Genomic DNA, 57671 nt, shown 5'->3' with positions numbered 1-57671 from the left:
GGCCTCCCGGCGGCGCGTGACGGTCTGCACGAGCTTCACCATCGTGCCGACGTCCTGCTTCACTCGGGCCATCCCGATCAGGTCCTCGAGCTGGCCGAGCAGTGCGGGCAGGTCCGCCGCCCGGTTGCGGGGGCCGGCCGGCGGCCGTGGTAGCGCGCGTCGCGGTCCGGCGGGCGCGAGACGCACGGCGTCGGCCTCGGTGGGCAGGGTGGCGTCGGCGACCCCGCTGCTCCAGCACTCCTCGAACGTCGCGCGGGCGCCGGCGGCCTGTTCGAGATCCTTGCCGGCGTCGTGGACGTGGCAGCGCAGCAGCTGCGGATCGGCGTCCGCGCCGACGTAGACGGCCGGGTAGCCGGTCCGGGAGATGTCACAGTCGATCAGGCTGCCATGCGCGCGGTCTGCGACGTACACACCGTTTCTGCCGCATCCGGCCACGGTGAGCCCGCGGATCACCGGCGTGGCGCCTTCCCAGATCACCAGACCGCTGCCGCCGGTCTCGGCGATCTCGCAGTCCTCCAGCATCGGCGCGGCGTCCCCGTCGACAAGGACCCCGACCGCGCCGCATGCGGTGATCCGGCAGCGCCGGGCGACAAGCGCGGCGCCTCGGGCGATCTCGATCCCGGTCTGCTCGACGTCGCGGATGTCGCAGTCGGCGAGCAGCGGCCGGTGCGGGGTGTCGATCCGGATCCCGGACTGGCACGAGGAGACGGCCAGCGTGTGCACGTCGGCATCGGCATCGCCGTCGACCTGGATCCCGCCGAGGCCGGCGCCGGTGATGCTGCCGCCCCGCAGCCGCAAGAGGGCGTGGTCGGACGCGCGCACCCCGAACTCCGGGGTGTCCGCGATGGTGCACTCGAGCAGCGCCGCCGTCGCGGTCCCGGTCAGATGCACCGCGCTGTACTCCGACCGGCGCAACGTGCAGCCCTCCAGCAGGACCCGGCCGTCGTCGGCCACGAACAGCCCGTTGGCGGCCGAGTCGGCCATGGTCCCGTCGATGCAGCGGACCTCGGCGCGGTCCCGTACCGCCAGCGCGGTCTGCCCGGCATGACTGATCTGGTTGCCGGACATCGCCAGGCGACTGTCGTCCGTCGCCAGGACTCCCGGCCCGCCCACGTGTTCCACAGTGGACCCGGCCAGGTGGAGCTGGCCGGACCCGCTCAGCGCGACGCCGGTCGCCGCGCTGCGGGTGATCGTGCAGCGTTCGACGAGCACCCCGCCGGCATCGCCCGGCGCACCCGCCGGCGCGGTCGCGGACCGCTCCGGGCGCAGTGGTGGCCACCACGCCGGACCGAACGTCGAGCTGCCGGCCACCCGGATGCCGTCACCGGCCAGATCGTGCAGCCGGCAGTCGGTCAGCCGGGCCTGTCCGCTGCCCACGACCTCGACGCCCGCGCCGGCGGTGGGCCCGATGTCGCAGCGCGCCAAGGTGAGCGCGGCACGCTCGGCCACCACGACGCCACCGCCGCCCGCCTTCGTCAGACGGGTGTCGGTGAGGACGATCCGGGCGGCGTCACCGGCGACGACCGCGTCACCTCCGACCTCCTCCACGGTGAGGGCGGTGCCCTCGACCACGGCCTCGCCGGCGGCCCGCAGCCCGGTGGAGCTGGTGCCACGGATCACGCAGTGCCGCAGCTGGGCCGCAGCACTGCCGCTGACCTCCACCGCACCCCCGGTGACCGTGGCCGACTCCAGCACGAGCGTGCCGGCGTGCACGGCGACCGCCACCGCGCCCGGTTCCCGGCCGCGCAGGGCGATCCCGCGGATCGTCGCCCTCCCGGCCCGCACCACGAGTACCGGCCCGTGCGCCGCGACCAGTTCGACAGTGCCTTCGCCACCCTCGGCGGTGACCGTGACCGACTTGTCGAACACCAGGGACTCCCGGTAGACGCCCGCGACCACCGAGATGACGCCACCGTCCTTGGCGGCCCGAATCGCCGCGCCGATGGTGCGGTACCGGCTCCACGGCCGGGTCGAGACCCGCTCCACCTTGCCCGACGGCGCGCCGTTCGGGGCGGGCGTCGCCCGGTGTGCCGTCACGCCGTGCTCACCCCGCCCGGTTCAGGTCAGGCGAGCCCGGCCGGGATGGGGGCGGGCCGGTGTCGTCGTCCTTGGCGGCGTCGCCGCGCAGCATCTGCCGGAGCCGGAACGCCAGCAGCACCGCCGCGATCAGGATGACCAGCGCCAGGATCACCAGGATCGCTGTCCGGCCGCCGGTGTGCTGCGAGCTGCCCGCCGGGCCGCCCGACGCGGCCGGCGGGCCCTCGCCGTCGAGCACGGCGCTCACCGACGTGAACGGGTCGATCGTCCCGTTGCCGTACCCGACGCCGGCGGCGGAGTCGGTGGGCTTGCTGGCCGTCGCCTTGACCCGGCGCGTCACCTGGCCGGCGGTCAGCGCCGGGAAGGCCGAACGGACCAGTGCCACCTGTCCCGCGACGTACGCCACCGCGTACTGGGTGCCGGTACCCACGAACGGTTTGGCGCCGGCGATGCCGAGGCTGGTGACGTCGACCGCCGGCGCGACCACATCCACGCCGCCCGCCCGGTACGTGGCCGCAAGCTGGCCGTTGCCGCCGATCGCACCGACCCGCAGCACCCCGTCGGGCAGGACCGCTGCCGGATTGACCGGCGTCGAGTCGAGCGCGGCGCCGGTCACCACGACGACGTCGTGCTGCGCGGCGGCGGCGATCGCCTTGGCCACGCCGGTGTCGTTGGTGTCCACATAGGAGCCCAACGCGATCACGGTGGCCCCGGAGGCGGTGGCCACCTCGATGGCGGTGGCCTGATCCGCCGGCTGGGCCTTGGGGGCGGCCGTCACCACCCGGACCGGCATGACGGCGGCATCCGGCGCAACGCCGACCAGCCCGCCGCCCTGGCTGGGCTGCGCGACGGCGATACCGGCCATCGCGGTACCGGTGCCGAGGCAGTCGGTGTCGCCCCGGCCGCTGCCCGAGACGATGTCGACGCCGACGGTGACGTGCCCGGTGAGCTGGGCGAGGCTGCCGTCGACGCCGGAGTCCACGATCGCGATCAGCTGCCCTTTGCCTCGGCTGCGGGGCCAGGCCCGGTCGACGGCGAGCCGCTGTGCGGCCCAGTCCGAGCCGCTCGCGCCGGCCGCGGCGGCCGGTGGCGCGCACTGGGTTCCGGTGACCGGTTTGGTCGCCGCGCTCGACTGTACCGCCGGTGGCCGGGTCGACCGGGAAGCGGTGGCCGACGTGGTCGGCGACGCTGTCGGGAGCGTCGCCGACACCGGCAGTACGCCGTGCTGGACGCCGGCACCGACGGCGTCCCACGGCAGCACCAGTTGCCAGCCCGGGTGGAGCTCGGTCGGGTCGGTGAGTGCGCCACCGTCGGCCTGCTCCCGGCCGACGTTCAGGTTGAAGATCTCCGTCGCCCGGTTCGCGGTGCCGCGGAAGCGCTCAGCGATCCCGGCGAGGTTCTCCGCCGCACCCTGGTGGGAGGAGGTCACCGTGTAGTACTTGACGAACACCGAGTCGTCGGCGCGGGCCGGGACCATCGGCAGTGCGGCGAGGAGCAGGACCGTGAGCCCCACCGCGACGCACCGCCGGACTCGCGGCGGTGCGAGCCGGCTGACCATCATCGAATTCCTTCCACGTCCTCTGGCGGGCTGTTCTTACCGGCTGCGCAGACCCAGCGGGTCACCGCACTGGAATCAGCCGCCAGAGGGGGTCATCGTTGCCGGTGTCCGGGTGCTGGAACAGCTTGGTGCCGTCCGTGTCCACCATGTACTGCAAGGCCAGCAGCAGGCCGCTGTTCGAGTTCTGGACCTGGTACTTGCCTTCGCCGACGTCATTGAGCCTCCACCGGGTCGCCGCCGCGCTGGCGTCGGGCACCTGCGCGACGAGCGCGTACAGGTCGACGGACCCGTTGAGGGGCGAGAGCACCAAGCCGTTGAACGCGCTCTTGATACGGATCATGCCGTCGGCGTCCCTGATCAGCAGCCATTGCTGGTCGGTGCCCCCGGTGTCGGTCTGCTGCACGAGGATCTCGCCGGCGGCCGGCGAGCGGTTGGGCACGGTCATCACCTTGCCGGTGCGGACGTGGACGAACTTGTACCGCGTTGGCCCGGTCGGGGACGGGCTGGGCGACGACGACAGCTTCGGCGCGGCCGTCGTCTTGGCGGGCGTCGGGCTCGAGCTCGCCGTCAAGGAGGGCGAGGTGCTGCTGGTCGAGGCCATCGAGCCCACGACGGCGTAGAAATCGGCCAAGGCCGTGGTGCGGCTGACGAACTCCTTGACCGCCGGGACCGGCGGCAGGCCGCCGGCCGCGCGCACCATGTCGACGCCGACCCGGAACGCCGCGAGCGCATGCTGGTAGCTGTCCCCGCCCATCGGCGCGACCGTCTTGACCAGGTCGCACATCACCGTGCCCAGCATCGAGATGGCCGCGGCGGGGTCCCACGGAGAGCTGGTCTTCGGCGCGTACCGGCTCCATAGCTCGACCCGGAACTGGGCGATGCCCATGGCCCCGTCGGCGGAGCGGCGGTTCGGGTCAAAGCCCGAGGACGCCATGAGCTGAGCGGCGACCCGAGCCGGGGTGATCTGCGCGCACACCGATCCGGCGGAGCGCACCGCCGCGGCGTACAGCACCGGGACCGCGACCGGCGAGTCGGACACCGTCCGGCCCGGCGGCACGGACGCGTTCGGAACCTCCGTCGTGGAGGGCGACGGGCCGGACGGCGCACTGGTGCCGCCGAAGACCGCCAGGTCCGCATACCACGCGGCATAGCCCGTCACCAGGTCCACATAGCTCTTCGCGTCGGCCGGGACGCCCGCGGCGGCCTTGACCGCGGCTGTCCCGGAGTGATACGCGGCCAGCGCGGCCTGCCATCGGTCTCCGGCGATGCCGGTGAGCCGGATCTGACCGACGAGGTCGCACATGTAGTGCGCGAGCGCGTAGATGCCCGCTGTGGCGTCCCGGGCCTCCGCCTGCGGCCACGGCACCCACGACCGGAACACGGCTGGGGGCATCGAGGCGATGCCACCACCGTCGGGGTTGGCGGCGTCCGGGTCGAGGCCGGAGTTGGCCATCAACTGCGCCGCCAGCCGGGAACCGCTCAGCGCCGGGCAGGACAGCGCGGCCAGCGAGATCGTCTGCGCAGTGACCTCATCGACCGGTCGGCCTACTGGCCGGTTGTCGTCGGCCACTGCGATCTCGTGCCAGGCCAGCCCGGCCAGGACACACACGAGCGCCAATACCGCAGACGTCACGGCCGCGCCACGCCGGCTCATCCCTCTCCAGCGGGCGACCAGTCCACCTACGCTGAGCTTGCTCACGCCAGTCGTCTCCTCGTTGCGGCAGCGAGCCCTGTCCGGGTACAGGAGCATCACGACACCACGACGAACCCGAACGCCGTCCCGTTCACCCCAATTCGCATCGGCGTGATCCGGGTCCTGGGCCCCTGTGGGCCTTTCGACTCAAGATCCGCGGCGGTCAGGGAATCTAGTGTCTGCTCATGCCTGCGTGGGGTGCTGATCCAACCGATCCGGTCCGTTCCGGACGCTGGCGGTTGATGTGCGCGCTGGCCTTGGCCTTCCTCGGTGCGACCGTGCTGCTGTCCGCCGTGCGGTACGACGGATCGCCCGGCCGCACCGCCCTGGCGGACGGCGGCCCGGCCGCACCGCACCCGCCGTCGGACCTGCCGATGCCGTCCGATGCTGGATCGACGGGCGCCGGATCTCCGGGCGTGCCCACATCGTCGGCCACGCTGGGCAGCCCGCGCGCCCCGGCGACGACGGCGGGCTCACCCACCCAAGCATCGACACCGGCCCTCGTCGACTCGCCGCCCCTGACCGTCGCGCCAGGCCCGAGTTTGATCCCGCAGTTCAGCCCGGTCAGCGTTCAGGCCGAACACCCCGCCAACGTCCTGTCCGACGGCGCCCGCATCGCCGGCTGCGACACTTGCGACGGCGGCGCCCGCGTCCGATACCTCGGCACGGTCACCGCCTACTTGGACATACCCACCGCCGGTGAGCGAACCGTCACCGTTACCTATGAGATCGACGGCCATCGGCGCATCAAGGTCGCCGTCAACAACGCCACCCCCCTGACCTTCACCGTCACGGGCACAAGCTGGCACGTCCCATTGAGCTTCGAGTTCACCGCCGCGATCCCCGCCGGACGTACGGCCATAACCTTCTACAACGACAACGGCCCTGCCCCCGACATCGACAAAGTCACCGTAAGATAACGGAGCACCATCTCCGCAGGCCGGCCACGGCTGGGACCGTCACGGCGTCATGTAGATTTCCAGCCATGCATACGGCAGCGCTGCCCTCGCACCTGGATGATGCTCCGTGTCCCGGGTGCTAGAGGACAGCCCATCCCATGCCTTCGACCTGGACGACCAGCTCACGCAGTGGCCGCCGGATCCAGCACGGCCCCTCCGCACAACCCCCTGGTTCGGGATCGCCGGCCTGGCCGGGGCCGTCGTCCTGGCCGCGATCGTGATCCCGTCACGGATCTACCCTGACGACGGCCGATTCGACACGTCGCCGGCCGGGGTCACGCCACCAGGCACTCCGATCGTCCCGACCGCCGCGGCGCCGTCGAGCGGCGTCGCGTCGCCCCCCACGATCACGGCCGTGATCCCGCAGCGCATCACCCCGACGCCCGCCGCCACACCGCGTTGGGGCTCGAGCTCGATCCCGCGGTTCAGCCCGTCGACCACGGCACCCCCATGACCTTCGCGGCCACCCCTCCGAGGCGGGCGGTGTCCCGATGATCAACGTCATGATCGTTGACGACAATCCCATTGTCCGCGCGGCCGTTCGCGGCTACCTCGCCAGTGCCGAGGACATGCGAGTGGTCAGCGAGGCCCCCGACGGGCAGACCGCTGTGACCGCGGCACAGCGACTGCGCCCGGACGTGGCCCTGCTCGACCACCGTATGCCGATCGCCGACGGCCTGAGCGTCGTGGCCCAACTCGCCGAACACACCGCCGTGCTCGCCCTGACCAGCGACGCCGCCGAGGAGCTCATCGCCGCGATGCTCCGCGGCGGTGCCAGTGGCTACCTCGTCCACGGCGAGTTCGACCCGCCGGAGCTGCTCCGCGCGGTTCGTGCGGTGGCGGCCGGCCAGGGCTGGCTGTCGCCCCGAGGCGCCACGGTCACCATCGCGGCACTGCGCGACCAGGCGGCCCGTGAACGGGACCGCATCGGCCACGCCGACCAGATCCGCCTGACCCGGCAAGGGTTCGGGCTGACCCTGCGGGAACAGGACGTCATCGAACTCCTGTGCGCCGGGCACTCGAACGCCGCGATCGCCCGGCGCCTGATGCTGACCGAGAAGACGGTGAAGAACCACCTGAACCACATCTTCATCAAGCTCCAGACCACCAACCGCACCGAGGCGGTCCTGCGGTGGTCGGGTCAGCAGTAACCGATCCGGACACCGCGTCGACCGGCTGAACGCGCTGGCCTCCTTGGCCGTTGTATGGACGGCGGGCGAACCCGTGCAGCGGCGTCGGCAGAGCGTCGACCGCGACAGGATCGGACACCGGATGGCAGACGTATGAGCGGCGGACCGGCGTGACGGGGAGACGTCGCGAACACCCTTCCGGCCACACCACCGTGATCAGCGTGTTGATCGCGCATCCGAATTTGCTTGAGCGGTCGGCGATGCGCGTCGTGCTCGACACCAGCGAGCGGGTCCGAGTGGTCGCGCTCACCGGGGACGGCGGTCAGGCACTGTCTCTGGCCCACCAGCTGCAGCCGACCGTGACCCTGCTGGACGATCGGGTCCCCGCGCCCCACGGTGCCGATCTCGTGGACGCGCTGGCTCAGCGGTCGCTGTTGGTCGTGCTGACGCACGCGACCGAACGTCGCGTCCTTAGCATGATGTTGCGTGCGCCCATTCGGGGCTGCCTCGTCTACGACAACTTCGAGCCGACGGATCTGCTGGGCGCTGTGCACGCGGTCGCCGCAGGGTTGGGCTGGCTGTCACCCACCGCGGCGGCGGCTGCCACCTGGTCACTGCGTGAGTCGGCCGTACGGGCAAGGGCGCCGGATGTGGACGGAAGTCCGCGCTTGCCTGCAGGCCGTCACGACCGCGACTCATCAACGCCGCTGAGAACGCCGCGCGCCGCGCGCAACGCGTAGAAGGAACGCGACCGCACGGTTCCCTCCGGAATGCCGATCCGCTTCGCCGCCTCCGTCACCGACGCGTCGCGGTAGTACAGCTCGACCAGCACGGTGCGGTGCTCGGGGGTCAGCTTGCACAAAGCATCGTGCAATCTAGATCTGTCGAGGAGTCCTTCAAAGGCGTCGTCTGGTGAACGCACCCAGCTGACATCCACGCCGTGGATCTCCATCGGCCGGGCCAGGCGCGCGCGGGCCAGGTCGATCGCTAGGTTTCGGGCCACGATGAACAACCACCGGCGGATCGCGGTCGCGTCGGTCGGCAGGTCCGCCAGGTTGCGCCAGGCTCGCAGCATGGTCTCCTGCAACAGGTCCTCTGCCATTTCGGACTGACCGCGGGTCAGCCGGTGCAGGAAGTAGTACAGCGGCCGAGCGTTCGTCTGGAAGACCGCCCGCATACGGTTCTGGAGATGCACGTCCGGCTCAATCTGATCGGCCGTGTACACGTCGGTGCTCATCGCCCACTTCCTCTCCCGTCCCGGATGATCCACCCGCGTTCGCAACGGACGCTAGCGAACGTTCGATCCGGGACGCCTGGAGCGAAGGGCTCAGTGGGACCCAGGCGCGGGCCCAAGTGCCGGCGGCACACCGGGGCTCGCGGGGCGATGGCTGCGGATCCGACCGGCGGCGAGCAGATCCGCCAGCGACGACGTCGGCGAATCGGTCGCCGCTCGCCAGCCGAGTCGCCCGGCTGTCCGTACCCGCGATACCCTGACCCGCTCGTAGCTGTCACCCGGCAGCAGCAGTTCCACCCGTGCCGCGAGCATCCCGGCCACAGCCGACCGAACCTGAGCCAGGCCCGCTATCTGTTTTGCGGTCGCGCGCACGTCGATGGCGCGCCGCCACGGTATCCGCAGCTCCAGCAACCGGCGGCCCGCCCAGACTTCCGGCCGTCTGCGCAGCAGCACCAGCGCACCGTTTGAGGAGGCGATGTCCGGGCCGGGCAGCAACGCGTACGCCGTCGCCTCGGTCTCCCACGGCCACCGTGGAAGGTCGCCGGGCAGGCCCGCGATGCCGTGTTCCGCCCCCGAGCACCGCAACGCCAGCGCGGGTCGGGTGGGGAACGTGCCGCGGGCCGCGAGTTGCCCGGACGCCTCAACGCCGTAGCTCGCGACCAGCCTGGCCCGGCGCAGCAGGCCGCCCGGCAACAGGTACGACTCGCCCCGGTGGGCCAGCAATGCCTGGACCACCGACGGTTCGTGGACGAAGATCGATGACGTGTCCACCGCGCCACCCGGGTCGACCCGGACTCTCAGCAGGTGCTCACCGCCGGCAAGCATGCCGGGAGCGGGCGGCTTGAGCGTGCCGACGAGGAACAGGTGCGGCGTGGGCACCCCGCGGCCGACGGCTTCGGCCGGCGGGCAGCCGCACACCACATACAATTCGACCGGCTCGGCGTTCACCATCGGCCGGTCGGCAAGCCAGTAGATGCCGTGGGGCCGCCCACGCCGAGCCGTGGTCAGCGAGGGCCTCGCGCTGACCGGAAGGTCCAGGTCAGCCGCCGGCGGCGGACCGGTTGGGCGCTGGGGTTCAGGCTGCGTCACCGACACGACGAGGCCCTGCGCGATCGGCAGCGGCCGTTTCGGAGCTCCTCCGGCGGCCGCCGGCAGCCGCACCGGGCCGCTGACGGCGACCAGCACGCCGTTGTCGCTGCGCCAGCGCAGCTGCGGCTCGCCCACCCCCAACCGCTGCCACGCGACCGGCCGGCCGGTGCGATCCACCGCATGCGCGGACCCATCGATGCAGGCGAAGTCGACGTCCGGCGGCAGCACCCACACCTCGGCGTTCAGCCCGTCGACGAGCCGGGTGCCGTAGCGGCGCACCCCGGACGCGGCGGACGCCCGATAGCTCGCCAGCAGTACCAGGTCCTCGCCCTGCCAGCCGACGGCCCGCAGCATCCGGTGCAGCACCCGCGGCCCTAGCGCATGCGGGCCGGAGTCGGCGTACTGTACCGCCCACCGGCCGTCGGGCAGGACGGTCAGGTCGATGTGGAACAGCCCGGACTGGGCCCGCAGGCTGGTGTAACGCGTGGCCAGCGAGCCTTGGCGGGTCGGCGCGACGCTGACCAGCGGCACACCGGGATAGGTGGTGGCGACCACCCTGCCGGCCGGTGACAGCCGGCCGTCCAGATCGGACTCGAAGCGGGGGGATTCGCCGGCCCGCGGCAGGTACGCACGCCACGCTGCCGGTCCGCCGGTCCGGTCTGTGGCGCTGAGATCCTGACAGCTGTCCAGGATCTCGGTCACCGCACTCCGCTCCGGCGCCCAGACGATGGCACCGGTGTTCTCCGCGAACTTGGCCAGGTTGCCGTCAAGCCGTTCCCGGTCGGCCACATCGGACGGCCATTGCATCCACATCCGGACCTCGCCGCCGTACAGGGGGAGATCGGACAGGACCGCGGCGAGCCGCCGTCCGTCGGCGACCTGGTACGAGCCGGTGTAGTCGCCGACGACGAACCCTCCACCGCGAACGGCGACACCGATCGTGGTCAGTTCCGGATGACCGGCGAACAGTTCGGACGCGGCGGCGCGGCGGGCCACGAAGTCCGCGCGGGTGGCCAGCGTGATCCCGCCGGGCAAGGGCGCCGCGACGACGCCGCGACGTTGCCGAACCACTCCGCGGGCCATCTCATACCAGCCTGGCAGGTTGGTGGCCATCGCCGGCGGCTGGATGACCAGCCAGTCCACCGGCTGGCCGTTCACTGCGTCGACGAGGGCCGGCTCCGGGTCGGCGCCGTCGCCATAGCGCAGTTCGCTGCCGGCGGGGCTGATGTGCACGTCGCGGCCGAGGATACCGGCGAGCTCGGCGAACAGCGCCGAGTGCTCGCCGGCGTGGCCCATCATGACCCGCACGTCGTCCCCGGCCCCGCCACCGCGCCGGACGATGTCGGCCAGTTGGCCGGCGTCCAGGGGCGTGGCCGGGCCCCGGAGCGCGACCAGCCCCCCGTCCTCCCCGGTCCGCAGCCAGATGTCGAACAGGCCGTCGAGGCGCCGATGCTCCGGGCGCTCGCCGCCTGTCGCCTTCGCCGAGGTCCGCGGCAGCCTGCCGGTCATGGCGCTCATTCCGTTCATCGCGATCCGACACTGTGCACACTCCCTCAACGGGCGGTGGTCCCTGCTTTTCTCAACTCCTGCGCAGGGTCGGCCGGCGGATTGAACACCGCGGGTGTCGCGACCGTCGTCGAGGACACGGGCCTGAGGAGGCGGTTGTGGAGCAGAATGTGGGTACCGTCGCGATCGTGTGCGACCAGCCTTTGTCGCGCGCCGGGATGGAGCGGCTGGTGCAGGACGAGCCGGGGTTCGTCCTGTGCGCGTCGGTCGGCTCGCTCGAGGAACTGGAGCGGGCCGAGCCGGCCGACTATCACGTGATATTCATCGACCTTCCGCCGTTGCTGGGCGGGCCGGCGCTGGAGGTGCTCGGGAAGCTGGCCACCATCGGGGCGCCGCTGGTCTGCTCGTCGTGGGACCAGCCACCGACCCTGCTGTCCGCCATCCGGTCGGGTGCGCGTGGCGTGATCACCCGGTACGCCGAACAGCCCGCGGTCCGCCAGGCACTGCGTACAGTGGCGACAGGCGGGCTGCACATCGGCCCAGAGCTCGTCGAACGTTTCGTGGCTGACCTGTCGCGGCCGGCCGACACCGACGAGAACGGGCTGGCGCCCCGCGAGGTGGAGACCCTGCGCTGGATCGCGCTCGGCCTCACGCACTCGCAGATCGCCACCCGGATGGGGCTGTCACAGGCGACCGTGAACACATACGCAAAGCGGATCCGGGCCAAGCTGAACGTCACCAACAAGGCGGAGCTGACCCGGATGGCCATCGAACTCGGCCACGTGGGGTCCGGCCAGCGGGTCCCTGCGCCTGCCGCACGATAGCCAGCCGCCCAGGTCACGACCCAGCCGTGGCTCAGACCGGGTCATCGCGGTCAGCCCGCGCCGAGTCCACGACCCGGACCCACCAGCGGGACGGTGCGACCTCGCCCAGAACGATCGGCACCGTGCCGCCGGAGACGCGCAACTGCCGGGCCGCCTGCAAGGCGCTCCCGGTGAGCCTGCCGCAGACCACGATGCCGGGTGCCGCCGACGCCTCCATATCCGACATGGCGGCGATCCGGCGGCAGCCAGCCGGCAGGGCCACGCCGAACAGGTCGCCGAGGACGGTCACTTCATTACCCATGCCGATCACCTGCCGGATCAGCTGCAGGGCGTACCGCTGGCAGTCCGGCCCCGCGCCGAGGACGGTCAGCACGTCCGGGCAGCGCGCCAGATCGGCGAACAGCCGCCGGCCGGCCTGCTGCTCACCGAGCACTACCGGCAGGGTGGCCAGCGGCGGTGCTTGTCCGGCACCACGCCAGCCGAACGGCGGCCCGGGTTCGTCGCCCCTGACCCCGTTCAGCGACACCTCCAACGCCAAACCGTCGGCTCGAAGTTCGGCGACCAACTCGTGCGGGTTGCCGGCGTCCCGAGGCTCCGGCAACGACGCAGCCCCTTGCGCCGGTGGGGAGGTGGCGGGCGGCGTCGGTACCGGCGGGGAAAAGCCCCCAGGCGGCGCCGGGGGCCTGGCGGACGTCTGCGGCGACACCGACGTGGCCCCGGGCATCGACAACTGCGGCACGGACCTCACCTGCTCCATTTGAACCGTCTGGTCCGGAGCGCCTGCCCGACCACTCACCGGGCCACCTGACAGGCGGCCAGCGGGCAGCGGCGCAGGGACCGGTCGGCGACCGCCGCGCAGCACCGCCACCGCCGCGCCGAACAGCACGACAGCCACGCAGATCCCGGTAGCCTCGACGAGAGGAGCACTGAGCGGGTTCGGCGACGCCGCCTTGGGAGCCTTCAACGTGGACGGCGAGCCACCCGCGAACGGGATTTGTCCACGACGGACACCGGGCCCGCTCGCGTCGGGCGGGAGTACCAGGATCCAGCCTGGCGTGAGGACCATCGGATCGGTCAGCCGCCCGCCATCGGCCTGCTGAACATCCTTGTTGAGACTGAAGATCTCCGGATGCCGGTTGCCGTTGCCGAGTGTCTTGGCCGCGATCGCGTACAGGGATTCGCGCTGGCCGTCGACCGGCTGTCCGACGACGTAGTACTTGACGGCCGGCGACGACGGAGTCGGCACTGCGTGGACCGGTCCGGCCGGCAGGACCGGCGCGGCCATCGCGAGCGTCGCGAAACCCGCCACGACAACGCGCCGCAGCCATTCCAACGTTGTCCTCCGCCCTCCGGCCGGCATGGTCCGGCGCACCCCGGATCTGGTCACTTGTCGCAGGTCACTCGCAGGGCGGACACCGCGGTCCGGTCGCCGGGGTGTTCCGGTGTCCCCCGCGTCGTCAACCGCACGGTGAACTCGTTGCCATGCAGGGGGAAGGTACCGGCATTCACCCACTGGCCGGTGTTCTGCGCCTGGTTCACCATGAACTCGGCGTACCCGGCGCCGCTCCGCCCGGCCAGCACGGCATAGCGTGCGGCAGTGGCACCGGAGTCGGTGGCGGCGGGACCGCGTGGCACATACACGTCGACCCGGCACTGGCCGCCGGCGGCGGGAGTGAACCACCATTGCACGTACTGGCCGCTGTCGGCGTCGCCGGTCATCGGCAGGGTCTGGAAGGTGCCCCGGCAGCCATCCTGGCTCCAGCCACCGCCCGCCACCGTGCGCCACTGTTCGGTGCGGCCGTGGACCTCGATCCCGTGGTCGCTCGTGGTGGTGCAGTCCCATCCGGCGACTGCGGTGTACCCCGGAGGGCTCGCCGACGTGCCCCGGGGCCGTGGGGCGATCAGTTGCCAGAACACACCGACGACCACCGTCAGCACCGCGAACAGCGCCGTCACGGTGATCAGGGTAGGCAGACGGACCGACCTGCGCTCGCTGGCCGGTCCCGGGCCGGCGTGCTCGACGAACGCCGCGACGAAGTCAGCCCGCCACCGGACCGCCCGCCGGGCAGGAGTGTGTGTGGCTTCGCTCGTGTCCATCAGCCAGCCGACGCCGTCCGGTCGACCCTAGTGATCGGCCAGGTCGTTGAGCGAGTCGGTCAGAGCACCGATCCGCTCGTCGGCCCTGCGGCGCAGTTGCTCGGCCGCGTCCCGCAGCGCGGCCAGCACCAGGTCCTCCAGCTCGTCGGCCATGCTGGAAGCGACGGTCTCCGGATCGAGATGGACCGACAGGAACTCACCGACGGCGCTCATGGTGATCGCGACAACGCCACCGCCGGCGGTCCCGGTGACCTCCGTCCGCAACATCGTCTCCTGTAGCGAGGCGACCTGGCCCTGCAGTGCCCGAGCCCGCTCCAGGAAGTCGCTCAGATCCACCTGTTCGGCTGCCACGGCACCGCTCCCCTCGCGATCGAGTTCCGCGCTGCCCGCGCGTATTGCCACCCTGGCAGCCGTACGGAACACCCGGTAGGCCCCCGATCCAGCACCGGAAAGTCATCCACAGAGGGGCATCCGCCAGTCCCGCTTCGGGCCCGGGCCGTGGTCCGCGTCATGGCTCGGGTTGCGCCTCGTCCGGCTCCGGCGTCACCGCGACCTGGATGAGCCGGCCCGACCGCCCCCTCTCGACCAGCACTCCCCGACCGGGCGGGCGGGCGGCCGCCCGCTCGTTGCCCAGGACAGTTCCCTCCCGGGAATCGCCGGACAGCACCAGGCCGTCGCAGCCCATCTCGCGGATCCGGTTGAACAGCGGATCAGCCAGTACCCGCGCCATCCCACTCACCCGGCGGGCAAGCACCACATGCAGGCCGACCTCCCTGGCATGCGGAAGGAACACCGCGAGCGGCGCGAGCGGGGCCTCGGAGCCGCTCGGGAGCAGGTCGTAGTCGTCGGCGACCACGTAGATGTCGGGCCCGTCCCACCAGTCCCGGGCACGCATCTGCTGCGGGGTGATGCCGGCCGGGGGCATGCGCTCCTGCAGCTTGCCGGCGACCTGCTCAACGTAGGCCCGCGCGGTGACGGCGTCGCCGGCGTAGGCGGCGAGATGATCGGCCGGGACCGCGTCGAGCAGCGAATGCCGGGAGTCGACCAGCACGACCCGGATGTCCCACGCGGACTGGCGCGCGCAGAGCCCCGTCAGCCAGGTGCGCACCATGGTGGACTTGCCGGCGCCGGAGTCGCCGAAGATCAACAGGTGCGGATCGCCGTGGGTCAGGTCGATGGTGACCGGCAGCAGGTCCGACTCGGCGATCCCGATCGGTACCGCGGTCGGCGCCGCGTCGACCGGCACCGCCACGTCGCTCACCTCGATGCGGGGCGGCAGCAGGCGGATCGGCGGCGCCGGGCGGCCCGGCCAGCCGGCCGCTATCTTGGCGAGGACGTCGTGCTGGGCCTCGCGCAGCCCGTCCGTGGTGTCCTGCCCGTCCATCCGGGGCAGCACGAACTGGCAGAACAGCCCGGCGGGGTTCAGGCCACGCCCCGGCACGTTCGCCGGTACCCGGGCCGCCAGCCGGCGGTTGACCTCGGATTCGGTGGGATCGTTCAGCCGTAGCTCGATCCGGGTACCGATACTGTCGCGCAGCGCCGGCCGGATGTCGTTCCACCGGCCGGAGGTCAGCACCAGGTGCACGCCCGCGCCCAGCCCGCGGGCGGCGATCTCGGTGACCACCTGCTCCGCCCAGTCGAACTCGGCCCGTACCGCACCCCAGTTGTCGATGAGCAGGAAGATGTCCGCGGCGCGCAGATCCTCGGGCAGCTTGCCGGCGCGCCGACGGTTGCGGAAGTCGGCGATCGAGTCGATGCCCAGCGCGCGGAACGTCCGCTCCCGCTCGCCGACCAGGGATCGGATCTCGGCGAACATCCGGCTGGCCAGGTCGGGGTCGGTCCGGCCCGCCACCGACCCGACGTGCGGCGCGTCGGCGAACATGTGCAGCGTCCCGCCGCCGAAGTCGACACAGTAGAACTGCATCTCCTCGGGGGTGTGGGTGAGCATGCCGGCGAGCATGATGGTGCGCAGCAGCGTGCTCCGCCCGGTGCGTGGCGCACCGACGACGACGAGGTTGCCGTGCGCGCCGCCGAAGTCCATCACGAGCGCCTCCTGCTCCTGCCGCAGCGGCAGGTCGAGCAGCCCGAGGGGGACGGCGAGCGACCCGGTCAGCGGCCAGTGCCTGGCGCTGTAGCCGCGGCCGGGCTGGTCCGAGACCAGCCCGATCAGGTGGTCCAGGGCAAGCGCGGACGGCAGCGGCGGGAGCCAGACCTGGTGCGCCGGGTTGAGCACCGACATGAGCCGCTCGACGACGACCTGCAGCTCGGTCCGGCCGCCGTCGGTCGGTGGTGCCGGTACTTCCGGTTCGGCGGTGCTCTGACGGGCCGCGCTGCGCAGCACGAACGGCACGACCGGGACGGCGGATCGGCCCGTCGCCAGGTCGCGCAGGTCTGGCGTGACGTAGGGGGCGGAGACGTGCGCGACCCGCAGTCGTTGGTAGATCGACTCGTCCACCTTCAGGTACGCCGATCCGGGTATGGGCGGCAGGTTGTACGCGTCGGGGGTGCCGATCACCGTTCGGCTCTCGCTGGCGCTGAACGTGCGCAGGCAGATCCGGTAGGACAGGTGCGAGTCCAGGCCCCGCAGCCGACCTTCCTCCAGGCGCTGGGTGGCCATCAGCAGGTGCATGCCGAGGCTGCGCCCCACCCGACCGATCTGCACGAACAGCTCGGTGAAGTCCGGGCGACCGGACAGCAGCTCACCGAACTCGTCGACGATGATCAGCAGGTACGGCAGGGGATCCAGCGGCCGGCCGTCAGGCGCTGTCGCGCCGGCCGCGCGGCGGGTCTGGTATTCGCGGATGGAGTCGATGTTCCCCGCGTCGCGCAGCATTCGCTGCCGGCGCTGCTGCTCGCCCATGAGGGCCGCCAGCACGCGGTCGATCATGGCGGCGTCGTCGGCCAGGTTGGTGATCAGGCCTGCCACGTGGGGCAGGCCGGTCAGCGGTGCGAAGGCCGCGCCGCCCTTGAAGTCGATGAGCACAAAGCTGAGCAGGTCCGGTGAGTGCGTCAGGGACAGCCCGGTGACCAGGGTACGCAGCAGCTCGCTCTTGCCGGAGCCGGTGGCGCCGACGATCAGGCCGTGCGGGCCCGAACCACCCTGTGCGGACTCCTTGATGTCGAGCACGACCGGGTTGCCGTCCCCGTCGGTGCCGATCGGGGCACGCAACAGCCGCGGGTCACCGGCCCGGATCCATCGGCCGGTGATCTCCGCGGTCATCGGATCGCCGCCGAGCACCATCTCGGTCAGCGAGACGATCCGCGCCAGTACCTGCTCCCGCTCGTCGCTCAGCCGCAGCGGCGCCAGCGATCGGACGACCAGCTCGGCCAGCCCCGGCGTCAGCCGGTCCGCCAGGCAGTCGTCCGCAGGCGTGACGACCAGCTCCGTTCTTCCTTCGGTGACCAGCCGGTCGGCGCCGGAACATCTGATGCGCAGATCGACCCGGCTCGGTTCGTCGGCCTCCCGCTCGACCAGGAACACCAGGGTGACGCCCAGCTGCGGGCCGGCCGCGGACAGCAGAGCGGACATCAGCTCGCTGCGACCCCACTCCGAGAACGGATCGAACCTGGCGAACAGGACGATGAGCCGCTGCGCTCCCCCGTCCTGGGCGCCACCGAACTGCCCGCGCCGGCTGGCCTGCATGTCCGCCCGGCGCCTCAGGTCGGCTTCGAGGAAGTCCGACAGCGCGGCCGGGCTCTCCGCGACCAGCGACAGCTCCCCCGCTTCGTCACGCAGGTCTGGATCGATGGTGTGTGGCAGCCACTTGGCCCACTCCCACCGGTCGCTGCCCGCGGTCTCCACCGCGACGAGCACGTCGTCGGGCGCGTGGAACACCCCGACCTGGCACAACAGCACGCGGGCGATCTCCTCGGCGGCCGGCACCGGGCCGAGCACGCTGATCACGCCGGCGCCGCCGACGTCGACCACCATCGGCTGGTCGGCTACCCGCCCGAACCGCTCGACCAGACGGTGTGCGGCCGCCAGCGACTCCCAGTCGTAGTCGGTCAGCGGATCGGTCTGGGGATTCAGCTCGATCGGCGTGGTGAGCTGCACCGCACCGCGACCCAGCCGGACCTTCAGGAAGTCGTCGTCGCTGCGGCGGCGCTCCCACACCCGGTGCCCGCTGATGCCGATCGACCACAGCCGCAGCGGTTCAGGATGCGCCAAGGCGGCGACGGTCCGCTGAGCGTCGGCGTTCTCCCGCGCCTGTCTGCGGATGAGCTTCAGATGGCTGCGATACCTGCGGCGCTGCTTGCGGGTCGCCACGCCCCGTGTCTGGCGCTGCCCCATGTACATGGCAACGACCGCGCCGACGGAGGTCACGAAGAAGATCGAGCCGATGATGATGGTCGCGGGCTGGCCGAAGCTGGCCATGTACGCGGCCATGCCGACGCTGCTCAGCAGCGGCAGCACCAGGTTCCAGGCGCTGTTGGCCTGGTTGGGCTCCGGCACCTCCGGCGGGACAGGCAGCACGATCCGGTCGGTGGGCAACGCCGGGAGCAGGTATCTGGCCGGACGGTGGAAGGCCAGCCGACTCATCGGGCACCATAACCCTGGTTCACGCCATCCACGACGGCCCAGGCCCGCGTCGCGTTCATCGGTTCACCGCCGACGGCGGCAGGTTCGCCGCGAGGCCGGCGGCGCTGGACATGGGAATCCGGGCAGTCACCGTGGTGCCGGCGCCTTCGGCCGAGTCGACGCGTAGCGTGCCGCCGATGGTCTGGGCGCGCTCGGCCATCCCGACGATACCGAAGCGGCCGGCCGTGGAGAGCTCGGTCAGTGCGCCGGCCATGCGAAAGCCCGAGCCGTTGTCGCGGACGGTGAGCTCCAGGTGCCCGTCCGTCCGGCGAAGGTACACCTCGACCAGTGTCGCGTTCGCATGCCGGGCCACGTTGTGCAGCGCCTCGTTCAGGATCTGTATGAGCTCGTAGCGTGCCGTCAGCGGCGGCTCCACAGCGACATTGACCATCCGTACGTGAATCCCGGCAGCGTCCGACCACGCCCGGCAGATGCGCTCGATGTTGTCTGGAAATGGCTGGTCAGGTACGTCCCGGCGCAACCCGGCGAGGACCTCCCGGGCCTCCCGTACGGCGGCCGCGGCTCCTTCGGAGACCGTGGCCGCGAGTTGCTCGGCCAGGGCCGGCTGGTGGCGCAACAGCGAGGGCAACGCGACCGCGGCGAACGACACCCCGCGCAGCGTCTTGCCCACCGAGTCGTGGAGCTCCCGGGCCACCCGGGCGCGTTCCGATGCCGCCGCGGCGCGCTGAGCAGCGATCGAGACGTCTATGTAGCGTTCGATTGCCGTGGTCATGGCGGCGGCACCCACGCCGCAGGCGATGTCGACCATCGGAAACGCGAGCACCAACGGGGCCACGGCCGACCCGGCGGCGTCCGCACCGCCCGTCCGAAGCAGCTCCGTCGCAACGGTCAGACCGAGCACCGCGTCAGCCAGCCACAGCGGCATGGCACGGACGCCCAGCAGCGCACCACTGAGCGCGGCCCAGCCGGCGGCGTAACAGAAGTACGCGACCCCACCGCGGCTGAGCACCAGCACACCGATCATCAGAGCGGCATCGACGACGAGGACGCACAACCGCCACCGGATGACCGCCGGCCACCGGGTCAGCACCGCGACCTGCCCACCCGTTGCCGCCGCGATCAGGATCAGCGCAGCGGATGTCCGCCGAACATCGGCGACCAGTCCGATACTGACGCCGACCGCGGCGAGCGTCAGGGCCAACCGCCCGAGCAACAGCGCCCGGCACAGGGCGGTGTACGCGACGAACCTGCTGACCTGGTTGCCGCTCATCGCGGGTGATCTGGTCGATGTCGGGACCCGGTCCGATGCCGAAGCAGCAGTACAAACCGGCTCGAACGCTCCGACGAACAGGTCGTGCCGGTGGCCACGTCAAGTTCCTATCTCCGCCCGCCAAGTCTGCCGAAAACGATTACGCACAACGAGATCAGCTGGCATCGCATGTTTCATGTGATTCTGGGCGTAACCGCCGACTGCCTCAAGCAGGCCGCCGACGGGGACGACCCGCCCTTCGACCACGAGGAGGCGTTCGACGCCGGCCTGGCCCTGATCGTCGACGGTCTGGCCGCCCGCCTGCGCTCGGAACGCCCCACGCGAGCGGCGGGGCGGCGGCCTTGACCGTCCACGGCACGAGGCGGGCGCACAGACCGCCGTCGAGTGGCCGGCTCGACCGGTCCGGACCGGTCGAGCCACTGGGGAGGGATGTGCTGGAAGGCGATGGCGTGGCGCACGGGGGAAAACCACGCCATCGCCGGTCTGGGTGCGGCCGCCGGGACGAGGCCGGCGACCGTGCCTCCGTTCGGTATCGGAGGTTCACAACTCCACAACGAGCCCGAACACCGTCCCGTTCATCGGCATCGCCGGGGATCTGACTACCGACGCCTCATCGCTTGATCATTCGGAGTCGGGGCAGGTCATGATGGCTACCGCGACCCATTCCATGACCCCCTTGTGGTGCTCGGGGAGCAGCGGGGTCAATGCATTGATCTTGCGGATCCAGTCGGACCGGACGTTGCCCTGGGGCAGGTCCCTCCGGTACCGCCAGATGGCATCCTTGGCCTCCTCGTGGGTTGTCCGGTCCTCGATCAGATCCCCGATGGCGCCGAGGATCGCATGGCTCGCATTGTCGTTGAACCGCACGCCGGCCAGCTCGGCCAGGAGCGGCGCCATCCGGCCGAGCGACCCCGAGCTCGTCGCGTCGGCCTGCAGCAGCGGCTTGGTGAGGCTCAGAACGGCGTGGTGACCGGCGAAGGACGGGACCCGCTCGACGACACCCGCCAGCTGAGCGTGCTGGTCGGGCAGCGCCGAGCCGTCCCGGCGCAGCGCGGCGACGATAGCTTCCGGGTCGTTCAACGGCGACGACAGGAACGCCGCAACCGGCACGCCCGGCGATGTGAAGGCGGGCGCGCGCCGCATGTTGGTAGCCGCGCGGATCAGTTCGACGGTCAGCGTCGCCTCGACCGGCGGAGCAGCGCCGTCCGTGGCGTCCCCGTCCGCTCCACCCGGTCGCCGGGCCGTCCACGCTGTGCCGAGATTCAGCAACCCCGCACCGACGCCGTCCGCGGATCTCCCGGGCGCCTCGTACACCAGGGCCGCGCCGTAGGTGTCCAGGACCTCGGTGAGCTCCGACTTCATGGCCGCCGGCGGGACATGCGTCCGCGTGTACACGACCGGCGCCGTCCGCACCTGGCCAGCCGACTCCGCGTCGCCGCCGGCCGGGAAACCGTGCACCTCCAGCCGTCGTCGCAACAACGCCAACCGCTCACGGCTCGGCTGTTCACCGGGCCGGTCGGTGTCCAGGATGACGATGGGTTCGTCGATGACCTCGGCCGCCTCCGCCAACACCGCAAGGTGGGCCGCCGGCACATTGCCGACCGAGCCAATGACCTCGATCGTGCGGATCGTCCCCGCCGCGTCCCGCCAGCTGTGGAGGTCGACCTCGGCCTGCGTCGCGGCCGCCCAGGACGGCACGGTCCCGGCAACCGAGGGGGCCTGCGTACCGAACCAGGCCGCGCCCAGCGCGTCGAGCCTGTCCTCGACCGTCAGGACGTCCGGCAGCAGCGCGAACCGCACCCGGCTGGCGTCTTTGGGCAGGAGCGCGGGCGCCGAGTTGGCGAGGTCGAAGACGGAGACGGTGCGCGCGTCGCCGCTCACCGCCAGGTACACCGACGGCCCGGCCGGGGCGTCCACGGCGACCAGGGCATGTTTACCGGAATTCGCCTGGTCCATTTTGTAGAGCAGCTCGACGTATCCGCCGAGGTCCTCGACTCGCTTGGCGCCGACCGCCGCGAACGCGGCGTCGTCAAACCCGCCGGACCAGCTCCGAGCCTTGGCTCCGAGCCCGTGCTTGCGCAACACAGAGCCGTATTGGTACGACACCAGCGCGGCCGGCAGACCCAGCTCGACGCCCTTGTCGCTGAACACGATCCGCCCGGGGAGGTACGGCTTCCCGGCCAGCGACGCCAGCGCCTCCTCCGGCACACCCAACCATGGCTTCGGCGCCCGGCTGGACTGCGGCATCACCCGTACCGTCACACCCGTTGCAGCGGCGGTCATCTGCCCAGCCTCGTCCAGATGCACAACTCGGTGTTGGGCGAGGGGCAGGGCGCGGCCGAGCTCCTCGGGGGTGAGCTCGTCGGGGGTGAGCTGCGCCCGGAAGGCCGCCACCGGAACCCCGAGGGTGTCCGCCAACTGCCCCATCCCGGGCAGGCTCAGCGGGTCGGGTGACGCCGGCAGGACCACCTGCACCAGGTCGAGTGCGTCAAGCGGCTGCCGGTCCAGCAGCCCCAGCAACAGCAAGTACGGCGGGGTGAGCAGGGCGGCGTCCGCGAACACCGGCGTGGCCACGCTTCCGAACAACATCGACGCGGCATTGGCCTGCACGGCGAACGGGTCGTGCGGGGCGAGGACGCCAGTGGCGCCCAGGGCCAGGCCACCGCCGGGCAGGAAGACGGTTCGGCCATCGGCGCACAGCTCGGCCAGCGGGCGGATGAGCAGCGGAAGCGGCTTGGGCATGGCTCCTCCAAAGGTCTAGTAGCAGTTGGCCAGGGCCTGGGTCAGCAGGTCGAGCAGTTTCGCGTGCTCCGGCGCCGCGACACCGTCCCGGTCGGGATGACCGGGAATGCCGGACTCCCGCACCCGGTCGCGCAGCTCGTCCATCCGCCCCACCCAGTACATCTTGTCGTGCGGATCCAGCACACACCCGGTCACGTCCTTAATAACCCCTTGCCAGTCCTCACTCGAGCCACGGTCCATCGCGCTGATCACCGACATCCTCAACACCCTGTCGACGGCAGCGAACACCGTCGCGTTCCCCCGGCCGTAGTCGAGACCGTAACGCCGGCCCTGGACTGGTTGCTCGCGCTCCACGACGCCCCGCGCCAGATCCACCGCCAGCCCTCGAAACGCCTTCCGCTCATACATCAGCTGCAGCAACCGATCGTTCAAAGGTTTACGCGACTGCCGGTCCGGCTGCGTCGCCAGGTAGTCGGCCGCGAACGTCTCCGGCCCGTCCGGCCAGTCCCTCATCTGCTCCGACCACCGCGCCAGCAAACCGGGAAGGTCCGGGGCCGCTGGTACCTCTCCGATGTGGAGCGCGAGGACTTGCCGGCTGAGATCGGTCAGCGCGACGCCCGGGCGTTCGCCGGCCGGGCCCGGCGTGCGCGGATGCATGAGCGCATCCCGGCCGGGCTCGTGGGGCAGGCCGGGCATGTGCCCGACCTCATGGGCGTAGACGTCGACCGGCAGACCCGGCGGCCAGGTGTTCTGGTCGGCCACCACCCCGGTCGTATCGACCTCATGATGGACCACCACGTCGTCCGTGGTCACTCGGATGACCCGCACCCTCCACAGGTCGCCGTTCGGCAACGGCTCCGCGTTGACAAACGCCCACAGGTCGTCGGGCAACTCGTGACGCACCGGGTTGAAGATCTTCTCCACTGCTTCGGCCGCGGCGGCCCACGTCGATCCGACGTCGGCGCCGCCAGCGGCCGACCCCCTGAACCGAACGTTGATCGTCACCTCGGTCAGGTACCGCCCCCCACCCACAGACACCCGTCGGACCTCGAACGCCGAACGCTCAGCGACCGGCCTCGGCCGCTCCGGCGGCTGGAAACGGATCCGGCCCCGCTGATACACCGGCGCCGCATCGAGCCTGAACCGCAACTCCTCGGACAGGTGCCACGAGCTGAGCTGCAACAGCGCCCCGACCTGCGCACTACCGGCCCGATCCAACTTCGACTCGGCCGGCAACGCCGCGATCATTCGCTGCGCGGCGGGTCCGGCCGCTTCGGTGACCGCCGGCGGAGGGCCGGGCTCGAACTCGGCCATCGTGCGGTAGAAGATGCCCTCGTCCCGCAAGAGCTCCCGCAGCAGCTCCCGCCGGGCGGCCTGCGGGTCGATCGCCGCCACCCAGGGCACCGCGGGCAGTGACTCGGCGTAGCGGTCCAGCGCGGCCACAAGCGTGGCCAGGTCCCCCTCCTCCGGATGGGCTCCGGCCTTGTCCAGCAAAGCATCCGTGAGGTAATGCACAGCGAGGGCCGGCACCTCGCCGAGCGCAGACCGGTCCCCGAACGCCAGGTCGAGCAGCCGCCGGTCGTGCTCCGTCACCGCGTGCAACGACTCCACCGACGGCCACGGCCGCGGCAACGCCTGGGCCGCCGGCCGATGCACACGGACGAACCCCCCATCGGCAACCCTCCCAGCATGGCCGGCCAAGGCCCGGGCAACCCACATGCCGTACTGCCAGACCGTCCACGGAGTGTCCCGGTCCGGACCGCCGATGACCACCGGCGGGTCATCGTCCTCGACCCGCGGTGGCGTACCCGCCGGCCCGATCCACACCCGGTCGCCGACCAAGACCACGAGCCAGCCCGGCAGCACCAGGTACCTGCCGTCGCCGAGCGCCTCCAGCGTGAACATGTCGCTGACATTGATGTCGCGCCGCTGCGCCGCCGTGTGCACGGTGTAGTAGCCGGCGAACGGTCGCATCGTCGCCTGATGCGCCCACGTGTACGCAACAACATGGTCCGCCGGCGCGTCGGCGGTATCCACCAGGCACCCGCCGACCGCCAGCTCGTAGTCACCGCCCAGTACCCGGGCCAGCCCCAGGACGGCCGGGGCGGACAGCGGCGCGGCGGGCATCAACTCCACGAGCGTGGCGACCGGGAGCAGGTCCCGCAACTCCATCAGATACCGACGGGCGTGCGCCGCGTCCTTCACCTCGACGACCACCAGCGGACGCTCCGGATGGACCAGCCGTCGCGGTGGTGCCGTCGATGGCGTCGTCGGCAGGAAGAGGCCCGCCGGCCCGAGGCTCTTCGGCCGGTACCGCGCAAGCGCGGACTCGAGCGCGTCTCCCTCAAGGTTATAGTTACGCATCGACCCTTCGGCGGCGAGCGCCATCTCCAGCCGAAACGCCTGTGCCTCGTCCGGGGTGGAGTAGTACATGGCCATCGCGTCGGCCAGCGCCATGTTCGCCCGATCGCGGCCCTCCCCGAGCCGACGCAGCACCCGCGGGCCGAACCGGCCGAGCCCGCTGGCCGAGTCGAGCCGCTCGGTCGCCCGCCCGTGCAGTCCGATCAGGCCGTGCATCGCGTCAATGACCCAGTTCAACTGAGCCACGTCCGGACGGGCGTTCCACAGCCGCTCGACGGCCGGATACCTCGGGTCGGCGGCCGGGCGCCGCTCCCTGAGGTCCTCCCGGACGCCATCGTCGATGAACTGCGCGTGTGCCTCCTCGCTCCACCAGGCGGCCACGGCCGCGTGCTCGACGTGCAGCATCTCGTGCACGAGGGCCCGCAGCGTCCTGTCGAGCGGCATACCGATGTCGAGGCTCACGTTCCACACATCCGGCGAGAAACTCCCTTCGTGGAACGTGGAGGGTGAGCCCAGTTGCACCCGCCCCCGCAGCGGCGGTACGCCGGTCTCCCGGGCGATGAGCCTGGCGATGCCCTTCCAGGCTTGCCACCGGCTCACGTCATCCAGGCCGATCAGCCGCCGGTAGTTCTGACGCACCCGTTCGCGGATCAAGGCATGCAGTGCCGGATCGGCCGTCCGGAACAATCGAAAGTCCTCCACGTCGGCGACAGCGGGCCGGAATCCGGCCACATAGTCCCCGTGCCGTAGCGGCGGAGTGACCATACTGTCCACAGTGGAACTTTCCAGGGCGGACGGCGCTTCTCCGATGTTCAGCGCGAGGAGGTGCCGGGTGAGGTCGGTCAGCGCGACGCCTGGGCGTTCGCCGGCCGGACCCGGCGTGCGCGGATGCATGAGCGCATTCCGGTCGGTCTCGTGGGGCAGGCCGAGCATGTGCCCGATCTCGTGGGCGTAGACGTCGGCGGACAGGCCCGGCGGCCACGTATTCTGGTCGACCGTCACCCCGGTTGTATCGACCTCCTGATGGACCACCACGTCGTCTGTGGCCCCCCAGTTGACTCGTACCTTCAACAGGTCGCCGTTCGGCAACGGTTTGTTGTGGACAAACGCCCACGTACCGTCGGGCAGCTCGTGACGCACCGGGTTGTAGATCTTCTCCACTGCGTCGGGTATGTCGTCCCACGTCGGTGCGGCGTCGCCACCGCCAGCGGCCGACGCCTCGAACCGAAGGTTGATCGTCGCCTCGGTCAGGTGCCGCCCCCCGTCTACGGGGATCCGTCGGACCTCGAACGCCGAACGCTCGGCGACCGGCCGTTGGCCATCCGGCGGCGGCTGGAAACGGATCCCGCCCGGCTGGTGTACCGGCGCCGCGTCGAGCCTGTCCCGCAGCTTCAGGGACAGGAGCACTTGCCGGTGGTCCAGTGGAAGCCAGTACCCCACCGTGTTATGCAGCCGGCTCAGGTCGGGGTTGTGCGGATGCCGCACGACGAGGCGGAACAGCGCCGCGAGCTGCGCACTGCCGGCCCGATCCAGCTTCAGCTCCGCCAGCAGCGCCGCGAGCAGCCGCCCGCCCGGCAGGTCCAGGAAGGTTCCAGCCACCTGTTCCGGCGCTGGCGTGGCCCGAGCGAGGCTCCGGCCGACGCGCTCCGCGGCAGCCACCAGCCCCAACGCGACCCGCACCGGGACCTGCACCCCCGCCGGACCGACCGATATCTCCGCCGAGAACGCCATCTTGACTCGCAACTCGACCATCAACTGGCCGCGGGACACATAGGCTGTGACATCGCTCGGATCGGCGCCCAGCCCCTCCAGGATCTCCTGATGCCTGGCGACGAGGCTCTTCAGGGCCTGCGCCGCCCGTTCCCCCCGCACCACCGCCGACGCGTCCGCCGACCCAGGACTGTTGATCTCGATCGTCATCGGCCCGCTGGTCCGGCCGGCATGCCGCCGCACGGTCTCGATCACAGACCCGAGCGCTCGCCATACCGCCGGGCTGTCCACGAGTCTCTTCGCCTCGACCGTGAACCTCTCGTTCCATTCCTCCCGGTCGACGATTTTCAACTCGGCCGTGAGGCCAGCCCGGTCGAGCGCTTCCCGCGCCGCGGCCAGTGCGTCTTCCACCCGAGCCCGACGTTCCTTGGGGTCCACCCACGTCCATGGCTCGCTCGGCAGGTCCTCGCCCCACTCCACCCCAATTTCGAGGTCGAACGACCGCCCCGACCCGGGCCCGGCCAGACCACCCAACGCGTCCGCCACGAAATACGGCACCGGTTGCTCGCCGGACTCGATCCGCCGCAGCAACCAATCCACAATCCCGGACGGCTCCGGCCAGTCCTGGTACCCGTCCGCGGCGCCGGCATCAACCGCCCGCAGCGCATCGTGGCGCCACTCCTCGGAACGTCCCATGTACGCATCAACCGTTGCCGAACTGAGCACCAGCTCGGCCCACCGCTCCCGCTGATCCGCCAGATCTTGCTCGCTGTCCGACACCTGCGAGACCGCACGGTAAGCCGCTCGTATCACCTCATCCGGCAACGCCAACCGCCCCGCGACCAGCTGACGGAACACATCCGAAACAGGCTGATCCCCAGGCACCCGACCAGCGGCGAACACCTCGGCGAGCCCGGCCGCCCGCAGCACCGCCTCCCGATAGCTCATCCCCAGCGACGGATCGGTCAACCAGGCGGTCACCGCGCCAGCATCCAGTCCCGCCGTCGACTCGTCACCCGCCAGCACCCTGTCCAGTTCGGCGACGCTCGGTATCCCCGGCGCCTGGGGCGGCTCCCCCAAGATGGTGGGATCGTCCCTGACGGGACCCAACCCGTACGCCACCGGCGAGTACGGGCCTCGCGACCCCGGAATGGTACGGGACACCAGCGCGGCGGCCTGCGCCTGGACCGACCGATCAGCGAGCAACCCCACCAACCGCCCGATCGTGTCGGGGGTGCCGGAGCCCAGGCGGCCGGGCGACTGGAATCTCCAGTCCCACACGTCCGGCTGCCGGAACGGCCGGCGGGCGAGTTCCACCAACGCCGCGATGATCCGCAGCTGCGCCTGCAAGGCCCCGGCCCAGCGCCGATGTGGTCTGGGCTGCATGATGAACCTCACGAAGTCGTCGGAGTGCCACGCCACCGACATTTGCAGCGCGCCCCGCCGATGGCCCCGGAGAAACCCGGCGAACGTGGAGAAGCCCCAACGGGGCGGGTCCTGCACGTCCCGATCAATCCCGCGGTAGTCATCGGATGGTGCGACGCCGATGCTGGTCAACACATCGACGTTCGTGTAGTAGAGGTGAGCCAGACGCAGGTACGCGGCAGCGTCCGTGCCGTACCGGGTCGTCACCTGGACCCGCATCCGATGGCCGCCGAAATCCTGTTCCCGCAGCGCATCGAGCACCGCCGTCAGCCCGGTCCAGGTGCCCCGCTCAGGCCCGAACTCGTACCGCACCTCGGTCCGGCCCTCGTTCTCGGCGACAACCGCACCGGGCAGGCTACCGAGTCGCTGCTCCACCTGCACGCGCATGGCCGTGGCGGCCACGTCGTCCGACGTGATCGAGAACGACACGCCATCCAGGCCCGGGGCGTCCGGCAGCAGCGGGACCAGCCACCGACCCCATCCCTCCACCGCCACCATCGCGCGGATGGCGCTGGCCGGATCCTCGCCGGCGTGCGCGACGATCCGGCCGAACACCCCGGACCGGCGCTCCGGCTCGGCATGTCGCAGCGCCGCGGCGTGGACCACGGCGACGTCGCCCCTGGTGATCGGGCCCGACCCGCTGTGGTTCCAAACCCGCCACATGTCCTCCCCGTTGAGCCCGTACTGCTGCTCGACGGACCGCAGCCACTCCTGGTATGCGGCGATCACCTCGTCCGGTCCGGCCCGGCGCGCACCGGCGGTCTTCGGTGCGCGGTTGAGGTTGGCATAGACGGCTACCGACTGCGGTGGGATCTTCAGCCTGGCCGCGACCTCCAGCAGCCCCGGCAGGCCGAGCCAGCTACCGTCGCCGTTCAGCTGATGCGTCAGCTTCGGCGGTACGGCCCGGCTGTGCCGCACGATCTGGAACAGGTGATCCGTCAGCGTGCCGGCCAACCGCCGCTCCGGCCAGTCCGGACGGGCCCGGATCGACTCGGCCACCACCTCGGCCGCGGCGAACCTTCCGGACCGGCCCGGTCCGGGGTCATCGTTGAGCCACCCGAGGTCATCCTGGACACCGAGCACCCTCGGATCGACACCCAGCATGGAGGCCAGCGCGAACAGCTGGACCGGCTCCCGCACCCCCAACCGGCCGGCCTGATCCACGACATCGTCTGGCACCCGCCCGATCCGGACGCTGAACGCGACCACCCACCCAGCGCCGATCCGCAGCCGCGAGGACAAGTCAAAGCGCGCGCTGCGGTCCAGGCCCAGCCAGTCCGACATCTGCACCAACGCGGCGTGATACTCCGTCGTAACTTCCTCCGGCAGCTCGTTCACGAACTGGTGGACCTGCGCCGATGACGTGGATTCCAACCCCACCGCACCGGTCAGCCACTGACCGAATCGGCCCGCCTCCGCCCGAGCGGCACGCCACTCGGATGCGGGCAGCCCCCAATCGGTCAGGAACTCCAGCAGCAGGGCGGCGTCGGTGCCCATCGCCGCACCGACGGCCCCGTCTTCACCCTGCCCCCAGATCAGTCGCAGCATGCTGTCGGCGAGTGCCCCGATCTCCACGTTCTGGTCCGGGTCATCCGGCAACAAGTCCAGGACCGGCCGTAGCTGGAACACCCGGACGTCCCAGTGCTCGGCCAGGTCGTGCAGCAACCTCCACTTGGCAGGGGGCCCGTGGGGCAGCAGATCCCGGTGCTCCAACGCCGGCAGTCCGGCCGATTGGCGAGCATCCTGCTGTCCCGTCGGGATCGGCAGCGCCAGGTCGCTTCGGACGTCGAGGAAGGCCACCAGATCCGTCCACGGCTGGTGGCGCAGGCTGCGCCCGACATTGTTTTGTGAGACCCCCAGCTGCTCGGCGAGCCATCCGGCGAGCCACAGGTCCGCGTTGCGCTCCGCGGGAAGCCGCACACCCGCCCAGAGGCGACCGGACGGACCGTTGTCGCTCCGAACGGCCGCGCCGATCACATCGTTCCAGCCCCGTTCCGCCAGCTCCTCGATGGTCGTGCTGCCCAACTTGAATATGTCGTAGAGCTCGTTCGGGGTCAGTCCGTCCGGCCCGGATCCCGGCCGCATGTGCGCCCCGATCCAGAACATCCACCATGGAGACCCGTCCGGCCCTCCACGCGGTCCAGGCCACAGGAGGTCCACCAGACGCTCGACGGTGAGCCGGTTGTCGGCCCGTGCCGGGGCGTGCACTGCCAGCCGGTTCAGCACCGACCGCATCGGCATCAGGTCCCGCAGGTCCGTGTCCATCCGCCAGGACCACTCCACCGCCAGCCCCGGCTCGACTCGCGCACGGGACGCCAACCGGGCCAGGTCATACGGCACCCGACCGGTCCGCAGGATCAACTCGACCAGACGCGGCACCTCCTCATCGGACAGCCGCAGCTCGCCGGCCAACCTGGCGATCCGCGTCAGGTCCGCCCAGGCACGCCCGGCCAGCGCCCGCACTTGGTCCTCCGACACACGCAACCGGTTTGCCCAGGTGGCCGCTTCTTGCTCGCTCAACGGACCGGGCACCGGCCGCACTGACCCGGGCGGCAGACCCACCGACCGGTGCAACGGCCGCGCTGGAGCCACCTCCCTCAGGAACCGCTCGATCCCGTCCCGCGGCACGCTACCGACCAGCCGGTACACCTGCAGTTCCAGATGCCGCGACGGCAACAAGAAGTTCAGCTCGCCGACCGGAAACCCGAGCCGCCCGCTCAACTCCGCGTACCGCGTCAGATGCCGCACCGTCTTGAACCCGAACTCTCCGGCGATCCGCTCGACCTGCCTCGCGACACGTTCCCCCAGGTCCCGGGCCTCATCCGAATCCTCCACGGTGTCCGGTGCCGCGTCGACCTGTCGCACTGCGGCCTGTCGCACTGCGGTACGTACCAAGTCCCCGATCATCAGGAGGCCGGCCAGATCCAGCTGACCCTCCAGATGGAGACGGCCGCCGGGTTGGACAGCCGGTCCGGTGGCGGGCCCGAGGCCGAGCTTCGCCGCCAGCGTGAGCAGCGCCAGCGTGCGCAGGCCCGGCTCGCCCGAACCGGGCAACAGGCCCAGCTCCGCCCCGACCCCGGCGACGTCGTCGCCACGGCGGACCTGATCCGCAGCCCACGCAACGGCCCTCGCCGCCAACTCGTCCGGCAAGAAGTGCAATAACTCCAGCGGCACCCCCCGCCGGGCCAGCCAGCCGAACGACGGCAGGTCCTCCGGGTCCAACCCCAGCCGGGCACCCAACTCCGCCAGATACACCACCTCACCGTCGGTGGACGCCCCGAACGGCGCCAACCGCTCACGCAACCCAGCCAACAGCTCACCGGCCGTAGCGGTGGCGCCGCGCTCACGCACCATCCCAGCCAACTCGCCGCCAATCACCCGCAGCACGCCCGGCTCGACGCCAAGCTCCACGGCGGCCGCGTCCCACACCTCCCGGACCGCCGGGTTCATCGGCTCGCCATCGTCGAGCCCAACCGGCCCGCTGTCCAACAGCGGCGCCCGCTCGTACACGGGCGGCTGGTCGTCCAGCGGCGGCGTACCCACGAGCTGTGTCGCCGCAGGGATGTCCAGCACCAGCTCAACCGCGCCGTCAAGCCGGAACGCCAGCATGTCCGAGCTCCCGGCAAGACTCAATTGCACCAGCAGCCCGGCACGCACCCGCTGGAACGCCAACCCATTCCTCATCAGCTCGCCCAGCGGCACCGCATCGAACAACGCCAACCGCACCCGTAGCGGTGGCGCGTCCACGCCCAGGCGGTGTAGCCCGTGCTTGAACAGGCCTTTCAGCCCCGGTCCGGACAGCACTCGATGGAGTCGGTCAAGCTTGTCCGGATCCTCAAGTACCGGTCCGGCTGCCGGCCATCGACCCGACTTCAGCTCCGCGACAACCGCGTCGTGCAGCGCCCGCACCGACACCGGGTCGATCGCGTCCGCCTCGGCCTGCTCAGGCTTCACCACTGGCGACGGGAGGTTCACGACGGCAAGACCCAGCCCCCGTGCTGTCGCTTTCGCGTCATCCTGCGGCTCGCCAACCAACGTGGCGCCCCGCCGCACGACACGGAACCCCGTCCCCTTCAACACCTCGTCCGGCACCATCGCACGCAGTTCCATCAGCGCCGAACCGGTGAGACCGACCTCCGATGACGACCCAGCGTGCAACACCACCGTCACCAGCAACGGCGCCACGTAGTGCTGCCCGGCCCCAGCCCCACGCACGCGCTGATACACATCGGCCGGTTCCGCCCGCACCACCAGCCGAACCCGTCTGTCCTGCCCTCCATCCTTCGGACGCACCGCCACACCACTGTCCAGCAGGCCATTCGACGCCCACCTCGTCAGCTCCCGGTCAGCGAGCACAGCGCTCAACCGGCCGACCACCGCCGGAGCATCCACCTCCGGAGCAACCACCTCCGGAGCAACCACCTCCCAGCCGGCTACCGTCAGACCCGGCGCGTACTGACGGACCAACTCCATCGCCGCCGCCGCCACCCGGTCCGACGCAGCCGGCCCCGCAGCGGTCTCAGCGCCGCGCGGCGCATCGACGGCGGTGATCTTGTACTGCAACGGAAACTCGCTCGGCAACAGTACGGCGGGCGGCCACGGCCCGACCGGCACCGGATCATCGACCGGTTCCGGCCGGCCGATCAAGTCCGCAGCACCACGATGCTGTTCGACGGCCGTCGATCCATATCCAGCGGCGCGTGCGGCCTGGATGAGCTGCCCACGAACATGCGGATCCCGAATATGCCCGAACAACGGCCCGAGGCCGGCCGCTACGACCGGCGCGGCTTCGCGACGCGCCACCAACGTGTTCCCATCACGCACCCAACCCAAGGCGTCAAAGGCGCGCAGAAGATCATCGGTTGGCACCAGGGTCGCCGCCAGGACCAGCGCCTGCACACCACCCGGATCCAGGCCGAGCCCGGAAAAGGGGATCTCCAGTTGGTCATCCTCAGACTGCACGACGATCTCCGCGTAGGTGGTGCCGGCCTGCGCCCCACCCATGGCAGACACCACCCAGGCCAGCCCTTCCCAGCCGACACGATCCAGCTCGACCAGATGGTCCCCGTCGGCGACGACCGACACTCCGTCGCGAGCATCCAGGAACTTCCCCGCGGGCAACCTCAGTTTCAGCTTCGTACCCGCCATCGGTGCCGGCAGATCCGCCAGAAACGGAACGCTCGAACCACCGACACCGGCCGGCCCGTCAGACGGATAATCCAGCTCGGTGTCCGTCATCGTGAACACGGTCAGTTCCTGCGCCACGTCCTGGCCCGGCCGGAAGGGCAGCAGGTCGGACAACGCCAGACCGCTGTCACCCCGCAACTCCGCGACCGTGGTCGCCCGGCCATCCGGACCAACCACCAACACCGCCGTCGACGGATCACCCAACGCCGCCAACCGCCAGTCATCCACCACCCGCGTGGCCACCGGCCCCGGACCCGACAGCCCCCCGACCCACCACAACACACCACCAGCACCCGCCATCAACCACGCCAACCCACCCGACCCGAACGACACCAACGCCGCCGACCCAGACGCATGCAACAAGCCGTCCACCAACGCATCGACAGCCCCCACCGGCACCAGACCACCACCGACCACCCCCAACAGATCGGCAGCCGACACCGGCATCACCTTCCGAGCCAACTCCCCCGCATAAACCTCCGACACAACCGCAAACCGAGCCAAATACACCGCAAAGGCCAACGCCGCCGACGGCACCGCCACCCGCAACCGCTGCTGCACCTCCCCCACCACCCCAACAAACAACTCAAGCCGCCCCCACGACGGCCCAGCCCCATCCGAAGCGAACCGCGCCGCCTCCCGCACCGCCTCCCGCGCCGCCACATGCGACCACGGCAAACCCCGCACCGCCACCGCCCCCTCCCACACCACCTCCCGACCCGACCCATCCACACCAACCAACCGCCCCGACCGCGCCAACCCCACCGGCACCTGCACCTGCACCCCATACAGATCGGCAAGCTGCTCCACCGCCCCCGCGTCCCCAACCTCCCAACGCTCAATGCCCCACGGCACCAACACCAACTGATCACCGAACGGCTGGCCACGAACAAACCCCAACCCCACCGCCGAACGCGGCACCTCCTCCACCAGGAACACCAACGCCGCATCGACCGGCTGATCCGCAGCCACCGACGCCGCCAACGCCACCGGGTCCCCGACCTGCACCAACCCACCGGTCAACACCAACCGGCCCGCAACGACCAGAATCTCCCGGCAACCATCACCAACAGGCATGACATCCCCATCTCACCAACTGAGCGCACATCGCGTGACATCGCGCCGTGCGTCGGCGGTAGTCCTCTACGTCCGCTCGGACGTCTCCACCGGCGGCGGGCAGGTAAAGACCGATGCCGTCAGGTCGGTCAGCTGCTCGGCGTGCTGGGGCCGGGCCTCGCTCAGGCGCGCGAGTTGCCGTCCCAGCTCGACCCGGTGAGCGTCGAGGTCGACGTTACGTTCCGGCGGGAGGACGTGCCGGCCCGGCCGGTTCTCCAGGATCGCCGCTGTCAGCTCCAGCACCGCCCGGATCGACCGTTCCGTCGCGGTGGCCTCGTCAGGCGCCGAGTCCAGGAGTCGGCGCAGCTCGACCAGGTCGCCGGAGCCGATGGAGCTGACCAGCTGGTCCATGCGCGTGCTGGGATCTGCGGTACCGACGGTCACTGCCGCCCAGGCCGACCGCAGGTCCTTCAGCCGCACCGGGCGATCCCCGCGCGCGCTCTGGGCCTCGTCCCCCGCGGCCACCAGCGTCCGCAGGTCCTGCCGAGTCACCGGTGCGGTGTCGTTCCCGCGCAGCGTTCGGACCCTGTCCTCCAGGTGGCTACCCTGCTCGGCCGTCAGCGTGACCATCAGGCGCCGCATCGAGGCCAGCTCTGGCGGGCCGGTGCCGGCGCCGGAGACGGCGCGGGCCAGCATCCCGACGGCCGACAGGTCGGGGCCGGGGGTCTGCGTGCGGCCAGCGGGCCACCAGCGCGGTCGCCGGGAACCGGCGGTTCCTTGGCGAAGTCCGATCCGCTGCTCCAGCCAGCCCGATTCGGCGCCGGCCGGACGCAGCCCGTCCTGCCAGTCCCGCACGGACTGTCGCCACCGCTCCGCCAGCGCGCCGACGGCCGGGCCGGACGGCGGGTCGAAGCCCAGCACCTGGCGCCGAATCCGGTCCGCCGGCAAACGGTTCCGCTGCGCCTCGGCGACCGCCGCCAGCACCGCTCTGATCTCGTCCGCTGTCCCTCGCCACAGTGGATCGCCGCCGAAGATCTGGTCCCGGATCGCTGTCTCGAACTCGGCCCGGGCGACCGGCCGCGGTCCGAGCGCCAGCGCTGCCATCGTCACGGCCGTGCCGTCCAGGTCCCCGGCCATCGTCTGGTCGGCGAACACCGCCCCGGTCAGCCGTACCAGGTCGCGGACCGCCGACCGGGCGTCTGCCCTGGCCTGATCGGCGTTCTCGACCACCCCCACCAGGCGGCGAAAGTCGGCGTCGCCCAGCGTGATCGGCTTCTGCTCCGGGACCAGCAGGGCGACGTCCCGCCTCAGCCGCTCCAGCCCCGCCGTCCAGCGCTTGCCGTCGTGCACCACATCCACCAGCCGCCCCAGCCTGACCAGGTCGGCGACGCGGGTGCTCGGGCCGAACACCAGCCTGGCGTCCCGGACCAGGTACGCCAGGAGCTCCGCCGATTCGGCACGCGGGAACCGGGCGATCGTCCGGATCAGGAAGTGCCAATGCAGCGGCCAGAAATCCCCTCCCAACCGCACATCGCCCTGGATGAGCCGGCGAAACGGCTCCTCCAGGTCGGCCGCCCGGGCCGGCTGCGGCCGGGACGGCAGCAGCGACACCAGCCGCGCCGTCCCGATCAGCTCCTCCACGTTGATCAAGCGGCGGAACAGGTCCGTCGCGAGCTCGGAGACCTGGACCAGGCGGCCGGTCGTGACCGGCTCGACATGGTCGAGATCCGCGACCATGTCGGCGAGCTGGGTCAGGGTGTTCGCGGTGTTGTGGCCTGGATCGTTGCCGAACAGCCAACCCGCTGCCGGCCACAGCTCGGCTCTCCCGACGAGGCGCCGGCCCGTGAACACCTCCACCACCCGCCCGAGCTTGGCCAGGCCCTCTGCCCGAAGGCGGGCACCGTACACCGCCTCGACGAGGTCCGCCACGTCCCTCAGGACCGCAGCCGCCCGTTCCCGGTCACCGCCGGCCTCGGCGAGGACGTCCAGCAGCCACCGTGCGTCGGCCACGGCCAAGTCGACGGGCGCGCGGTCTCCGTGCAACCGGTGGCCGGCCGCCGACTCCAGATCGTCCCAGGTCACGAGCCTGCGATCGCCGCCCAGCACGGACAGCGACCAATCCGCGCGCGCCAGGTCGTCGCGCGTGATCTGCGGTCCGTACACCGCGGCCGTCAGGTACGCCAGATCGAACAGCCGCTGCTCGGCGTCCGGATCGGCGGGCAGGCCCAGGTCGTGCGCCAGGTCGGTGAGCCGGCCCGAGTCCGGGCCGCCGGCCAGCTCGGCCAGCCGATCCGCCACCCGCCGCACCGGGACCCGGACCGGAGCGGTGTTCACGCCGCCGAACCGGTCGCCGGCCTGCACCCAACGGAGTGCCTCGTCCAGCGTGCCGTCGGCCATCCGTACCCTGGCCCTCGGGAACCATTCCCGGGCTTGTCGCTGCGTCGCCTCGTCCAGGCCGGCCCGGCTCAGGTCCACGAAGCTGATGCCGCGCCGCAGCGACGAATCCAGCCGGAGATGCACGCTCTCCACTACCGCCGCGGCCACCGACCCCCGATCCGGGGCCGGCACCTGGCGCAGCACGTCGGCCAGTACCGCCAGGTCGAGCGTGTCCCGCGCGGTGTCCAGGCCCTTGAACAGCTCCGCCGCGCCCGCCCAGATCGCCCGCAGCACACCCTCCGGGCCGCGGGTGCCCGGGTCGACCGATGCGGCCTGGCGGAGCAGTTGCGCCGCCACCGCGCCCGGGGCGACCGACGTGCCGCCGCCCACCACTGTCCGGGGGGCCACTACCCGCTGATACCCCCGCCGTGCCCGCCGCCACAGCCACCCGTCGTCCCGTTGCCACACCGAGCTGAACGAGGTGTGCGGCACCCCGAAGATGCGGAACTCCGTCCGCCGCAACGGCACGTGCCTCAGGTGCCCCTCGCCCGTGTCGGGTCCGGCGAAGAACGTACGGATGTCCAGCGCCTGCTCCGGGGTGATCCGCTCCGCCGGTTCCTCCCGCAGGAAGTTGTCCCACAGCTGGCGCAACGTGAACGGCTTCCCCGGCACTGGGGTGTCCAGCAGATCGAAGTCCCCGCGCTCGTTGCGGGCCCTTGCCAGGTCCGCCTCGTGCGGCGGGGCGTAGTCCTGCGCGAACCGCTGCTGGATCTTCGCCGCGTTCGCGTCGAGAAACAGCCGAAGCTCCCGCGGCAGCGCCTTGAACGCACCGGTCCACTGTTCCCGGGCCGCCACCAGGAGCAGGTTCTTCACCAGGGTGCCGGCGGGCTCATGGTGCAGCGCGGCCACCGCCGACACCACCGCATACGCGTCCGCCAGGTAGCCGGCCAGCGTCGCCGCCGGCGAGACCTCGGTGAGATCCGGCCCGCCGCTGTGGAACTCTGCCGCGGCCCACGCCCCGAACGCCAAACCCTGCTCGGCCAGCCCGGCCGCCGCCGTGAACCCCTCGCTCGGTCTTTGGTGCGGGTAGCCGATGAGGTCCCGTATGAGGGCGTACATGTCCTCCACCGGGAAACCGAAGTTGTGCTGGACGTAGATCTCCCCGCTTGTTGGTACGAGCTGCCATTCCCGATAGTTGTCATCGACCCGGTAGTCCGGGAACATCTGGCCCAGCGTGGATCTCCTGGTGGCCCGCTGGATCGCCTGCCGCGTGCCGGAACGCACCGCGTCCGGATCCTCACCCTCCTCCTCGTCGTCCAGTACGAGCATCGCCGGCTCCACCAGTTCCAGGATCGTCCCGGCATCACCGTCGGCGTCGAGGCGGTGCCCCGCCGGTGACCAGGCCAGACCTTGGACATGTCCCTGGTCCACCGGGCCGGCCGGCCGAACCACCCAGACCGGCAACTCGAGCTCCGCACCCCCCAGCCCGCCCCGGAGCCGCAACCGCTGCCACCGGCCGCCCGTCCAGATGTAGTCATGCGTTCGCTGATGGGTGTGCGGGTCGACCCCATGGACCCCCGACTCGTCGGCGAACACCGGTACCCGCAGCCACACCCGCTCACCGACGAAGATGGCGGTGTACGCCCTCGCGCCGGCGGCGTGCTCGGCGATTCGCTGGTTCAACCGGGCCAGCTCGGCGCGGATGATCTCCCGCCGCGCCTCGGCCGCCTGCCCGGTGAGGCCGGCCGCGGCCAGTTCGGCGCCGGCCCGGTGCCATTCGACAGCGAGCGCCTGCCGGTCCCGCGCGACGGAACGTTCCGGCCGGTCGGGCAGCGCCGGCACCGCCCCGGCCGACAGCGTCCGCGGTGGCTGTACCTCGATGCGCAGCTGATGCCGGTGATCGAGCTGGCGGGCCTGCTCCCGCAGCCCCGGGAACCACTCGGGGGCGATGCCGACCGGCCGGAACACCACCGGCCCGTCGAACGCCTCTTGGTCGGTGGCGGTCAGCCGGTCGAGCAGGACGGCCAGCCAGGCCGCCCCGCCGGGCGTGCCCACCGTCGGGTCCCAACCCACCGGCCGGCCGTCCGGCGACGCGGGGTAGCCGACCACCACCCCGTCCGGCGACGGTTCCTCGACCTGGATCCCGCCCAGTGACCACACCCGGCCGTCCGCCGCCGGCTCGGCCGCGGCCACCAAACGGTTGGTCAGTGCCTGGAATCGCTCCGCCGCACGAGCCAGCTCGTCGAGCGTGCTCACCCCGGCGGCCAGTTCCACTGCCGCCGCCAGCCAGCCGGGCCGGCCCCAGAGCTGGGACGCCAGGGCGGTGAGCCGGGCCGGATCGCGGTACCACGTTGTGCCGGGCGCGCGGTCGAGCGCGATGAAGTGCCGCATCGCGGTCAGCCGGGCCGGGTTCAGCCCGCCGATGCCGTACACCAGCGCGGCCGCGAAACCGACGTCCAGCAGGGCCTGCGGATCGCCCGGCTCGATCCCGATCCGCTCCGCCAATCGGGACCAGCCGGCCCGCAGCGCAGCCGGCGGATCGACCACCGGATCCACCTCGGCCGCCGCACCGACCGCCTCGACCAGTTCCAGTACCTCGAAGTCGAGGTCATCGGGGCCACCGGGCGACCGGTACCGACCGGGATCTACCACGCCCGCGCCGAACAGCGCGTCCAGCAGGTCCCGCTCCGGGGCGCCGTTGCGGAGCTCGCCGAACGGCACGTACTCCGGGAAGGCGGGCGCCTCGGGCAGCGGCCGGCCGTTGCTGCTGCGCCCGGTCAATGCCCGGTGCACACCCCGGGCCAGTACCGCCACCTCCCACGGCGGCAACGCACCGGATCGCTCGGACCGCAGCGACACCTGACCGTGGTCCAGGCTCACCCACCAGTCGAGCCGGTTGTGCAGCCAGAAGCCGCCGCCTGGCCGCGCCGGCAAACGCTCGAACGGGCTGGGCAGGACCAGGGTGGCCGGCGGCTCGGCGGCCGACGGGCGGAACTCGAACTCCGTGGCCTGGCCGGGCAGGGTGTCCCAGCCCCCCGGACGCAGCGGACGCACCCGGGCCGACCGGGCCGGCGGGCTCGCCAGGTACTCCGTGGCCACCCGCAGCGACCGGCCGGCGCCGAGCTGATCCGCCAGCCGGGACGCCTCGTCCGCCCCGATCGCTCCGCTCGGCAGCAGTTCCACCACCGCCGACCCGCCGGGCAGCCGATCCAGTACCGCCAGCGCGACCGCCACCGCTGCGGCCATCGGCAGGCCGTCCCGCGCGTCCACCACCGCCCGGAACCGCGCGGCGTCCGCCGGCCAGTCCGGCACCCGGCGCAGCCGCTCCGGGTCCCGGCCAACGAGCACGCCGCCCGGACGGAGCCCCACGTGGTAGCCGGTCAGCCCGGCAAAGTCCGCGTCGGTCAGGTCCACCCGCCAGTCCCGCGCCGAACCGAGCTCGGCCGACGCCAGTTCGAGGCCGTACGCCTGCGCCTCGGCCAGCGACTCAAGGTGGAACGCCGAGGCGATGACGGACCGCCGCCAGTCGTCCCGGCTGGTGGCGGCGTACCGCTCCAGCATCCGCACGCTGAAGCCGGGGGTGTCCTCGGCGTCCGCCAGGCGCCGGTCGGCGTCCTGAGCAGCGCCGTGCAGCCGATCCTCCACCGGGCGGCGGACCAGGTAGCCGTCCTCAGGGCGGTACAGGTCCCACCACAGCGCCGCCGCCACGGCATGACGCTCGTCGTCCGGGTACAGCGGGTTCGCCCGCGCCGCCGCCAGCACCGCCTCGTTCGCACCCTCCCGCGCCAACCCCTGCCAGAAGTCCGCACGGCCGGCGCCCGCAACGAATTGGTACACCATGAACCGCTGAGCCGAGTGGAGCAGTTCGTGCTGGAGCGCCGTCACCATCGCGTCCGGCTCGCTGAGCGCGATCTCGATCGCATGCTCGGCGCCGTCGAAGACGGCCCGCAGGGTCTCGCCCTCCGGCGCCGGCGGCAGGAGCAGGACAGGCACCGCCGGGATTCCCTCGACGCCGGTCAGGTGGTCGGCCAAGGCTTGCAGCGCCTCGTTGGCGGCCGCCATGGCACCGGCGGCGAAGCCGGTCCACGCCGCCGCCAGCACCTGATAGTGGCTCCGGGCCAGGTCGAGGTAGGCGCGTCGCACCGCGGGATCGGCCATCCTGAACACGCGCAGACTGTCGTACGGGTCGACCGGCTCGGGCTGCACCGCGGACGCCGGTGGTAGCGGGGGTACCGCGGTGAACTCGGGCCCGACTTCGGTCCGCTCGCCGCCGTCGGCCGGGTAGCGCCAGAACCGGGCCAGGTCGTAGCGCAAGCTGATCGCACCGGTCGAGGTGAACCCGACGTGCATCGCGCGCAGCCGTCCGGGCCGGGACTCGACCCAGCCGTCACTTTCGTACACGTCCACGCCGAGCAGCCGGCGCAGCGTATCGGCCAGCCGGGCCGGGCGCTGCTCCGGTGCCGTGTCGCACGACGCGACAGCCAGCGGCTGTCCCAGCCAGCCGGGCGTGTTCCGCACGATCTCGGCGAACCGGGCGGGCGGGACGAACCTGCCGTTGATCCGTAACCCCCGGGCGTCCCCGTGCACGGCGAGCACGAAGGCCCCGGGGATGGCGGACAGCGACTCCGGCACCTGGGTATCCGGACCGCTCGGCTCCGACGGCCAGTACCGGCCGCCGGTGAAGCCGATCCCCGCGTCGGCGAACTCGCCGCCATCGGAGCCGCGCGACGCGGCGTTGGCCGGCGCCGCGGGCAGCCCACTGTCGTCGACCGTCCGCAGGCCGTCGTCAGCGGCCCACACATTGCCCGGCACCAGCCGGGCGACCTGTCCTTTCAGGTTCAAGCGCAAGGTATGCAGCGTCTTGACGGCTCTTTCGGACCTCGTCCGCAACTCGATCAGCTTTGCCGTGTGTCTCTGGGCTGCCTTCGCCGCGCCCCCCATCGAGCGCACGGCCTCGTGCCACGCCTCGGCTGCGGCGGCCGCCTCCCCGAGCCGGCCAGAGCCGTCCCCAACGGCCGGCTGCCGGCCGGGCAGCCTCACCAAATCCGCAGCCAGATCGGAAATGCTGCCATCATCGGCGGCTAGCCTGATTGCAGCATCTCGCAGCGCAGCGTCAGCCCGCTCCAACGCTCGCTCCGACAGGTGCAACGGACCGGCGTCGTACCGGCCGGCTCCCGGCACGACCTCGACGTGCAGCGCTCGAGCATCGCGACGGTCCTGATATGCCTGCATCGCCCCGGCGCGCGCTTGGTCGAACGCCTCCTCACTTCGGGCGCGTTTTGTGAGGAGCTCGACATACGAGCCTCGGCCGCGAGTCATGGCGGCAAACCGGCTTTGCGCATCGGCACGCTCCGTCGGGTCGCCATCCGACCCGGACAAGGCATCGCTGAACATGCGTTCGACGTGCTGCCACGCCTGGTCCTCAGCGACGACGGCATCCGCGAAAGCACGACGCGACGCGGGCAGGTCTCCTTGGGCCGTCTCCTCCTCCGCCGCCGCGGCCCGATACGCGGTGGCCGCGTTGTCCACGACAGTGACCGCCTCGGCCAAGGCGTCGACCATCCTGCTGGTCACCAGGCCCGTCGTGCGGGCCTCCAGCTCACGCAGGCGGAACCAAAGGCCGTTCGGCACGACCACGTCAACCGCCTCGGTACGCCCGTCCATCGTGGCGGCCAGCCGGTACACCACATCGGCGCGGAACTCGTAGGTCGGGCTAATGTCCCGGTATGACTGGTAGTTGCCCGGTTGGCCGGAGCCGGCCGTGCCGTCTTCGTCCGAGCCGGACAGGTGCGTCTCGCCGACGAGAGCGGACAGGTCAGTCTCGTTGATCGGCGAATCGTTCCAGTGATCCTGATCGAACGAGGTCTGGAAACGCGGGTCGGCGGTCATGCCGGCGATTGTCAAACGGTCCGACTCCTGGGCGGTGAGCACTACCTCTCGGCGCTCGATCCGGAAGACCTCTCCGTCCCGGCCCGCCAGCGAGTGCAGCCGCACGTTGCGCAGGTTGGCCAGCAGCCGAAGCTCCACATCTCGCCAAGTGCCCTTCACCGCGCTGCCGAGCGACAGCACGGACACGACCGGCAGGCGTAGGCCGGTTCGTTCGCCGTCCACGTCAGGAATCCGCCCCTCCGGATCCCGGTCCTGGGCATCGTTGATCTCGAAGAACGTGCTCTTCAGGGTGGCTCTGGAGAACAGTGTCCAGAGTGCGGTGTTCTGGTCGGAGCCAGCTATCCGGTACTCGGAGGACACCTGGTCCATCAGCGCCAGTTCATTGCCTGGATCCGACGTGCGGCCGGAGGCGAGCATGGTCAGCAACCGCTCCGCGGCGATGCGCAGCGCCCCGTTGCCCCACACATGCTCGGGCGAGAATTGCCGAGGCAGCCTCACCGCCCCCGGCTCGTTCTTCCACTCCACCAGCCGTCGCGGCTGCATCTGCCCGGGCGCCAGCAGGGTGGTGACCGGCGCACCCGGGCCCCGCCAATGGTTGGTGAGGTCCCCGGTCTCGGCGATCGGCGTGCTCATCGACTCCGGCACCCGCACGAGGAGGGTGACCGGGACGGCTTCGACGACCTCGGGGGTACCGCCCTCATACGTGAGGACCACCTCCGGGACAACCAGCGCCCTGAACCTCGTCGTCGGGCCGGTGGATGCTGTCGCGGATTGCACACGCAGCAGGTTTCCGTCGTGCCGTTGTACGGCATGGGCGGTGCCGCCGCCGGTCACCGCACCCGCCAGCAGGCCACGGGCCGCGCCGTGCCGATCGCCGTCACCGGCGACGAACCGCGCCGACCACCCGTGACCACGCGACTCACCCTGCACATTCTGGGAGCCGATGTCGGCGATGTGATAATCCTCAATGCTGACGTCGTGGCGCAGGTCCTGGAAGGTGGGCTCACCGCCCAGGCGCAACCGTAGCGTCGCCCGCACCAGCCGCCGGCCGACGTATGCGCGGCGGCGCAGCACCAGCGGCAAGCCGTCACCCATCAGCTCGTCCAGGAACGCGTCGAGTCCGTCCGCGCGGACTGTCGCCAGCAGATGACGCAACCCACCCCGCACGTCGTCGGCCAGATCCTGCGGCAGCGCCTGCGACAGTGAGCCATTGATCGTGTTTCGGATCAACCCGACCAGGTCGTCCAGGTCGACCTTGTCCTCCAGCACGTTGACCCCGAAGCCTCGGCCATGCCGGACGAACTCCGGCGGCCGCCAGCCGACGTTGTACCCCAATGGGAGCAGGATGTTATGCGGATCGAGACCCAGATCGCGGGCGTCGGACTCGGCGATGTAGACATAGAGGCCGTCGTTGACCGTGGCCTGCCAAACCGACTCCCGCAGCCGCGGCCGCCGCGACTTCGGCAACGCCTTGTCCAGCACTTCCCGGCCGCCCGGCAGTTCCGTGACCAGGTTCCCCCACCTGGCGCTGGCCAAGGCCGTATAGATGACGTCGGCCTTGTAGAGGAGATACCGGCCCGCGTGTGACCGGTTGCGTTCCTGCCCGCCGCTGACCTCCGTGCGATGGGCGCGGCCCTTGTGCCGGTCGAGCAGATCGTAGGCGCCGGCCAACCGACCGGCGAAGACGCCGGTGGGGTGATCGGGGGTTCCGCCGGGCCCGGCGAACACCTTGACCGTGTGCGTCGTGCCCCTGCCCCGTGTCACATACACCCCGGTGGTGCCCCGGTGGTAATCCTCCACCGACATGATGTCCACAATGGTGTAGAGTCGCCAGTTGGCCGGGGTCATCCGCACCGCCACCCCAGCGTGCCAGTCGGCGTAGCTGCCGTCACCGAACAGCCCGCCCACCAGCATCCCGCCCGGCGCGGTCAGCGTGGTCGAGTGCCCCTTGTTCATGACCGCACCGAACTGGTCGGCCAGCGCCTCGTCCACCGGTGTGCCGTCCGCCGTCATGATCGGCGAATTGTCAGTCACGTCCGCCAGCGCCCGCCGGGCCAGTCTGGTCACCAGCTCGACCGGCGTGTCCAGCGCGTCGATGTGAAACGCCCGCGACAGCTGCTTCGGTCGCGGAGCCTTCAGCAGTTCCTCGGCCGCCGACACCGGCACCTTGGTTTGGGCGGGCTCGGACGGGGCCGGGGCCGGCGACGTGGTCGCGCCGAGGGCCCGCCGCCAGGAGATGTCCGAAGGAGTCCACAGACTCATCGTGCCCAGCACCGCGTCGTTCCCGGTCAGCAATGGTTGCGGTGTGCCGGCCGCCAGCCGCCAGCCGCCGTTGGCCCAGGACAGCAGCGGTGACCGCCGCCAACCGCTGGGCCGACGGTAGTGCGACAGCGTCGCGTTGAAGTCGAGATCGAAGTCGAACGCCTCCACCCCCGTGGCCCGCATCGCCCACCGGTACGCCACTACCGGCGTCCCGTGCCCCCCGGATTGGCTGCGCGGCCAACTGGTCGCCCAGGTCACGCGCAACTGAACGCTGAGGTCCTTCGTCAGCCACTTCCCGACCGCCGCCAACCCCAGTCCGGTCGAGTACGACTGCTCTCTGGAGTGCGTGGAGCTCAGCTGGTCGGTCAGCACCGCCCCGTCGATCGGCTTGATCGTGTCTGTGCTGCCGACATGCCGTCGGCGGGACAGCAGGCCCTTCACCGTGAGCAGGTAGTGGTCGGAGTTCAGCGGGCCCACCCGCTTGAACCGGAACCGCAGGCCCCCGTCCAGCAGGGTAGGGCTGTCGGCGATCAGCGACCACCTGCCGAGGCCGTCGGCCAGCGTCTGGTAGTTCTCCACGATCGCGCTCAGCGCCGCCGGCCGGCGATGGAAGTCCTCCGGCCTGATGTTGCGCCACCCGGGGAACAGCGTCCTGGTGTCCTCGCGCCGCTCCAGCGCACCGACCAGGCCGTCATGCAACCGGCGCGCGCCGGTCAGGTCCGCCACCACCGAGGAGCCGATCGTGGTCGGGTGCTCCTTCATCAGGTACGGCGGCGGTTGCACCTCGTCGTCGTTGGTCGGCAGAAGGTCCGGGCGCTCCTTCGCCGGCGACTCACTCAGGCGCTCATAGCGGAACGCGACCGGGTCCGCCAGCCGCTGCGCCTCCTCGACAGGGATCCGCAGCAGCAACGACCCGGTGGCCCGCCTGACCTCCCCGGACCCCAACGGCTCGATCTCGAACCTGACGTCGGCCCTGTACAACGCCATCGGGCCGGCGAATTCAGCGATCCGCTGGCTGGCCGCACCGTTGCCGGCCGCGACGCCCTGGGTGCGTTTGAACGACTTGCCGAACCGCAACCGGAGACCGCCGACGACGGTGAGGCCCGGTCCCGTGTACCGCACACCCGGACCCAGACCCGCAGTGCCGGACAAGCCGTCGGTGATCCCGCTGCCGCCGGACGCTTCGATCGTGCTGACGAAGGTGTGGCGCAACGCCATGTCATTCACCGCTTCGGCCCCCGGCACCAGCGTCGCCGTGCCGAGTTCCGCCCGCACCCGCAACGCCCCGATCGGCGTGCCCGCTTCATCGATCAGCACCGGCGAATACACGTACGTGTCCACCATCTGGATGATCGTGTTGCCCACGCGGCTACGCTTCGACATCCCCAGGAGCGTCGTGCGGGCGGATCCGCCCACCGCCAGCGGGCGGCCCGCGGCTGCGAGAAGCGCCTCGGAGAACGCTGCGGTGTCCCCCACGTCGTCCACTGTGAAACCCCGGGGGACAGCCCCCTGCAGTTCGATGCTCTCCGGGGCTCTTGTCCCGCCTGCGCCCCGCCGCGGTCCCATCCCCGTACTCTGTCGGCTCCTCCAGGAGGAAGATCTCAGTCGTCCGGATCCCGTGCGGGCCAGACCGGGCCTCCCGGCCCTGGCAATGGTGGCAATCGGCAGGCCGGCGTCGGCGTCTGCCGGGCTGGACCCGGGCGGCTCCACCGACGAGGACTCGGACGCCACGGAGTCCACGGAACCCCGACGCAGCGGCTGCCCGTCGCCTGCGCCGAACGGCCCGACGCCCGATGGATCGGAGGTCGGCTCCTCGAACACCATCGCCCCGATGCTTTCAGGGGTCCGTGTCCCGCTCCCGCCCCGCTGCGGCTCCTTCCCCTTCCCCGATCGCTCCTCCCGGTTCCCCGATCGCTCCTCCCGGAGAGAAATCAGCCCTCCAGATGCCCTACGGGTCAGACCGGGCCGCCCAGCCCGGTCGCTGCCGACGATCGGCAGGCCGGCGTCGGCGTCGGTCGGGCTGGACCCGGGCGGCTCCGCCGACGAGGACTCGGACGCCACGGAGTCCACGGAACCCCGACGCAGCGGCTGCCCGTCGCCTGCGCCGAACGGCCCGACGCCCGATGGATCGGAGGTCGGCTCTTCGAACACCGTGGCCCCGAACAGCGACCGCCGGTCGGCGAGCGGCGATTCCGCTCCGGACGCGGCGCGGTTCGCCGACGGCCGGGTCATGTACTCCGGCAGCTCGACCAGGACCGCCTGGCGGAGCAGGTGGCTGCGCGGCGCACTGGAGATCACCTCGGAGGGCTCGGCGCCGGCTGTTCTGGTGATCACTGTCCACCGGCTGTCCGCGAGATAGGCGCTGACGCCTCTGCCACTGCGGAGCATCCGCGTGTGCACTGTGGTGGATGCGCTGGTCATGGTGGCCGCCGGCTGATTCCGGGTGAACGCGACGCGCAAGGAGGCGAAACCACCCACCATCAGGCCGAAGAGCGCGAAGGCCGGCACGGCGACGGTCCGGGACCGGGTGATCTGCTTGAGATACTTGCGACCACGGGCGGAGATGGTCGCGCTGTCCAGCCGCCGGGAGCCCTGTCCCACCTCCTGCGCAGTCATGGCGTTGACCAGCTTGACGCCGACCCAGACTTCCACCGCCGTGCCGTCTCGGTGCAGCACATAGTGCCTGGGGCTGACCATGAAGTCGTTGTAACGGTACTTGACGTCGAACGTCAGCTCGACCAGGCCGGGATCGGTCAGCGCCACCCGGCCACCCACCGCGTCCTCGACCAGCGTCAGCACCTCGGCCACCCGGTTGGGCTGCAGGGTCCCTCGCGCGGGGCCTAACTGTTGGTCGCGGACCAGGTGCTCCGGCAGTTGCATCGTAGCGGCAGCGGACTCCGGCAGGGCCAGGGGTTGGTCGGACTCGGGCGCCGCAACCGAGCGCTCGGCCGGCCGGAGCAGCCAGGCATCATGGACCCGCCCAAGTGCGACGGCACGGCCTGGCTTCTGCTTCAGCTCCTGCACCAGGTCAACCAGCTCGCGCAGGTTCGCATCGGTGACCGGCCCGTCGTTCTGGCCCCCGCCGCCCTGCGGCTGCAGGCGTTCCCGCTCCCAGTCACGCAGGATCGTCTGCAGCAGTTCCTTGCGGACCCCGTCCCGCACCGCCGGGACCTTCCGCCACTTCGGATCCCGGCGCACCGCGTCGACCAGCCGCCGCACCCGTTGCAGCAGGTCCGTGCGTCGCCGCGGGCTGCCCTCGGCCAGCTTGCCCGGATAGAGTTCGTCAGCCAGCTCCACCAGATGGAACAGGCGCCGCCTCGCCCATCGCGGGATGTCTGGCCGCGGGTCGCCCGGCCACAGCCGGGGCAGCTCCTGCCACAGCTGGGCGTGACTCGGCTGATGGTACAAGCCGACCGAGCCGACCGTCCCCGCCAGCCAGGATCCGAGGCCGGCCCCCGGCCCTGCGAGTTCGTTCATCAGCGACCACACCCGCCGGTGCCGGTCGGTACGATCGGCCGGACCGAACCCGAACCAGCGCGCCAGCTCCGCGTCGGCGACCGCCCGCTCCAGTTCGGTGTCCAGCCACTCCAGGTCCTCGCGGATCCCGGCCAGCACCTGCGACGTCAACCGCGCCGACGCGACCGACCAGCCGAATGGCACCTCGGACTGTGCACGTACTCCGCGCGACGTCCGCATCAACCGGTCGCTGAGCTGCCCCCAGGCCAGGGACAGCTGGTCGCGGTCTTCTCCGCTCAGCTTCCCCAGCCGTGCTCGCACCGCGGTGGCGGCCGCCGGGGCCTCCCCGACGACAAGTGCCCGCAGCGCCGTATCCAGCTCCTGGGGCTGCTCACCCCACAACGGGCGGAGCGTGTCCCCCGACTTGTACACATAGAGCAGATCGCCATGGTCGCCACGCACCGGGTACGCCTTGAACCGGCCCGGCCCGACCTCCTCAAACCCCTGCAACCGGAACGCCTCGGCGCCACCCAGACCACGCGCCGTCGCCCGCAACCAATTGCGCAGTTGCACATCCCAGTCACCGTTATCGAGGACGAATTCCTCCAGCTGCGCCAGCGTCGGGACGCGGTTCGGCCGGGCACCCGCCAGCACCAGGTCCAACAACGTCCGCGAGACATCCCGTCCTGACGTCCTGCCGGAACCGCCATCCGACAGGTCTGCTGGGAGCCTCGACGCCTCGCGCTCCAGGTAGCCACCACCGTCGAGCCGCTCCCACCCACGCAATGGGAGCAACCTGGGCATCTCCCACCCGTGCAGCGGGTCCGACGTGTCATCCGCCGGCTTGTACACATAGAGCACGTCACCCTCGTCGCCAAGGACCGGGTGCGCGAGGTTCCCGACCGCCTCGATCTCGACGAAGGCCTGCAACCGAAACGCCTCGACACCGCCGAGCTCTCGCGCCGCCTCCCGCAGCCATCGGTACAGTCGCTCCTCCCAGTGCAGATCCCTGGGCACGGCCTCGAGGTACTGTCGCAGCTCCGTCGGCGTCGGGATGCGCTGCGGCCGGGCACCCGCAGCCAGCAGTTCCAGCACCGTCCGCAAGACGGTGTCCTCCTCGGACGGCCAGTCGGAACCGCCGACCGACAGGCCCTCCGGAAGCTCTTGCCCGGAGCCGAGCCGATAGCCGCCGACGTCCGAAAGTTCCCACCTTTCCAACGGGCGGAACTGGCCGTCCTCCGACTTGTACACGTAGAGCACATCGCCCTGGTCACCACGCACCGGGTGCGCCTCGAACCGACCCAGCCCGACCTCCTCGAACCCCTGCAACCGGAACGCCTCGGCGCCCCCCAGACCACGCGCCGCCACTCGCAACCATTCGTACAGTTGCGCATCCCAACGGTCCTCAGCAACCGTCGCTTCCGAGAACTCCGCCAACTTCTCCAACGTCGGCACACGCGTCGGCCGGACACGTGCGACCAGCAGACCCATCCACCGCAGCCCGTCCTCCTCGGACGACGTCGCGGGCAGGCCAGGACGGCCGAGCGACAGGCCGGACGGAAGCCCTGACTCAACACCCGCGCGGTAACCACCACCAGCGGTCGGCTCCCATCCACGCACGTCCGGCGGCGCGGAAACCACAGCCGAAGGGACCGGGCGCGGGCCGGAATCCCCCCAGAACCACACCGGCGTGACCACGCCTCGCTCGTCACGGGCCAGTTCGAACAGCGGGCCGACCTCGCCTCGCATCGGCTCGACGTCGACGGACGAACCGTCGAGGAGGAAGACCTGCGCCCGGAACCCCAGCTCCCGCACCATCAGATCCAACAGACCCGGGTCGAAACGATCGTCCAGCACCGCGTCACGAGGGACCGCCCCCTTGTCGCGCAGGTACTGCCACAGCCCGTCGACAGTGACCTCATGCCCGAGCGCGGCCAACTTCTGCGCCACCGAGTCCACCAGGCTCCGGCTACCACCGCCGCTGGCAATGCCCGCGTACATCGACCCCGGCAGGCTCCTGGCCTGCACGCCTGGGAGAGCCTGGTAGGCGCCGTCGGACTGGGTGTCCCACGCCCGCTCGCGCAGCGGGCGGTACCGGTCGTCCGCCGACTTGTACACGTAGAGCACATCGCCCTGGTCACCACGCACCGGGTACGCCTCGAACCGGCCCGGCCCGACCTCCTCGAACCCCTGCAACCGGAACGCCTCGGCGCGCCCCAGACCATTGGCTGCCACTCGCAACCATTCGTACAGTTGCGCATCCCAACGGTCCTCGGCAACCGTCGCTTCCCCGAACGTCGCCAGCCCCTCGAGCGTCGGCTCACGCAACGGCTGGACATCTGTGACCAGCATGTCCCGCACCCACCGCAGCGCATCCTCTTCGGACGCCGTCTCGAGCAGGCTTTCGCTGCCGGCCGACAGGCCGGCCGGCAGCGCCGACGCCACACCTTCCCGATAGCCACCGGAATCGGCCAGCTCCCACCCTTGCAACTCGTGGAACCGGCCGTCCGCCGACTTGTACACGTAGAGCACCCCGCCCTGGTCACCACGCACCGGGTACGCCTCGAACCGGCCCGGCCCGACCTCCTCGAACCCCTGCAACCGGAACGCCTGGTCACCCAGAAGACGTACCACCGCCCACAACTGTTCGTACAGGTCCACATCCCAGACCAGACCGAGAGGCGGCAGATCGAGATTCCGGCGCTCCGGCTGCATTGCACGGTAATTGGCGCTGACTCCGGTCAGCAGATCCATTACCCACCGCCGATTTTCCTCCTCGGACGGCCCGCTGGAACGGACAACCGACAGGTTCGCCGGAAGCGCTGACGCCACACCCTCCCAATACCCACCACCAGCGGTCAACCCCCACCCACGCATGTCCGGTGGCTCGGGAAGCACATCCGAAGGAACCGGGCGCGGGCCGAACCTCCCCCGTGACCACACCGGCATGACCACGCCTCGCTCGTCACGGGCCAGGTCGAACAGCGGGCCGAACTCGCCTCGCATCGGCTCGACGTCGACGGACGAACCGTCGAGACGGAAGACCCGTGCCCGGAACCCCAGCTCCCGCACCATCAGATCCAACAGACCCGGGTCGAGACGATCGTCCAGCACCGCGTCACGAGGGACCGCCCCCTTGTCGCGCAGGTACTGCCACAGCCAGTCGACAGTGGTTTCCCAACCCCAGTGCACGGTCATCTTCTGCGCCACCGAGTCCACCAGGCTCCGGCTACCACCGCCACGGGCAATGCCCTCGTACATCCAATTGGGCAAACCCCTGGATCGGATCGGAATGGGAACCACATGGTCTCCCAACGTCATCTCCGTTGTCTGCCATTCGCCCTTGCTGATCCGGCCGTCTGGCGACCGTCGCACATAGAGCACCTCACCCCGGTGACCGAGCACCGGGTTTTCCTTGGGCCGGCCCGGTCCGACCTCCTCGAACCCCTGCAACCGGAACGCCCCGACGCCGTCGAGACCATGTGTTGCCAGCCACAACCATCTGTGCAGTTGCACATCCCAAGCCTGGCCCTGGGGCACTTGGTCCCAGAACTCAGACAGCTCTGCCGCCGTCGGGTCGTGTCGCGACCCGGCGAGCAGGTGCTTCAGGAGCTTCAACACGTCCTGCACGATGAGGCTGCGATCCGGTCGGTCGGGGCCTTCAGGCATCAAGGCGACCGCCGACGCTGGTGGAGCCTGGTTCACCAGCGACGTCTCGACAACCCCGGCCAAGTCCTGCAGAAAGTCGGCCACCTCCGCGTGCACCGACCCGGTGGCAATACTCGCCACGTCCAGTCGCCTGGCGGCTGGCGACTCCATCCCGGGATAGGTCGCCATCCACCAATCCTGCACGATGAGATTGCGCAGCTCCGCCCAGAGTGCCTCCATGTTCTCCCGGTCGTTGCCGTGGAGCTGGTCGAGCTGTTCCCGGACCTGCCGCTCGATGATGGGCCGGCCGTCCACCGCGCTCGCCCGCGTCCACATCACGGCCTGCCGCCAGTGCGCCGCCGATATCGCGCTGACCGGTACCGGCTCCTCGGAGGACTCCATCGGCCGGCCGACCAGGTCCGGCTCGTCACCGATGTCGGCGGCGGTGGCCACGACCGCGCCGGGCGGCCGACCTCCCCCGGCCGACACCCCATCCGTCCGCGCGAACAGCCGTTCCAGCTGCCGCTCCCGTTCGATGGCGGGCCCCTCCAGGGGCAGCGCGGCGTACTCGGCGAGCACCGCCGTGTGCGCGGCCCGCGCCCGGACCAGGGCGAGAGCGAGCCCGGCCCGCTCAGGCACGCCGACGGCCGCATCGTGCTGGCGCACCATCTCGCTCATCTCGCGGTAGGCGTCCCGCCGGCGCCGTTCCACCGCCTCGGCGGCACGTCCGTCGTAGCCCGACCGGTTGTGGTACAGCCGCTGCGCTTCCTCGTATTCGCGGGTGCCCTCGACCACGGGGTGGTGCAGCGCGGCCTGCAGCACATCGTCTCGGTCGATGTCGAAGAGCCGCCGCAGCTCGGTGACCGTCCGGCGGTCGGCCGGCAGTGTGGCCGCCAGGTACTGAGCCATCGCGAAGTGCTGCTCGGCGTGCTCCCACTCGTGGCGCATGGTGGTCACCGCAGCCTGCCAGGTGCCGAGGCCCGCGGACAGCAGCAGCTGCCACGACTTGCGCCGGAAACCGCCGTGCAGATCCGCGAGATGCCGGGTGGCAGAGAACTCGGGAGCTGGAACGTGGCCCGATCCGGGCGGGTTGAGCGTCGTGGACAGGTACGTGAAGAGTTCCCTCGTGGTCTCCTCTGTGGGCACGGCGCCCATCCGCCGGCCGATTCGTTCCGCCTCCTCGTAGTACGCGACCAGCTTCCGGTCCTCTGGGAGGTGGTGATCCAGCCGCTCGGACACCAGTTCCTGGATAACCAACCGGGCCAGGCTCCCTGGCGGCCACCGGCGGAGCCGCTCGTCCAGTCCGTCCCACACCTCCGCCGGTGGGTTGACGCCGGGGGCGCCGACGAGCAGCTGGAACTCGCCCGTCGTCGGTGCGGCGACCCGGGCGATCACCGTCTCCGGCACGCCGGGGGGCTGGATCCAGGCCCGGCCCGGATAGCGGACGAACGTGTACCCCGCAGCCATCGGCTCCCGGCTGACCTCGCCCGCCGCGTCGTCACGCGGCACCGCGAGTCGGTTGCCGAGCGCACGGATGCCGGTGACGGCGCTGTACTCGTACCAGCCGGTGCCGCCAGCGTGGATCGCCAGATCGTCCTCCGCCAACCCGACCTCGCCCTGCGGCGCCAGCACCCGCGCCGAGGTGGCCAGGGTCGCGGCGACCGACCGCCCGTCGGGGCCCGGGACGACGGCGCCCGGGTCGACGAAGACGACGGTGACCGCAGCATCCAACTCATTGACCATTGTGGACATCTCGGCGAGCGGAAGCGGGCCGTGCACGGTCTGGACGGTCCGCGCGACCGGGTCGACCCGCCCCGTGACGACCAAGGTCGGGTCGGACGTCGCGTCCGAGATGCCGTACCGCAGCAGCACGGCGAGCAGTCCCTCCCGCATCGCCTGGCTCCGCTCGGCGTGGACGGGCAGGACGAACAGGTCGGGGACCCCGCGGACGGCCACCGGGCCGCGTGGCAAGGAGTCCGGGCCGTGCCACGCGACGGCCGGCCGGCGGTCCAGCGGCAGCGGGTCGACGATACCGTTCACCCTCGCGCGGATCGCCGCAGGCACCTCGTCGCCCGGAACGCCCACGATGACCAGCGGCCCGGCGGGCAGCGGCTGCCCCAGTGGCAGCGCCGGTCCGGTCACGCCCGGGGGCAGCTCCCGCGGGCGGACCCACAGCACCCTCCTCCCTTCGCGGGGAAGCGTGGCCACCTCGATGCGATACGGGCCGTCGGCCAGAAATCCGTAGGGGTTTCCGGACGGTGCCGGGCCGGGATAGGCCAGCACCCACCTCGTCAGCGGCGGCAGGGTCCGGCGGCCCAGGGCATCCACCGGTACCAGATGCCCGCCGGTCTCGACCTGGCCGGCCAGACGGTTGCCGGGCAGGGCGAGGATCGCCCGCGCGGGCAGGATGTCCCCCGCGAGCCGCGTCAGCTCCGCCGGGGACAGCGTCGCGCCGGTGCGCGGCAGTCGGACCAGCTGCCGGGCGGCGATCGCCGGCTCCAGGTTGTGCAGGTACTCGCGCACGGCACCCAGATCGCCTGTCGCGGATGGGTCGACAAGCAGGATCTCCCGGCCACCGACCGGCATCACCGAGGCTAGGGCGGCGGCGGGCACGGCCGGGGCGGGTCCTCGGTGGAAGACGTACACGTCGCGGCGGATCTCCCGGATGCCGTGGCCGTCCGGCAGCGCCGGCACGCGGGCCGCGAGCCGCTGTTCCCTGGCCACCCGCGCCGCTTCTTCCTCCCGTGCCCACCTGCGCTGGTTCTCGATCAGCGTCATCTGCTGCTGTACCGACAGGCCCCGGCCCTCACCACCTCCCGCGAGCACCCGCGACTCCGCCTCGGTCGGCAGGGTCCGGTCGAACGCCCGCGGCGCCCGGACCACCCGCGTGCCCGGATCCACTCCCGGCCCCTCGCCGCCGTACGGGTTCCGCCCTTCGGCGACCCGGTCCAGCTGCTCGCGCAGCTCGGCGATGCGTGCCTGCCGCGCCGCGACGTCCTCGGCCGGCGCGCCTTCCGCCGAAAGCCGGTTCAGCTCCGCCTGCCGCCGGTCGGCAAACATGCGGTACGCCAGCACGACGTCGGCCCGGGCCGTCGGTGACAGCCAGCCGTCGAACCGCTGCCCGTCCAGGATCGCGCGTTCAGCCGAGGTGACCGGACCCGGCACGTCCGGGGCCGGCCGTTCCACCGGTTTGGCGGGCGGTGTTTCCTTCGCGCGATCGGCGGCGTTCTGCTCGGCCCCCTGCGCCGCCCGCCTTTTGTTCGCCTGCTCCAACCGTGAGGCGTTCTGCTCGTGCCAGTCGTCGCGGGCCCGCTGTGACGTCTTCTCCTGCCTTACCGGCTGTTCCACCGGTTTGGCGGGCGGTGTTTCCTTCGCGCGATCGGCGGCGTTCTGCTCGGCCCCCTGCGCCGCCCGCCTTTTGTTCGCCTGCTCCAACCGTGAGGCGTTCTGCTCGTGCCAGTCGTCGCGGGCCCGCTGTGACGTCTTCTCCTGCCTTACCGGCTGTTCTGCCGGTTTGGCGGGCGGTGTTTCCTTCGCGCGATCGGCGGTGGTCTGCTCGGCCCGCTCGGCGGTCTCCACATCCGGCCGGTCGCCCGACGCGGGCAGCGTGAACAGCCGGTACCCGGTCCGGACCGGCACCAGCCCGGACTCCAGACGCGGCCCCAGGTCGGCCGGGCTCGGCTCCGCGACGGGCAGGCTGACCGACGCCGGCCGGGGCGACGACAGCGGCGGCTCGGGCGGCGGCGGCGCTTGCGTCTGCGGCGCCGACATGTGACGGTCCGGCGTACGCGGCGCGGGTTCCACCGTTGACGACCCGCTCGCCGGTAGCTTCGCTGCGACCGTGTTCGAGGGCCGCGACGATGCCGGTGCCGTCGGGCGGGTCGAATGCGGCGCCGAGACCGGATCGCTGGAGACCGAGTCGCGGTCGCCCCGGCCGCCCGGCAGTTCCTGATTCGCGCCCTGCGGCGCCCGGTCCTCCCTGAGGCGCGCGACGTGCGCGGGATCCTCCAACTCGGTGCCGCTGCCGCCCGGGTCGCGCTGCTGGCCGCCGCCGGTACCGCTGCCGCCGGCAGGGTCCGACCCGCGGACAGCCGGCGCGCTTTCCTTTTCCTTCGGCGCGCCCCGCTCGCCCTGCGCCCGGCCCGATAGGGAGGCATCGCCCGCCGGCCGGTCCTCGACGAGCGTGACAGGCGGGTACTGCTCGACCTCCACCTGCGAACCCTGGCCTGTCGAGCGGGCCGCAGTGCCCCCACCGCCACCGGCGCCGGGCCCTCCGCCGCCGCCGTTACCGCGGCTCAGGACCTGGCCGCCACCGGACTGGGCGCGGGTGCCGAAGCTGAACTGCCCGGCGTCCGGGTCGTACTGCAGTTGCCTGATCGGCAGCTTCCCGGTCCACGAGTCCCGCAACCGGCCATCCTGCCCGAGCCGCAGGTCCGTGAGCTCACGAACCGGGGTCATGCTCCTGCGGTCGACCGCGGCGGTGCGGATGTTCACCGTCATCACGTCAACGTTTTCGGGCGCGACGAGCACCTCGCGGGTCTGGCCGGTGTCCCGGTCGACCGTGTAGTACCGCGTCCGCCCGTCCGCGCCGGCGCCCTCCTCGCCGGCCCTGGTCCCGCCGGACCGGACCACCTTCACCAGTACCCACTGCTTGGCCTTGGGGTCGTAGACCAGCGGCCGGACCTCCGCGTCGCCGGGCCGGAGCATTCCTCCCCGCAACACCGCGCCCGGACCTTCCGCAGACCGGCCCGGCCCGGAGCCCTCGATCCGGCGGCCGGAGGCGTCACCCGCCGGACGGATCACCCTGCCGAGCAACTCCTCGCTGTACCCATTGCCGTACGCGGCACGGTGCCAGCCTGCGTCCCGGTGCGGGCCGGGCTCGGCGAGCAGGTAGAAGTAGTCGCCGTTCGGTTCGATGCCGTCGTCGGAGCGCACCGGAGCCCGGTTGTACGTGCGCAGGTACATCCCGCCGTTCTCGGACAGCCGGAACATCTGCACCTTCAGCGCGGGCTCGGCTTCGACCGGGCCCCGCCCGGGGATCTCCTGCTGCTTTGCGGCGATGACCGTATCCAGCCGCTTGGTCTTCGGTTCGACCGTGATCAACGTCGTGGTCTTGTCGCCGAACCCCGCAAGCTTCGTACTGCCGTCGGGGCCGATCACCTTCCGCCTCGCCCACAGGGAGCCGGGGGCGTCGTAGGTGTCGAACGGACGCATGTCGACCAGCTTGGCGCCGGACCCGACCCGCGCCGGCCGCAGTGCTCCGGTCGCCGGATCGAACTCCTCGAAGATGTAGCGACCCCGGCCGAGATCAAGCCTGCCCGCCGAGGTGTCCGGCTCCCCGTCCAATCGGCGACCGGCGTCGATACCCGGTTGCGAGTTCTCCGACAGCGTGGCGATGTACCGCTGGCCGCTGGCGTTGTCGGTCATGACAAACTGCCGGCCGTGGTCCGGCACCGCGCTGGTACCACGCGGGACAGACTGCAACGGATCGGTTTCGTACGCTGCCACCGGCCGCACGACCGGCCGCACGACGTCCGGCATGGACCCGGCAGGCCCGGCCGAGGCCGACCCGCGGGCACCGGACCCGCCGCCCTCCAGCGAGTGCTCGGCCGGGCCGGTCAG

General features: G+C 71.2%; 19 protein-coding genes (2 of these 19 running past the window's edge). 6 read left to right on the top strand and 13 right to left on the bottom strand.

Translation table 11 applies throughout. The features are described 5' to 3' along the window. From ACQPY0_RS19445 to ACQPY0_RS19435, 3 genes are all read right to left on the bottom strand, one after another. On the bottom strand, nucleotides 1–2037 hold the 5' portion of the coding sequence (locus tag ACQPY0_RS19445) for a right-handed parallel beta-helix repeat-containing protein (protein ID WP_432990753.1). The gene continues 747 nt to the left of window position 1, outside the view; the window shows 2037 of its 2784 coding nt (coding positions 1–2037); the start codon lies at nucleotides 2035–2037; the stop codon falls past the left edge of the window. A gap of 7 nt (nucleotides 2038–2044) precedes the next feature. After that, complete coding sequence (locus tag ACQPY0_RS19440) at nucleotides 2045–3550, bottom strand: S8 family serine peptidase (RefSeq protein ID WP_432990751.1); 1506 nt, start codon at nucleotides 3548–3550, stop codon at nucleotides 2045–2047. A 106-nt stretch (nucleotides 3551–3656) separates the two neighbouring features. Next, the gene (locus ACQPY0_RS19435; RefSeq protein WP_432990749.1) at nucleotides 3657–5294 is read right to left on the bottom strand and encodes an RICIN domain-containing protein; all 1638 of its coding nucleotides are present in this window, start codon (nucleotides 5292–5294) and stop codon (nucleotides 3657–3659) included. A gap of 236 nt (nucleotides 5295–5530) precedes the next feature. Here ACQPY0_RS19435 and ACQPY0_RS19430 point away from each other — a divergent pair, with 236 nt between their 5' ends. The 4 genes from ACQPY0_RS19430 (at nucleotide 5531) to ACQPY0_RS19415 (ending at nucleotide 8117) form a co-directional block, all read left to right on the top strand. After that, on the top strand, nucleotides 5531–6208 hold the full coding sequence (locus tag ACQPY0_RS19430; RefSeq protein WP_432990747.1) for a hypothetical protein: 678 nt from the start codon (nucleotides 5531–5533) through the stop codon (nucleotides 6206–6208). A 106-nt stretch (nucleotides 6209–6314) separates the two neighbouring features. After that, nucleotides 6315–6701: a hypothetical protein gene (locus ACQPY0_RS19425; protein ID WP_432990745.1), complete on the top strand. Its 387-nt coding sequence runs from the start codon at nucleotides 6315–6317 to the stop codon at nucleotides 6699–6701. A gap of 49 nt (nucleotides 6702–6750) precedes the next feature. After that, nucleotides 6751–7398, top strand: coding sequence for a response regulator (locus ACQPY0_RS19420; RefSeq protein WP_432990743.1), 648 nt, complete (start codon nucleotides 6751–6753; stop codon nucleotides 7396–7398). A gap of 200 nt (nucleotides 7399–7598) precedes the next feature. Further along, the gene (locus ACQPY0_RS19415; RefSeq protein ID WP_432990741.1) at nucleotides 7599–8117 is read left to right on the top strand and encodes a hypothetical protein; all 519 of its coding nucleotides are present in this window, start codon (nucleotides 7599–7601) and stop codon (nucleotides 8115–8117) included. Here ACQPY0_RS19415 and ACQPY0_RS19410 read toward each other — a convergent pair. Continuing rightward, a complete protein-coding gene (locus ACQPY0_RS19410) occupies nucleotides 8060–8614 on the bottom strand; it encodes a sigma-70 family RNA polymerase sigma factor (RefSeq protein ID WP_432990739.1) in 555 nt (184 codons plus the stop codon). The two genes, ACQPY0_RS19415 and ACQPY0_RS19410, sit on opposite strands and share 58 nt — an antisense overlap. Before the next feature lie 90 nt (nucleotides 8615–8704). Next, nucleotides 8705–11209, bottom strand: coding sequence for a hypothetical protein (locus tag ACQPY0_RS19405; RefSeq protein WP_432990737.1), 2505 nt, complete (start codon nucleotides 11207–11209; stop codon nucleotides 8705–8707). Nucleotides 11210–11364: 155 nt separating this feature from the next. On the opposite strand from ACQPY0_RS19405, the gene ACQPY0_RS19400 reads away from it, so the two are divergent. Further along, nucleotides 11365–12030 (top strand): LuxR C-terminal-related transcriptional regulator, encoded by a 666-nt coding sequence (locus ACQPY0_RS19400; protein ID WP_432990735.1) that lies wholly within the window; start codon nucleotides 11365–11367, stop codon nucleotides 12028–12030. 31 nt (nucleotides 12031–12061) lie between these two features. Here the strand turns inward: ACQPY0_RS19400 and ACQPY0_RS19395 are convergent, their stop codons facing one another. From ACQPY0_RS19395 to ACQPY0_RS19375, 5 genes are all read right to left on the bottom strand, one after another. Then, nucleotides 12062–13363, bottom strand: coding sequence for a LysM peptidoglycan-binding domain-containing protein (locus tag ACQPY0_RS19395; protein WP_432990733.1), 1302 nt, complete (start codon nucleotides 13361–13363; stop codon nucleotides 12062–12064). 50 nt (nucleotides 13364–13413) lie between these two features. Further along, nucleotides 13414–13986, bottom strand: a complete 573-nt coding sequence (locus ACQPY0_RS19390) for a hypothetical protein (protein ID WP_432990731.1) — start codon at nucleotides 13984–13986, stop codon at nucleotides 13414–13416. Between the two features lie 168 nt (nucleotides 13987–14154). Continuing rightward, the gene (locus ACQPY0_RS19385; protein WP_432990729.1) at nucleotides 14155–14478 is read right to left on the bottom strand and encodes a YbaB/EbfC family nucleoid-associated protein; all 324 of its coding nucleotides are present in this window, start codon (nucleotides 14476–14478) and stop codon (nucleotides 14155–14157) included. A 157-nt stretch (nucleotides 14479–14635) separates the two neighbouring features. Continuing rightward, on the bottom strand, nucleotides 14636–18667 hold the full coding sequence (gene eccCb / locus ACQPY0_RS19380; protein ID WP_432990727.1) for a type VII secretion protein EccCb: 4032 nt from the start codon (nucleotides 18665–18667) through the stop codon (nucleotides 14636–14638). A gap of 55 nt (nucleotides 18668–18722) precedes the next feature. Then, on the bottom strand, nucleotides 18723–19937 hold the full coding sequence (locus ACQPY0_RS19375; RefSeq protein ID WP_432990725.1) for a sensor histidine kinase: 1215 nt from the start codon (nucleotides 19935–19937) through the stop codon (nucleotides 18723–18725). A 177-nt stretch (nucleotides 19938–20114) separates the two neighbouring features. Between ACQPY0_RS19375 and ACQPY0_RS19370 the strand changes: the two genes are divergently transcribed. Further along, a complete protein-coding gene (locus tag ACQPY0_RS19370) occupies nucleotides 20115–20282 on the top strand; it encodes a hypothetical protein (protein WP_432990723.1) in 168 nt (55 codons plus the stop codon). Nucleotides 20283–20558: 276 nt separating this feature from the next. On the opposite strand, the gene ACQPY0_RS19365 is transcribed toward ACQPY0_RS19370, so the two are convergent. The 3 genes from ACQPY0_RS19365 to ACQPY0_RS19355 form a co-directional block, all read right to left on the bottom strand. Beyond that, on the bottom strand, nucleotides 20559–22679 hold the full coding sequence (locus ACQPY0_RS19365; protein WP_432990721.1) for a hypothetical protein: 2121 nt from the start codon (nucleotides 22677–22679) through the stop codon (nucleotides 20559–20561). 15 nt (nucleotides 22680–22694) lie between these two features. Then, a complete protein-coding gene (locus tag ACQPY0_RS19360) occupies nucleotides 22695–34439 on the bottom strand; it encodes a hypothetical protein (RefSeq protein WP_432990719.1) in 11745 nt (3914 codons plus the stop codon). A 66-nt stretch (nucleotides 34440–34505) separates the two neighbouring features. Beyond that, on the bottom strand, nucleotides 34506–57671 hold the 3' portion of the coding sequence (locus ACQPY0_RS19355) for a hypothetical protein (RefSeq protein ID WP_432990717.1). 6195 nt of this gene lie beyond the right edge of the window; only the last 23166 of its 29361 coding nucleotides appear in the window; the start codon falls outside the window, past its right edge; the stop codon is at nucleotides 34506–34508.

The sequence above is a fragment of the Dactylosporangium sp. CA-233914 genome, from assembly GCF_050942935.1.
GTDB lineage: Bacteria > Actinomycetota > Actinomycetes > Mycobacteriales > Micromonosporaceae > Dactylosporangium.
Note: the sequence above shows the minus strand (reverse complement) of the source record. Positions and strands in the feature narration are given on the sequence as shown.

Excerpts from the sequence above, each read along its gene's own strand:
- ACQPY0_RS19405 (WP_432990737.1), bottom strand. The coding sequence starts at position 11,209 with ATGACCGGCAGGCTGCCGCGGACCTCGGCGAAGGCGACAGGCGGCGAG.
- eccCb (WP_432990727.1), bottom strand. The coding sequence starts at position 18,667 with ATGAGTCGGCTGGCCTTCCACCGTCCGGCCAGATACCTGCTCCCGGCG.
- ACQPY0_RS19420 (WP_432990743.1), top strand. The coding sequence starts at position 6,751 with ATGATCGTTGACGACAATCCCATTGTCCGCGCGGCCGTTCGCGGCTAC.
- ACQPY0_RS19365 (WP_432990721.1), bottom strand. The coding sequence starts at position 22,679 with ATGCCCAAGCCGCTTCCGCTGCTCATCCGCCCGCTGGCCGAGCTGTGC.
- ACQPY0_RS19410 (WP_432990739.1), bottom strand. The coding sequence starts at position 8,614 with ATGAGCACCGACGTGTACACGGCCGATCAGATTGAGCCGGACGTGCAT.
- ACQPY0_RS19360 (WP_432990719.1), bottom strand. The coding sequence starts at position 34,439 with ATGCCTGTTGGTGATGGTTGCCGGGAGATTCTGGTCGTTGCGGGCCGG.
- ACQPY0_RS19375 (WP_432990725.1), bottom strand. The coding sequence starts at position 19,937 with ATGAGCGGCAACCAGGTCAGCAGGTTCGTCGCGTACACCGCCCTGTGC.
- ACQPY0_RS19430 (WP_432990747.1), top strand. The coding sequence starts at position 5,531 with ATGTGCGCGCTGGCCTTGGCCTTCCTCGGTGCGACCGTGCTGCTGTCC.